Origin of the sequence: Rhodococcus sp. 077-4 (assembly GCF_047782425.1) — a bacterium.
In the GTDB taxonomy this organism is placed as follows: domain Bacteria; phylum Actinomycetota; class Actinomycetes; order Mycobacteriales; family Mycobacteriaceae; genus Rhodococcoides.
The window spans coordinates 56,985-114,655 of sequence record NZ_JAJPWC010000003.1; the positions used below are offsets into that span (position 1 = coordinate 56,985).

Here is a 57,671-nt window from a genome sequence, read left to right on the forward strand (position 1 = left end):
ACGACTCGCCCGCGGCCATCCGGGCGGCATGCAAGGCGGCGTTCGGCAAGCCGGTGGGAGCGCCCGCAGGGTATCCACCCGAGATCGTTCAGTTGCTTCCCCACCGCGTCGCCGCCAAGCTGACGTCCAACCCGGGCCGCGGAGAAGTGTTGTGCTCCAACATCGGCGACATTCCCGACGCCGTCCACGCACTGGGCCCGCATCGCTCCTGCGGGTTGGCGACGCGGGCAATCCATCCCAACCCGGCCGGTGAGCTGGCGACGATCAGGATGTCGACCTACATCTCCCGGATGGACGGCAACTACACACTTTCGCTCGTATGCACCGACGACGCCCTGGTCGGATCACCGGCCGAACTCACCGCGGCGGTCCGAAGAGCTCTGGCACCGCAGAACCTGGCCGGCAAACCCTGGTAGGTCTACCGTTGTCGCCATGAACGAGCACGATATCCACACCAAGATCCAGCAGCTCATCGCCACCGAGCACAAGCTCCGCACCGAAACCCAGTCCGGCGAGATCGACCCGGACACCGAGAAGGCTCAGTTGGCCTCCCTCGAACACGCGCTCGACCAGTGCTGGGACCTGCTCCGCCAGCGTCGCGCCCGCATCGATGCAGGCAAGGACCCCGACACCGCAACCGCCAACACCGTCGACCAGGTCGAAGGGTACTTGCAGTAAAGTCCGGTCATTCCGCAGGCTCCACTCCTGCAATCAGACCATCCGATCCGTCAGCACGTTCGGCAGGAACCGCAGCGCCGCGTCGATGCCCCGCCACTTGAGGCCGGGCAGCGCGGCGCGGCGGGTTTCGCTCTCGATCGCGTCGACCATCGCAGACACGCCCTCCTCCAGAGTGGCTGTGAGAGCAGCACTGTCGCCAGCTTTGGCGGACATGTCGGTAGCGATGAAGCCGGGCAGCAACGTGGTGACGGCAATGTCGGTTCGAGACAGTTCGGTCGCCAGCGATTCACCCAGCGAGGCCACTGCAGCTTTGCTGGCCGAGTAGGTCGCCTTCGCTCCCGGCAGTCCCCTGTCCGCGCTGATGGACGAGACGAACACCAGGTGCCCGCGCTTCTGCTCCCGGAAGATCGCAAGTGCGGCCTCGGCCTGCGACAGGGCACCGATGAAGTTGGTGCGCGCGGTCTCCAGATTGGCGTCGGCTCGCCCGGTACCGATCTTCGCGCCCTTACCCAGCCCGGCGTTGACGATCACTCGATCGAGTCCGCCGAGTTCCTCACGCAGTGTGCCGAAGACCTCGCCGACGGCGTCGTGATCGGTGACGTCGAGAGCGCGGACCGCCACGGTGATGTTCGGGTTGTGGTGCATCAACTCCACGCGCAGTTCGTCGAGCCGCTCGACCCGTCGGGCGCAGAGCGCCAGATCTCGGCCCATGCCGGCGAACCGCCGGGCCATTTCCTCACCGAGACCCGAACTCGCTCCGGTGATCAGAATCTTGTTCCGCGTGGTCGCCATAAGCGGCGAGCCTATGTCACTGTGGAGCAATGGCCTCAGAAAGCTCGGAATTCGACGTCATCGTCATCGGCGGTGGCCCAGTCGGCGAAAACGCCGCGCAGTACGCCATCGCGGGCAGCGACCGCACCGCCGTGATCGTCGAACACGAACTCCTCGGCGGAGAATGCTCGTACTGGGCGTGTATGCCCAGTAAGGCCCTGCTGCGGCCGAGCGAGGTTCTCGATACCGCACGACACATGCCGGGCGTCAAGGAACTGGTCGGTGACCAACCGCTCGATGCCGACGCCGTCCTGGCCCGACGCGAATCCTTCACCCACGGCCTCGACGATTCCTCGCAGATGACGTGGGCCGAAACAGCGGGCATCTCGGTGATCCGCGGCCACGGGCGCCTCACCGGGGAGAGGACCGTCGAGGTCGACGGCCGCACACTGACGGCGCGGCACGCCGTCGTACTCGCCACCGGCACCACGGCATCCGTACCGAACACACCGGGTCTGCGCGACGCCCAGCCGTGGATCTCTCGCGATGCCACCAACATTCACGAGACTCCGGGGCACATCGCAATCATCGGCGGTGGCGTCGTCGCAACGGAGGCGGCCACCTGGTTGCTCTCGCTCGGAGCGAAGGTGACGATGATCGTGCGCGGATCGTCGCTGTTGGCCGGTTCCGAACCGTTCGCAGGCGAACTCGTCGCGAGCGCGCTGCGGGGTCGCGGCGCGACAATCATGCTCGACGCCTCCCTGACGTCCGTCTCGCGGGAGAATCCTGCCGCCACGGGCATCGGCCGAATCCACGGTGGCCCTGTCACTCTCGTCGTCGACGGCAACGAGATCGACGGCAGCGAGATCACGGTCGATGAAATTCTGGTCGCCGCAGGCCGCACTCCGGCGAGTTCGGACCTCGGACTTGCGACCCTCGGCATCGACGCAGGCCACTACATCGAGGTCGACGATCATCTCAATGTGCCCGGCCACGAGTGGCTCTACGCGGTGGGCGACGTCAACGGGCGAGCCCCACTGACGCACATGGGTAAGTACCAGGGCCGGGTGGCCGGTGACGTCATTGCCGCGCGAACAGAGGGAAAGCCGCTCAGCAGCAAGCGATTCAGCGCAACTGCAGATCACGGCCAGATCCCCCAGGTGGTGTTCACACCGCTCGAGGTCGCCTCGGTCGGACTCACCGAGGCCAAGGCCAGGTCGGCGGGCATCGACGTCGAGATCGTGGCACAGGACATCGCCGTCGCGGGTTCGTCTCTGCAACAGGACGATTACACCGGCCGCGCGCAACTGGTGATCGACCGAGGCACCGACACCATCGTCGGTGCCACCTTCGTCGGTCCTGGTGTCGCGGAGCTGGTGCATGCTGCCACTGTCGCCGTGGTCGGAAAGGTATCGCTCGACGACCTGTGGCATGCGGTGCCGTCGTACCCGACGGTCAGCGAGATCTGGCTTCGGCTGCTCGAATCTCGACGATGAGCGTCAGCTGCGCGCCCACGCCTGCGGATTCACCGGATGCGGCGGTGGGTTGCCGCTGAACATGGCCGCCGCGTTGGTGGCGCAGAGTCGGGCCATCTCGGACCGTACCGACACCGTGGCACTGCCCACGTGTGGCAGCAACACGGTGTTCGGCAGCTCCGCCAATCCGGGTTCGAGAGCCGGTTCTCGTTCGTAGACATCGAGTCCCGCTGCCGCAATGACGCCGTTTCGCAGGGCCGTCACCAGGGCGGCTTCGTCCACGACGGGACCGCGAGCGGTGTTGATCAGAATCGCCGACGGTTTCATGGCCGACAGTGCCGCGGCATCGACGAGGTGGTGCGTGGACTCCGACAGCGGAACGTGCAGCGACACGAAGTCACTGGTGGTGACGATCTCGTCCCAGGACGCGTGTTCGACGCGACCGGCGAACTCACCGAGCTCGTCCTCGGAGACGTCTCGATCGCCGGGAGGCCTGGGGCAGAACTTCACCGTCATGCCGAAACCCAGTGCGCGCCTGGCCGTAGCTCTGGCAATTCTGCCGAAACCGGCCAGTCCGAGCACTCGACCCGAAACATCGCTGCCGAGTAGCAGTTCCGGTTTCCAGCCGGTGAACGATCCGGCGCGTACGAAGGAGTCTGCCTCCACTGCACGCCTGGCCGTGGACAGCATCAGCAGCATCGCGATGTCGGCGGTGCAATCGGTCAGTACCCCAGGGGTGTTGGCGACGGTGATGCCGTGTGCGGTGGCGGCCGCGATGTCGATGTTGTCGTATCCGACGGCGTAGTTGGAAACCCCGACTATCGATGCTGCAGCGAGTAATTCGGCGTCGAATCGGTCACGTATCTGGGACACGACGACACTGTACTTTCCGGATGCGCAGGCGTCGAACAGTTCTTCGTGGTCGAGTTCTCGGACCTCGACGTCGCCTGCGGCGCGCAGAATGTCCATTCCCGGTGCGGGAATTTCGGTGGTGACGAGGATGGTGCTCACAGGACCCACTCGAAGGCCGACGCCTCGGATCGGGCGCCCTGCACGGTTTTCGATCGCATGGGTTCTCCCAGTTCGGTCAGTAGTTTCTCGGAGATATCGACCAGCGCGGTCAGGGTCCCGGGCGTGAACCAGTTGGGCCGGGTGGCGAAGAGGATTTCCTCGCTCGAGGTGTTGCCGCTTGCCCCAGGGGCGAAGGGGCAGCCACCGAGTCCGCCGAGGGAACCGTCGACCAGGGTTGCTCCCGCGGATATCGCGGCGAGGGTGTTCGCGACGCCCAGACCCCAGGTGTCGTGCCCGTGGAACACGATTCTGCGGCTGGGCGTTTCGGCGGCGACGCGGCCGATCAGCGATGCGACCTGCGTGGGCACCGCTTGCCCGAGGGTGTCTGCGATGACGATGTCCGTTGCGCCGGTGGTTCGTTCGTCGTCGGCGATCGCGATGACCCGGTCCGCGGGCACGGCTCCCTCGAAGGGACAGGTGAAGGAGGTGGCGATGCACAATTCGATCGCGCCGCCCACCGAACGCGCGATGTCGATGGCCGCGGGCATGGCCGCGAGCGAGTCCTCGGTGGTGCGGCCGATGTTGGCCTGGTTGTGCGAGTCCGACGCCGAGAAGCAGTACTGGAAATTGCGGGCCCCGGCTGCTGCGGCCTTCTCGACGTGCCGCGGGGTGGCGACCCACACCCAGCATTGCGACAGTTCCTCGGCGGTCAGTTCGCCGATTACGTCGAGCGTGTTGGCCATGGGCGGCACCTTGTCTCCGCGCGCCATGGACCCGATCTCCAACTCGGGAACTCCGAGATCGACCAGGGCCCTGATGATCTCGAGTTTGCGCTCGGTGGAGAGCATCTTGCCGGTGAGCTGCAACCCGTCGCGCATCGTGACGTCGCGAAGTTGGGCCGCGGGTGCGAATTCGTACATCAGGCGTCCAATTCCTCATCGGTGCGGCCGAGCAGGCTCGACAGAACTTCCCGAGTGTGTTCGCCCAATTCCGGTCCGACCGACCGAATGGGAATGGACCGATCCCCGATGACGGGCACCACTCCGACGAAGCCCACATCGACCGGCTCGTCGCCACCGGTGTCGACGGCGAAGTGCTGGATCATGTTTCGGGCGGCATACTGCTCGTCGGCCACGATGTCCGCCGCGGTGTAGATCGGGCCGGACGGCACTCCCGCCTTGTCGAGAATCGCCAGAGCATCGGCGCGAGAATGCAATCCCGTCCAGTCCGAGATGGCGGAATCCAACTCGTCGCGTCGACGCCAACGGCCGGCATTGGTGGCGAGATCGGGATCGGCGGCCAGATCGGGCCGGTCGATGGTCTCCATGTAGCGCTGGAAGATGGCGTCACCGTTGCCCGCGATGATGATCGCGTGACCGTCGTTGCATGGGTACGCATTCGACGGCGCGATGCCTTCCATTCGTCCCCCGGTCCGCTCGCGTTCCACCCCGTAGGCGAGGTAGTCCGGAATCAGCGATTCCATCATCGACAGGATCGACTCGTTCAACGCGACGTCGATGGTCCGTTCGCTCGCAGTCAGAGACGTACCCCCTGCCTGCCGCTGCACCTGGCGTTGGAAGAGCGCCATGACGGATCCGAACGCGGCGTACAGGCCTGCGATCGAATCGCCGATCGACACTCCGACGCGAACCGGCGGACGATCGGGATCACCGACCAGATTACGAAATCCGCCGTATGCCTCTGCCACAGCGGCGAATCCGGGCCGATCCGACATCGGACCCGTCTGTCCGAACGCCGAGATGCGAGTGACGACAAGATCAGGATTGGCCTCGGTGAGCACCTCGGAGGTGATTCCCCACTTCTCTAGGGTGCCGGGGCGGAAATTCTCCAGCAGAATGTCGCACTTCGCAGCGAGCTCGACCACGTCCTTGCGCCCCTGTTCGGTGCGCAGATCGAGCACGATCGACTTCTTGTTCCGGTTGATGGTGCGGTACAGCATCGAGGTGGTGCCGGAATACAGCCGCCAGTTGCGCAACTCGTCGCCGGTGCCGGGACGCTCGACCTTGATCACCTCGGCCCCGAAATCCGCGAGCATCCGACCCGCGGTCGGTGCCGCGATGTAGTTGCCGAGTTCGAGTACTCGAACCCCGTCGAGCGGAAGCGTCATAGCATTCCTTTCACTTCTCCGGCCCCTTCACTTCTCCACCAAAGGCTGAGCGCGCCGAACGGACAGCGCGGCCCGCGAGGCATCGAGTTCGACGGGCGATCGCACGAGTAGCTCCCCCACCCGGAGGGTTCCGTCGGACAGCGGTTCGACGCGCAGGCCGCCGCGACCGATCAGTGCCTTGCGTGCGCCGTCGACCACCATGCGGTCCATCCAAGCGCACGGATGGGCCGGTCGGCCACCACGGAACCGAATCCACCCGTCTCCGGAATCGAGCTCGAACTCCAGACCGCGCAGCGGGTCGAGCTCGAGACCACGCACAACGACGTTTCGCCTGGCCACAGCCGGATCGGGAACCTCGATCCCGAGTACGTCGCCGACTGCATCCCAGGCCTCGACGGCCAGGAAACTCACCGCCGCCTCGGTGTGCGCCTTCACGCCGAAGAACCTGTCGCCGCGAATGCCCTTGTGCGCGACGATCTCGACGCTGCCCGGCATTTCGGTCGCGACGTCGGCCGGACCGTCCTTGGACCTGCCGAAATACGCGTGGGTGGGCGAGCGGAGCAACTGCACGATCTCGGCGCGATACTCGAACGGCATGCACTCGAGTCTGCCCGTTGCCGATCCACCCCGGTTCTTACCCACGGGTAAGGACGGATCAGTACACTCGCGAAATGGCTGTGACAACGCGCGTGACCACCTCCGACGGCATCATCGAAGGAAAGCCGGTGGGTGATCTGACCACCTGGCGTGGCATTCCCTACGCCGCTCCTCCCGTCGGACCGCTTCGATTCCGCGCGCCGCAACCCACCGAACCATGGTCGGGCGTGCGCGACGCCACCGAGTGGGGCAACGCTTCGGTTCAGCACAAGCGCGGCACGATGCTGGCGATCGGCAAGTACCAGCCGTCCAGCGAGGACTGCCTGACGCTCAACGTGTTGGCACCGAGTGCACCGAGTGCGACACCGCGTCCGGTCATGGTCTTCATTCACGGCGGTGCCTACACGCTCGGAACGTCTGCGACCCCGCTCTACGGCGGCGGCTCGCTGGTGCGGCGCTCGCTGCAGGACGGCGACGGTATCATCTACGTGTCGGTCAACTACCGACTCGGCGCACTGGGCTACCTCGACATGTCTCAATTCTCCACTCCCGAGCGACCTTTCGACTCCAACCTTGGCCTGCGCGATCAAGTCGCAGCTCTGGAATGGGTGCAGCGCAACATCGAGAACTTCGGCGGCGATCCGAACAACGTCACCATCTTCGGAGAATCGGCAGGCGGCAATGCCGTCACCACCCTGATGACGGTTCCCGCGACGAAAGGCCTGTTCGCTCAGGCCATTTCCGAAAGCTCGGCTCCCGGCATGACCGCGACGAAGGAGCGCGCCGATCAGTGGGCGCGCGAGTACATCGGCTATCTCGGCGGCACCGCCGAGACCGCCGCCGAGACCCTCGACAACGCCGAGGTGCTCCAGCTCGGGCGGGCAGGCACCAAGCTCGGTCTGACCACGTTGCACCGCACACCGGGCCTGATCCCGTTCGGCCCGGTGGTCGACGGCGACTTCCTTCCGGTCAGCCCGGTCGAGGCATACGCGAAGGGCACGGCGCACCGCGTCCCGCTGATCATCGGCACCAACGCCCGTGAGGGAACACTGTTTCCGAAGTTCCTCGACGCGCTGCCCACCAACCCCGAACGCATCACCAAGCTGTTCTCACTCACCGATCCCGACGCCGAAGCCGTGGTCACTTCAGGCTATCGGGGCTACCCCAACGAGCGGGCAGCCATCGACTTCGGCGGTGACTTCACTTTCTGGAAGCCCTCTCTCGAAGTGGCAGAGGGCCATTCACGGCACGCGCCCACGTACTTCTACCGTTTCGACTTCGCCCCACGGTCGCTCAAGGTCCTCGGATTGGACGCCACCCACGGCTTCGAACTGTTCGCGGTGTTCGGCATCAACGAGACGCTGTTCGGCAAGGCACTTACGCTGACCGGAGGCCGTAAGGCATTCGCCGAGGTCACCGAGCAGGTGCAGTCGCACTGGATTGCGTTCGCCACCAACGGCGCACCGTTGGACACGTGGCCTGCGTACGACGAGGCCGACCGCAGGACATTGATCTTCGACACGCGCACTCGGGTGCAGAAGGACCCGCGCAGCGACCGACGCAAGGCCTGGGAAGGCTACCGGGGTTACGACAGCCAGAAGCTCGAACCCGTCACTTGAGCAGACGCGACATGCGGCGGTCGGCGAGAATCTTGCCGGCCGTCTGGCACGTTGCGCAGTACTGAAAAGACCGGTCCACGTAGGCGACTTCGCGTACCGGGTCGCCGCACACCGGGCACGGAAGACCGGTCCTGGCATGCACTCGCATGCCGGATCGCTTCTCCCCCTTCAGACGTGCCGCGTCCTGACCTGCCGAGCGGGCCACCGCGTCGGACAGGACCGAGCGCATCGCCGCGTAGAGCGCCCCGACCGACTCGGGATCGAGCTTGCTCGACGACGCGAACGGCGAGAGCTTCGCGACGTGCATGATCTCGTCCGAGTAGGCGTTTCCGATACCGGCCAACAATGATTGGTCCACCAACGAGGTCTTCAGGCGCGCAGTGGTGCTTCCGAGAATCTCCGCGAATTCGAGCTCGGTGACCGTCAGGGCATCAGGCCCGAGCCGAGCGATGCTCGCAACCTGCTGCGGATCACGCACCACCCACACCGCCAACCGCTTCTTGGTGCCCGCCTCGGTCAGATCGATGGCGGGCGTCGCACCCTCGGGAGTGAAGAAGTGGATCCGCAACGCCAGCGGCCCTTTGCCCGGCTTGGGTGGCGCGACGCTCGGGTTGTCCACCCACCGCAGCCATCCCCCGCGCGAGAGGTGCGTGATCAGCCACAGATCACCTGCTCGCAGCGCCAGATGCTTTCCGAAGCGCGCTGCGTCGGTGACGTCCTTGCCCTGCAGCTCGGTGATCGGCGGATCGAACGTCTTGAGAACACTGAGGGCCGCGATGTCGATGCGGCCGATCACGGCACCGACGGCATGCTCGCGCAGAAAGCCGGCAAGGGCTTCCACCTCGGGTAATTCCGGCATGTGTCCAGTATGCAGCTACGATGACCGTCGTGATGGTTCCGACTCCGTACGAAGATCTGCTGCGCCGCATCCTCGATACCGGGACGGCCAAATCCGACCGGACGGGCACCGGCACCACCAGCGCGTTCGGGCACCAGATGCGCTTCGACCTGTCCGCGGGCTTCCCGCTGATCACCACCAAGAAGGTCCATCTCAAATCCATCGTCTACGAGCTGCTGTGGTTCCTGCGCGGAGACTCGAACGCCACGTGGCTGCAGGAGCACGGCGTCAGTATCTGGGACGAGTGGGCAGCTCCCGACGGTGAGCTCGGCCCGGTCTACGGCGTGCAGTGGCGGTCGTGGCCCACCCCGTCGGGTGAGCACATCGACCAGATCTCCTCGGTGATCGACACCCTGAAGACCGACCCGGATTCGCGTCGAATGATCGTCTCGGCCTGGAACGTCGGTGAGATCCCGCGGATGGCGCTGCCGCCGTGCCACGCGTTCTTCCAGTTCTACGTCGCCGACGGCAAGCTCTCGTGCCAGCTCTATCAGCGCAGCGCAGACATGTTCCTCGGCGTGCCGTTCAACATCGCCAGCTACGCGCTGCTCACGCACATGGTGGCGGCGCAGACCGGCCTCGAGGTCGGCGAGTTCGTCTGGACCGGCGGCGATTGCCACATCTACGACAACCACCGCGATCAGGTGACCGAGCAGCTCTCTCGCGAGGCGTACCCGTACCCCACTCTGAAACTGGCACAACGAGATTCGATCTTCGACTACACCTACGAAGACATCGAGATCGTCGGCTACCGACACCACCCGGCGATCAAGGCACCGGTAGCGGTGTGAGTGCACCGCACTTCGTCGGTCTGATCTGGGCCCAGAGCACGGCGGGCGTCATCGGGGACGCGGGATCGATCCCCTGGCATGTCCCCGAGGACATGGCGCACTTCAAGTCGAAGACGGCAGAGCATCCGGTGATCATGGGCCGGAAGACCTGGGACTCACTGCCCGTGAAGTTTCGTCCCCTGCCGGGCCGTCGCAACATAGTGGTCACCCGCAACTCTTCGTGGACCGCCGACGGTGCCGAAAACGCATCGAGTGTCGCCGATGCCGTGGCCCTGATAGGCGAGAGCCCGGTCTGGATCATCGGGGGCGGCGAAATCTATCGCAGTGCAATGGATATCGCGACCCACCTGGAAGTCACCGAGGTCGATCTCGATGTCGACGGAGATACTCGGGCTCCCGCGATTCCGGACGGTTGGATCGCGCGAGCGGGCGAGTGGCAGATCAGCCGCGAGAACGCGACGCGGTTCCGCTGGGTCGAGTACGGAAAGCCTATCCAACCTTCTTGAGCGCGTTCAGGATTCCCCCGTCGCGACTGCGAGCGGTGCGTCATACTGGCGATCATGGACAAGAAGTCACTCACCGCACTTGCCCGTCAACAACTCAAGCTCGCGGTCGGCGCATCGAGCGGCCGTAGCTCGCAGACGGTGTACGGCGGTCATCGACGCCACCTTCGGCAGACGGTCGTGGCACTGGCCGCCGGAAACAAGTTGGCCGAGCACGACCTGTCCGGCGAGTCGACGGTTCTGGTGCTCAGCGGCAAGCTCGAGCTGATCAGCGGTGAACGCTCCTGGAAGGGCTCGACCGGCGATCTGCTCGTCATCCCCGACGCCCGCCACAGCGTCGAGGCACTCGAAGACGTCAGCTTTCTGCTGACCGTCGCTATGTGAGCGCTTTCCTCACGACCAACACCGGGCAGTCCGCGGTGTTGACGAGTGCGAAACTCGTGGATCCCAGCAGCATTCCACCGAATCCGCCGCGCCCTCGGTTGCCGACCACGATCAGCGCGCCGGTTTCGGACAGTCCGCTCAGCACGCGAACCGGACGGTCCTGAGCCACGACGCGCTGAACCTCGACCTCCGGAAAGCGCTCCTGCCAGCCGGCGAGGCTCTCGGCCAACAGCGCCTCCTCGCCGTCGGCGATGGCCTGCCAGTCCTTGGGAGCGCGGCCGAACGACTGCGTCAGATCGACATCGGACCACACGTGCACCGCGATCAGCACGGCGTCACGCGCCGAGGCTTCGACGAACGCGGCTTCCACCGCGGCCTGGTTGACGTCCGAACCGTCGACGCCGACCACGACCGGCCCCTCGGCAACCGGACGGCCGTCGATGTCGCGGCCCCGCACCACGGCCACCGGAGAGACGCTGTGCGCGGCCAACGACAGTGTGACAGCACCGGTTTCGCTTGCCCCGATCACCAGAATCTCGGCCTGCGCCGACACGCCGATGAGAACGTCCATGACGCCGCCCTCGACTGCACTCGAGGTCACCTCGAAGGCAGGATCGTCGACCACCAGCGCCGCCAGAGTCTCCGCCGCCACCAACCTGGATTTGGCCGTGGCCACGAATTCCGTTGCTTCTCCGGCGAACTCGCTCAGATCGACGACTCCCGGCATATCGACGGCAGTCACGATGTGCAATCGCCGATCGCGTCGGTGAGCGCAGAGCGCCGCCCAGATCACGGCCTTGTCCGCGGCGGCGGATCCGTCGATGCCGACGATGATCGGTCGAGAGCCTGTCACGTTTCGGGCCTCCGGTCGGTACCCACGAACCAGGTCGCGAGCGTATGACGAATAGGAGTTCAGGCTAGTCGATGTGGCTGATATGTGGTGTCAGCTGGCGCGCAAGGTGTTCGCGTACTCCTGGATTCGCGTGCGGCCCGGCCCGCTCGCAGCTGCCTGGCCGTCGAGGTGATCGAGGTAGTCGGCCAGCTGATCGCGCTTGCGGGCTCCGGCGTCGAGATCGGTGCGCTCGAAGACGCGCCACTGAGCCAACATCGGCCGTAGGACCTCGTCGAGGTGGCGGCGGAGGTCGTAGATTCCGTCCCGCGAGATGAGCATCGCGCTGCGTGCGAAACCAGGCAGATTGGTGCCGGGCAGCTGGAAGTTCATGACGACCTCCGTGATTGCCGTGACCGTCGCAGCCGGTGCAGCGTCGAGCGCCGCCGAGACCAGGTCGGAGAAGAAACCGACGTGCAGATTCTGATCGGCGACGATACGTGCGAGCAGGCGATCGGCCACCGGGTCGTGGCACTGAGCGGCAGTGTTGCGATGGCAGATGATGGAGACCGACTCGTCGAGGGTCACCTGAGCCAGCGACCTCAGTAGGTGCGCTGCATTCATCGGGGCGTCGAAACCTACGGTCATGCACTGCGAGCGAGCGCGGCCGAGAGCGATCGGATCGACGCTGCGGGTGGCGACCAGGTAGTCGGTGAGAGCCACTGCATGGCGGGTTCGTTCGTTGCTCCACTCGGTGAGCCACGACGGCCAGGCACCGACCTCGGAGGTCGCGGCATCCCGCCGATACAGCGGAATGTTCTGCTCGACGAGCAGAGCGGTCACCAACGCCGCTTTCGCGGTCTCGGTCAGAGTCGAGGTACGCGAACCCCAGTACATTTCGGCCCGGACGAAATCGGCTGGTTCCCACTGCACGGCTTCGGCGCGATGGCGAGCGAGATTCTGCTCGATGGTCGGCAACAGTTCCCGCAGAACCTCGAACTGCCCGATACCACTGTGCATGCCCGCCCCTTTGTCGCCCGCCTACCCACTCCGACCGGGATCAAAGTAGTTGCGACGCTCCCGGGCCGTGGATGCCTTCGCGAATGTTCAGGACAAGTCGCAAGCGCTCGCGGCCACCGCTCGAGATAGGTCACAACGAGTTTTACCGAAACGCTAGATCACACGTAGATAACAACCTATGATCGATCCTGTTAGAGGCCAGGAAACAAACTTTAAGTACGAAAACGCTACGGTTTCGTCGGGAATTGCATAGATTGACCCGTGGAAGCGCATCGTTACGCGAAAGTAAGTTTGCTCTCCGAAGACCTGAAGAACCCAACACGAAGGGTTGATCTGTGACCGTTCACAACTCGACTGGCCTCGGAATCATGGTCGCGGGTCAGCCTGCGTCGGCTCCTCTTCGCGACTTTCGCGCAGTGGCGCGGCTCCTCGTGGGGCATTTCGCCGCCAACACTCCCTGCGGTTCGTTGCCGGGCGAACAGCTGCACGGCGACGTCACCGAATTCACCGTCAAGTGCATCAGCATCGCCGTGCAGATGCTCGATGAACGACGGGCCCCGGCCGAGTCCGACCTGGTCGAACTTCGCGCCAAGGCCAGTCAGTGGGCGCGTGAGGGCGTTCCGCTCGAGTCCGTTCTCAGCGTCTACCACGAGGGCATCCAGATCGGCTGGAATCTGGTGTCGAAGCGGGCAGGCGAGGGCGATGCAGCACAACTGATCGAGGCCGCGCGCATGTTCGTCATGCTGTCGGAGAAGGTGTCCATCGCAGCCAGCAAGAGTTACGTCGAGGAGCTCCAGTCGGTGGCCAGTGAGCACCACACGGCAGCGCACACCCTGGTGACCTCGCTGCTCAGCGGTCACAACGCCGTATCGATGGCCCGTCAGTCCGGAATCGAACTCGCCGACAGTTACCTCGTGCTCGCCCTCTCCGTGCCGCCGCACCCGGACGAGAACGACCCCAACATTCAGAAGACGGTCGCCGCTCGCCGAAAGCTGCGCCGCGTCCAGGCCGAGTTGGCGACGATCTGCGGCCGGACGCCGCTGTCCCTGCTCAGCACCGAGGGGGGCACGGTGCTGATCCCCGGAATCCACGACGACGAGTGGGTCGAGGCCCTGGTGCATCGCATCGGTACCGCCGCCGAGGTTCCCGTCACCGCCACCGCCGAGCAGGCCGCCACCGCAGACATCCCCACCGCAGCCGATCAGGTACACGAGCTGCTGTCGTTGGCCCACCAGCTGCATCGCCCGTCCGGCCTATACCGGATGGACGACCTGGTGCTCGAATACCAGCTCACGCGTCCCGGCCCCGGTCGACGGCACCTGACCCAGATCCTCGAGCCTCTCGATTCGTCTCCCGAGCTGCTCGAGACGCTCGAGATTCACATCTCCCACGATCTGAACCGCCAGCGGTCTGCTCGCCAACTCCATCTGCACACCAACACCGTGGATTACCGCCTCAAGCGGATCGCACAGCTCACCGGGTTCGACCCGACCCGGCCGTCGGGAATCCGACATCTGCAGGCAGCGCTGGTTGCCCGCAGACTCGAATCCTCGCGCGGCGCAGCCTGATCTGACGGTTCCCTCGAGTTCCTCGAACCGACGGCAGGTAGCGTCGGAAGTATTCGAGGAGCAGGGGGAATCGTCCGTGGCGAAGTTATTGCTGGAGTTGTCCGGGGTGGTCAAGGAGTACCCCACCGGCGAACAGCCGGTACGCGCGTTGGACGGTATCGATCTCACGATCGAGGGTGGCCAATTCGTCTCGCTCGTCGCACCGTCCGGTGCCGGTAAATCGACGCTGCTGCACATGCTCGGCGCACTTGACAGCCCGACCTCGGGATCCATCAAGTTCGACGACGTCGAGGTCACCACCCTCGACGACAACGCCCAATCGGATTTCCGACGCCACCAGGTGGGGTTCGTCTTCCAGTTCTTCAACCTGCTGCCGACGATGTCGGCCTGGGAGAACGTCGCTGTCCCCAAGCTGCTCGACGGCACCCCGATCAAGAAGGCCAAGTCCGACGCGATGCGTCTGCTCGACATGGTCGGACTCTCGAACCGATCCGAGCACCGCCCGGCACAGCTGTCCGGAGGCCAGATTCAGCGCATCGCCATCGCGAGAGCACTGATGATGGATCCGGCCCTGCTCATCGCCGACGAACCGACCGGCAATCTCGATTCGAAGACCTCCCACAATGTGCTCGAAATCCTCGCCGACGTGGCGCACGCCAGCGAGGGGCGTCGCGCAGTGGTGATGGCGACCCACGACCTCGAGGCGGCACGGTCCACCGATCGCATCGTCAGCATGATCGACGGCCGCGTCGAGACCGACACAGCGACGGCCGGTCTCGATCGGTGATCGGTACCGCGCTCAGCAGATTTCGAGTCATCAGTCTTCGTGACCTCCGCATGCACTGGGTGCGTTCGCTGGTTTCGGCCGGCGTCGTTGCCGTCGCGGCCGGGCTGCTCATCGCCGTCCTCGGCACGTACGGGTCCTTGACCGGATCCGTCGAGCGTCTTGCAGTGTCGATCGCGGGCAACGCGAACTACGAGATCGTCGGCGTCACCGACTCCGGCTTCGACCAAACCGAACTCGATGCCGTCCGCGCTGTTCCCGGCGTCGAGACGGCGGTTCCGCTGCTGCGGAGCACCGTCCGATCCGATGTCGGGGACCTCACGATCCTCGGTGTCGATGCGTCCATCACGGCATTGCAATCCGATCTCGAGGGCGCAGTCGGCAACGCGGCAGGGTTGCTCATCGATCCGTCCGGTGTATTGGTCGGAGCCGCAACGGATCTGACGCAGGGCGATACCGTCATGATCGACGACGTTCCGACATCGGTGGTCGGCGTCGTCGATGGTCCGGGAACACAACGTATCGGCGGAGGCATGTTCGCCGTCGCGCTCCTCCCGACGGCTCAGACGCTCACCGACCGCCCCGGCCAACTCGACTCGATCTTCGTTCTCGGCAGCGGCGACGCCCTCCGCACCGACCTCGACGCCGCGTTGGCGGGCCGGGTGTCGGTGATGAATCCGGACTTCCGAGCCGACCGCGCGAACCAGGCGATGAGCCTGACTCGCAATGCGACACTGATGGTCTCGCTCATTGCGTTCGTCGTCGCGGCGTTCCTGGTGTTCAACGTCATGAACATGGCCATCGCGAAGCGTCGGCCCACCATCTCGCTGCTCCGAGCGGTCGGTGGCCGCCGAGCCGACATCGTCCGAGATCTGTTGTTCGAGTCTGTTCTGGTCGGTCTCGTCGGCGGTGCCGTCGGCGTCCCGCTGGGAATCGTGATGGGCCGCATCGCGATCGAGAGTCTGCCGCCGTTTCTGTCGCAGGCCTTCGATGCACGGATTGAATACGTGTTGCCCGGCTTCGCCATTCCGGTGGCGATCGTGGCATGCGTGCTGGCCTGCGTAGGAGCCTCGGCTGTTGCGGCAGTGCAGGTGTATCGCATCTCGCCGATCGAGGCACTCGCGGTCGGCGGCGGTGAGACCTCGGGCGGTCCAGGTCTGCGGTTCACGCTGGCCGCGACCGTATTCGGCGTTCTCGCCATAGCCGGATCGTTCCTGTTCGCCGTCAACGTCGACGGTCAACTGACCCTCGGTGCCGGTGCACTCTTCATGTTCGGCGTCGTCGCGCTGTGCGTCGGCGCGACGGGACCGATCGTGTCGGCCACCGCAGCAGTCCCCCGCCGCTGGGGTGGTGCCGGACGCCTGGCGACCGCCACCATCGAACGCGCCCCACGGCGCATCTGGGCAACCGTGATGACGATCGTGATCGCGGTGGGAGTCAGTGTGGGAGTGTCGGGTTCGCTGACCAACATGACCGACTCGGCAGCCGAATCGTTGTCGTCGTTGGCAAGTACGGATCTGTACGTATCGATGAGCTCGCCCGACGCCATACCGTCGGGCCCCATCGTTCCTGCCGCAGTGGACGCAGCTGTCCGAGCGACACCGGGAGTGTCCCGAGTCGTCGAGGGGCAGTGGGCGTATGCCACGATCGACGACGAGTTGGTCTCCATCCAGGGCGTCGCCGACGGCAGCAACGCGGTGACGCTCGCGTCGCTTCCTGGCGATGTGCGTGCCGCGCTGCTCGCCGGCGACGGTGTGGTGCTCTCCGAGGGTTTCGGCAGAACGCTCGGCGTCTCGGTAGGCGACTCCGTCGATCTTCCGACGCCGACCGGTGTCCAGAACGTTCGCGTATTGGATCTGGTCGAATACATCAACGCCGCGGGCGGCACCATGGCAATTTCGTTGGACTCGATGCAACGCTGGTACGACCGCCCCGGTGCGACCTACCTCGAGATCGGCGTCGACGGAGATGTTGCCGCCGTGCAGGATTCACTACGTTCGACGCTGCCGCCCGAGGCGTTCGTGTACACCGGCGCTGCCGCACTCGAGGGCACGAGCGCCGCCATCCGACAGTCCGGTGCGCTGGCCATCGCGTTGCAGTGGATCGTCGCACTCGTTGCCGCCGTCGCGTTGCTCAACACATTGACGCTCTCGGTCCTCGAACGTCGCCGCGAACTCGGCGTACTGCGCGCCATGGGCGGTGGCCGCGGAACCCTCGCGCGCATGGTGCTCGCCGAGGCACTGTCGGTCGGCATCGTCGGCGGTGTGCTCGGGCTGATCATCGGAGCGGGTCTGCAATACCTGAGCACCCTGATCCTCGGAGCCAGCATCGGAATTCCGGTCGCCTACACCGCCGGTTGGTCGGTGCTGCTCTACGGACTCGTCGCTCTCGGCCTGTCGCTGCTGGGTTCGGCTCCCCCTGCCGTGCACGCATCACGACTGAACATCGTGGATGCTATTGCGGCGGATTAGGTGCTGGGCTGGGTCTGGGGTCCGCGGCTGCGGGGCTCGGGATCCGCAAACGCGCGCGCGTTCGTCAGGTGCGAGCGGAATAGGCAGCCCGTGGCCGGCGACTCTGCGCGCGTCTCGCAAATGCGCGCGCGTATGTACGAGGATGACCGACGTGGCCACATTCAGCGTGGAAGTCGAGGAGTACGCCGTCGAGAGTCTGCGGGACTGCGTGGGCGGTCCCGAGTGGGAGTTGCAGCCCGAGCGCGCCGCGGTTCTGGTTCACGACATGCAGCCGTATTACCTGAACGTGCTGCAGCACTCGGTACGCGCACGCGTGGCTTCGGAAGCGTCGGCTGTGGTCGCACGCGCCAGGTCGGCCGGCGTTCCGATTCTGGCCAGTGGCCCCCGGCCTGCGACTGTCCTCGAGCAGCGTGGACTGCTGGGACCGATGTGGGGGTTGGGTCCGTCCACCGAGGACATTGTGGTGACCGAGCCGGACTTCGTTCCGATCGCGAAGCGCAGCTACAGCGCCTTCTACGCCACCGACCTCGAGGTAGAACTTCGCCGACGCGGCCGTGACCAGCTCGTCATCGTGGGAGTGTTCGCCTCGGCGGGAATTCTCGCGACAACGTTCGACGCTTTCGCCCGCGATATTCAGTGCTTCGTCGGCATCGAATCGATCGCCGATTACACCGCTCACCAGCACCGCACCGCCCTGAACCTGATCTCGTCACTGACCGGGACGGTGAAAAGCAGCGGGAACCTGCTTCACGATCGACGCGGTGGGCCGCTAGACTAGCGAGCGCGATGTGGGCCAGCTGTGCACTGTGGCAACGAACCCATCCGCAGACGATTGTTCCGAGGGTTGAATCTCGTTGTACTTCAACGGATTACGATCAGCAGAACGGTCACCAGCCTTCGTAGCTCAGGGGATAGAGCAACCCTCTCCTAAAGGGTAGGTCGCAGGTTCGAATCCTGCCGAGGGCACCACGAAACACCAGGCCGGGTCCCCGCAAGACTCGATCCGTGGGGCGGTTCATCGCATCCACGCCAGGCGGAGGTTGCACGGTGAGTCGCATAGCGAAAGAGTGCACCTGTGAACCACACTCCGAGCGAGAACGTGCCACCCAGTCGCGTCGACGGTGAGAAACCCGATCGGGACGCGGGCTCACAACTGCCGGTGCCCAGTTGGAGCGACGTCGTGTGGAGCTTCCTCGGCGGGCTCGGCGGAACGGCGCTGGGAGGTGCGATCGGTCTCGTCGGGTTGCGGATCTCCGGGTCCGCCTGGTTTGCCATGCTCGCTCTTGTTCTCGGCGCTACGCTCGGGTGCACCGGCATCTATGTAGCCCTGATTCAGCGACGTCGATGGTCGTTGTCGGACTTGGGTTTTCTGCCTCCCGCGCACAGCCTTCTACATCTGTTGTGGCAGGTCCCAGTGCTCATCTCAGCCGCCAGCCTGGCAGCGACGGCATTGGCAGAACATCTCGACTTGCCGCCCGCAGGCAACCAAATCTCGGTTGTGCCGGACGCTCTCGAACTGGGCCCTGTCGCGATCGCCGTGGTGCTGATCGTGAGCGCGGGTGTGATTCCACTGATCGAGGAGATCATTTTTCGGCGGGTACTCCTCGGCTGGCTGATGTCGAAAATGTCGACCACGCTGAGCGCCGTACTCGCTACCCTTGTCTTCACGCTGTGTCACGGTGCGCCATCGGCGATGCTGTACATCCTGTTCTTTTCCACCGGTCTCGTCGCGACGCGCCTCTGGTACCGCACACTGTGGGCACCCTTGTTACTTCACTCGATCAACAACGCAGTGTTCAGCTCGGTCGCAATCTCGGCCATGGTCGCCTGACGCCAGAGCAGGTCTTGCGCACCCACGAAAACACCCGTACTATCGAACATGCATTCGAGTACTGGGGAGGAACTCGTGGTCACAGCTGTACAAGATTCACCACCGACGTCCGATGAAGTGCTGCGCTTCGTTGCGCGCCTTCAGTCGTCGGACTTCGATGTCGACGCAGCAGCCGGAATCGATTTGATCTCTGCACTCGAATTGATGAAGAGCGCCGGCGTTGCTGCGCAGGCCGTAGTGACCGACGCCGTGGCGACGACCATCAGCAATGAACGCCGCGAGCGCGGCAAGCCGAAAGCTCAGTGGCGCATCGGTATTGCGTCGCAGATCGGCTTGGCGAGGCGCGAATCACCGAACCGCGGCGGCACCCACCTCGGCCTCGCTCGCGCGCTCGTTCACGAAATGCCGCACACCCTCGCCCGTCTGCGCGCCGGGGAACTCAACGAGTGGCGCGCCATGATCCTCGCTCGCGAAACCGCCTGCCTCACCGTCGAAGACCGCCGGACCATCGACAACCGACTCTGCTCGGACCCGGCCACCCTCGCCGGTGCCGGCGACCGCATGATCGAAGGCCGCGCCCGCGCACCCGCCAACGAACTCGACGCCGCCTCCCAGGTGAAGCGCCGCGCCAAGGCTTATGGGGCCCGCCGCATCAGCACCCGGCCAGCGCCCGAATCGATGGGTTTCTTCACTGCACTGACCTCGATGGAGAAGTCGGTCTGTATGTGGGCAACTCTGCGACGAGACGCCGACACGATCATCAACTCCGGCGGCGGCGACACGCGCACCCGCGACCAGATCATGGCCGACCTCGTCTTCGAGCGGATCACCGGCGCATCGGTCGCACAGGGCCCACCGGTCACGGTCGACATCGTCATCTCGGACTCCGCCCTCCTCGCCGACGGCAAGAAATCTGCCTGTCTGCACGGCTACGGCGACATTCCATCCGACGTCGCACGCCAACTCATCCGAGACACGCTCGACAGTGAGACGCACGTCGCATTGCGCCGCCTCTACGCCCACCCGAGGTCCGGCGCACTGACGGCAGTGGAGTCCACCTCACGCGCATTTCCCACCGCACTGGGACGCCTCATCGATCTCCGAGATCGCACCTGCCGCACCCCGTGGTGCGACGCGCCGATCCGTCACCACGACCACATCGAACCGCACTCCACGGGCGGAGCAACCAGTGCAGAAAACGGCGCAGGTCTTTGTGCCGCATGCAATTACGCGAAAGAAGGCGACGGCGGGACGGCCGAAGCCAGACGAGACAAACGCAATGCGAGACACCGCTACACACTCATCTCACCCACCGGGCACACCTACGACTCGAGCGCGCCACCGATGCCGGTGGTGGAGCTCTACAGCTCGACGATCGAGAACGTGATGCTCCACGGACTCTTCGATTTCGACGCGGCATCGTGAGTCACTGCGGGAAGAGAGCTGACCACATCTCGGTTACACTCGGTGACGACGCGCGTAGCTGCACGTCAGACGTCGTGGAATGCTCCCGAACCTCCATGTGCACCCTGCACAGGCTTCTCTTACGGCGATCGAAACTGCCCACCGGCAGTCTCGCCACCTTGCATCTCGGCCCGAAGGCCCGCAGGTGCAACACCCTGCCCGAAAGGCACTTTTCATCACTATGACGACCCCACAGACTTTTGCTGCACTCGGCGTACCCCAGGCCATCGCGGATGTACTCGCGAGCCAGGGCAAGTCCGAGGCATTCCCCATCCAGGCCGACACGCTCCCCGACACACTGCAGGGACGCGACGTACTCGGACGCGGAAAGACCGGCAGCGGTAAGACACTCGCCTTCTCCATCCCGATGGTCGCTCGCCTCGCCGGCCAGCTCCCCGGTAACCGCAAGCCCGGTCGCCCCCGCGGCCTGATCCTCGCGCCGACGCGTGAGCTCGCCACCCAGATCGCCGTCGCGATCGAGCCCCTCGCCTCCGCGTACTCGCTGAAGGTCACCACGATCTTCGGTGGTGTCTCGCAGGTCCGCCAGGTCTCCGCGCTCAAGGGCGGAGTCGACATCGTCGTCGCGTGCCCCGGTCGCCTCGAAGACCTGATGAAGCAGCGGCACCTGACCCTCGACGGCGTTCAGATCACCGTCCTCGACGAGGCAGACCACATGGCCGACCTCGGGTTCCTGCCCGTCGTCACCCGCATCCTCGCCGCCACCCCGGACAAGGGCCAGCGCATGCTGTTCTCCGCGACCCTGGACAACGGCGTCGACAAGTTGGTCAAACGCTTCCTGCACAACCAGATCACGCACTCCGTCGACGAGGCCACCTCCCATGTCGAGGCCATGACGCACAGCGTGTTCGAGGTCGACGGCGTCGAAGCCAAGAAGAAGCTCGTCCACCAGCTCGCCTCGGGCACCGGACGCCGCATCCTCTTCATGCGCACCAAGCACCAGGCCCGCAAGCTCGCCAAGCAGCTCACCGACGCCGGAATCCCGTCCGTCGATCTGCACGGCAACCTCTCGCAGGCCGCACGTGACCGCAACCTCGCCGCCTTCTCCTCCGGCCAGGCTCGCGTTCTCGTCGCCACCGACGTTGCAGCCCGCGGTGTTCACGTCGACGACGTTCAGCTCGTCGTCCACGTCGATCCCCCGGCCGAGCACAAGGCGTACCTGCACCGCTCCGGTCGCACGGCACGCGCGGGAAGCGCCGGCGACGTCGTGACCGTCGTCCTGCCCGAGCAGCGCAAGGACACCGCAGTTCTGCTGCGCAAGGCCGACATCAAGGTCACCCCGATTCGCGTCACCGCCGACTCGCCTGCAGTGGCGAACCTCGTCGGCGAGCAGGCCCGCTACGTCCAGCCTGCACCGCGGGTCGAGGCGGCACCGGCGCGTACCGCGAATCCTCGTAACAGCAACAATGCTCGACGCGGCGGCCCGGCCCGCTCCGGCGGACAGCCCCGCAGCGGAGGCCAGCCCCGCAGCGGTGGCGGCGGCCACAGCCGTCGCGCAGCAGGACCGGCCACGAGCCAGCGCAGCCGCTGATTTCAGCCCAAGAACAGGAAAGCACTCGCTACGAGTGCTTTCCTGTTCTTGCGCTCACCACCGCAGCAACCGCACACAAGCCCGCTGCACCGAACCACGCCATCGTGTAGGCGCCGGTGGCATCCCGCACCACGCCCGCGACAACGGACGCGATACCCGCACCGATCTGATGTGAAGCGAACACCCAGCCGAACACCAACGACCCGCGGTCGCCGAACACTTCGCGGCACAGGGCGATGGTCGGTGGAACCGTTGCCACCCAATCCAATCCGTAGATCACCACGAAGATGACGATCGACGGCTGGATGGTCGCGGACAGCAACCAGGGCAGAAACAACAGCGATATCCCGCGAAATCCGTAGTACGCGGCCAACAGGTAGCGAGGGTCGACGCGATCGGTCAACCAACCCGATCCGATGGTTCCGACGATGTCGAAGATTCCCACCACCGCCAGCAGACCCGCTGCGGTGGTTTCGTGCATTCCGTGGTCGTGCGCGGACGGGATGAAGTGAGTTCCGATGAGCCCGTTGGTCGTTGCGCCACAGATCGCGAAGCCCAACACCAGTGCCCAGAAGGTTCGCACCCGGCTCGCATCGCGCAATGCCTGAATCGCGGCCCGCGCTGGATTCACGGCAGAGACGGCCGTCGGCGGGACGTAGTCGGCAGGCGCTCCGTACGGAGTCACGCCGATGTCCGCCGGCATGTTTCGCAGCCAGCGCAGGACGAACGGAACCACGATCAACGACCCGCCTGCGATGAGGAACGAGGCGGCGCGCCAGCCGGACTTGTCGACGAGCTGCGCGATCAGGGGCAGAAAGATCAGCTGACCCGTCGCGCTGCCGGCCGTCAAGATGCCCGAGACGAGGCCGCGACGCTGCACGAACCACCGATTGGTCACCACTGCGGCGAACACCAAAGCCATCGATCCGGTACCGAGACCGATCAGCACGCCCCACGTCAGCACCAACTGCCATGCCTGCGTGACGAATACGCTCAGCGCACTGCCCGCGGCCACGACCACCAACGCGGTCGACGTCACCGCCCGGATCCCGAAGCGTTCCATCAGCGCCGCAGCGAACGGCGCAGTCAACCCGAACAGCACGAGGTTGACGCCCACCGCCACTGACAGCATCGACCGCGGCCAACCGAACTCCTCATGCAGCGGAACCATCAGCACGCTCGGTGCCGCCCGGAAGCCCGCGGCACCGACGAGTGCGAGAAACGCCACCGCGGCCACGATCCACGCTGGATGAACCCTGCTACGGGTACCGATCTCCGAAGTCACCGTGACATTGTGCGCGCAACGTGCCGAGCATCGCGGCTGGCACACTGGAACGGTGACCGTCAGCGCTTCCCGCCCTTCATCCGGGCCCCTCGGACCTCTGGAAATGGCGACCGCTGCTGTCATGAGCAGTTTCACCGTGGCGTTGACGGTGATCGGCGTGCTCGTGCCGATGGCTGCGATCCTTCAGGTCGTCGCGGCTGTTCCCATGTCGGTGGTCGCGCTCCGGCACAGGACTCGCGCACTGGTCACGTCCGCGGTCGCCGCCACCCTCGTCGGATTCGTCGCGGCCGGTACCCAGACGGCCATCACCGTGGCCAGTGCCGCCCTACTGGGCGGTCTGGTCGGCCGGGCGAAGCGCAGGAAGCAGGGGTTGTTCGGCGTACTGATCACCTCGATGGTCGTCGGGCCGATGCTCGGCGCATTGACCGTGCTGATGCTCCTCGTCCTCGTTCCGCTGCGCGAGCTGTTTCTCGCGACTCTTCGCAACACTTTCGAGGGCATTTCTCGACTGCTCGAGCGCACATCGGCGCTGCAAGGCACTGCCGACGTGATCCGCACCAACTCCACGACCGTTCTCGACAACTGGTGGTGGTGGGCAGGCGGGTCGATCGCCGTCGGCATCGTCACCGGAACCCTGTTCGCGTGGCTCATCCTCACCGCGATCCTCGACCGACTCTCCACCATTCCCACCCCCGAGCCTCTGGCCCACGGCACCGACGCAGAGATCGGCCCGCTGCCGGTCACGCTCACCGCTGTCGGGTTCCGATACCCCGACAACACGACTGCGGCGTTGACCGGCATCGACCTGCGCATCGAAACCGGTGAATTCGTGGCGATCGTCGGCCACAACGGTTCCGGCAAATCGACGCTGACGCGGATTCTCGCCGGCCTCGAACCATCCGAGGGCACCGTCGACCGGCCCGGCTCGACCGGTCTCGGACGATACGGCGGCACCGCGGTGGTGCTGCAACGTCCCGAAAGTCAGATCCTGGGCACCCGCGTCGCCGACGACGTGGTGTGGGGACTGCCGCCCGGCGATTCCCGTCCCGACGTCGAGGCCCTGCTCGACGAGGTCGGACTCGGCGGCATGGGCGCGCGCGACACCGCATCGCTGTCCGGCGGTGAAATGCAGCGTCTCGCAGTCGCCGCAGCACTGGCCCGCAGGCCCGCACTGCTGATCGCAGACGAGGCGACCGCGATGATCGACGCCTCAGGACGCGAACATCTGGTGTCGCTCCTCGCCGAACTGCCTCGTAGGCATGGCATGTCGGTCGTTCTGGTCACCCATCACGTCTCGGACACCGTCGCCGCGGATCGCGTCGTGCATCTGCACGAGGGATATCAGGTGCAGCACGACTCGATGTGGATGCACGCTCGAACCGAGAACCCCGTTGCACTGCACGACAATTCGAGCCAGCGCCTGCTCGAACTGAACAGCATTCAGCACACCTACAACCGGCGCACACCGTGGGCACAGACAGCTCTGAACGGCATCGACGTCACCGTCAAGCGCGGTGAGGGAGTGCTCGTTCTCGGTGGAAACGGTTCGGGCAAGTCGACTCTCGCCTGGATCATGGCCGGACTGACCGGCCCGACGCAGGGCACGGCACAGCTCGCCGGTAAGGCGATGACCTCGCAGGTCGGCGAGGTCGGGCTGGCCTTCCAACATTCGCGCCTGCAGTTGCAGCGACGCACCGTCTCCGAGGACATCGCTGCCGCCGCCGGACCCGAAACGGGATCTGCCACAGTCTCGGCCGCGATGGATGCCGTCGGCCTCGACAGGTCACTCGCCGCCCGCGACATCGATTCGCTCAGCGGTGGTCAGATGCGGCGCGTCGTGCTGGCCGGGCTCATTGCGCGTCGACCACGAATGTTGGTCCTCGACGAACCCCTGGCCGGGCTCGACCCACCCGGACGCGACGACATCATCGGCGTTCTCGCCGGACTGCGCGAACGCGGTGTCGCCGTGGTCGTGATCTCGCACGATGTCGACGGCATGGACACCGTCTGCAGCCGCACCATCACGATGGCCGACGGCCACATCGTCTCCGATTCGATCCTGGGGAGCGTGCGCTCGTGACCACCGTCGTACTGCGTCAAGTCCCGCGGTTCTCGCCGATCCATCGCCTGTGGGCAGGCACCAAACTCGTCGCCGTGCTGCTGCTGAGCATCACCCTCGTCGTGGCACCGACGTGGCCCGCGCTCGGAATCGTGTTCGCGTTGTTGGTCATCGCCGCAATGATCGCCCATGTTCCGATCACAGCTCTGCCGCGTCCACCGTGGTGGATCTGGGCGCTGTTCGGGGTCGGCGCGCTGATCAATCTGCCCATCGGTGGTGCCGCTGTCCTCATCTACTTCCGCGCGACGCTGTTCGTGTTCGTCCTGCTCGGCGCATCGATGATGATCGGCTGGACCACCTCGATGAGCGACATCGCCCCGGCGGTATCCAAGCTCGGCACACCGCTGAAGAAGCTGAAGCTGCCGGTCGACGAGTGGGCGATCGCCGTTGCCCTGAGCCTGCGGTCGCTACCGCTGCTGATCGAAGAGATGCGCACTCTCAACGCTGCCCGACGCCTTCGCCCCAAACCGGTCGTCAACAGCGCCTCGGACAACTCCTTGGTGGACATCGTCACGACGGTGATGTCGGTCGCCATCAGACGGGCCGACGAAATGGGCGGGGCCATCACCGCTCGCGGGGGTACCGGAATGATCACCGCCGGCGATGACCGATTCAAGGCCTCCGACGCGGTGACGCTGATCGTGGTGACGCTGGCGTGCGCCGCAGCGATTGCGATCAGCCTCCTGCTGGGCTGACCTACTCGCCCGCGAGGCGTTCGGTGCGGGAGTTCAGGGCCTTGACGAACACATCCGGAATGTCTCGCGGATCCTCCGCGACATAGCTGGTTCCGCCGGTTGCGGCCGAGATCTGCTGCAGCGCAACCGGATCTGCGTCGCCGGTGACACCGACCGTGATGATCACGATGGGGCGCACCGGATCCTGTTCCTTCTGCAGCGTCCCGATCAGCTGGTCGAGGGTAATGCTGCCCGCGTCTTCGTTGGCTCCGTCGGTGAGGATGATGACACTGTTGACGTAGTTGGGGTCGTACCCCTCCTTCACCCGCCGAAATGCTGCCAACGTGGTGTCGTAGAGCCCGGTTCCGCCGCCGACCAGGGCAGGCAAACCGCGCACGGCGTCGAGAATGGCCTGCCGCTGCGGCTTGCCGTCGAAAGTGCCGTCCGCCCTGCCCATCGGAACGAGCTCCCGATAGTCCTGCTGCCCACCACCGAGACCGATCGAGAAGGCCCACAGACCCATCTGAGTCTGATCGCTGAACAGAGAGTTGGCGCCGAGCGAGGCATCGACGGTCAACGCCATGCGCGTGGAATCGCCCGACTTCGCAGCCATCGAACCCGACACATCCTCGACGACGAGAGTACGAAGCGGCAGCGCGAGGACGGCCCAATCTCGAAGCGTCGTCTCGATGGACAGCGGATTCTTGATCTCGAGCGACGCGACGGACCCGACGCCTCGGCCGTCGGGAAGTGGTGTGCCACTCGATGTTCGGAAGCCTGCTGCGATCAGGGTGTCGGTGGCCGACGCGGTTGCCAGAACCGAGGCCAGTGCCGTGCCTGCCGCCTTGACGCGGTCGTAGTCCGGCCCGGCCGGCGCGGTCACGGCCAGCGGATAGTTGAGGAAGTAGCTGCCCGTCGGTGGAACCGACTGTGCGAGAGCCGATCCCGAATTGTCGGCCTCGTACGCGAGTACGGCCTGCTCGGTCGCGACACTGGTGCCACCGTCGGCGGCGACCTGGGCCACCAGATCCGGGGTGTCGTGCGGGGTATCGGCGATCCGTCCGAAGTCCTGCGCCATGGGAACCAGTGCCGCCGACACTGCTTTGGCGTCGGAGATCGCCACCTCGGATTCGGACAGCGCACCGAGGATCGCGGCATTCGAAGCGCTGCTGGTCAGTGGGTCGCCGATGCGCTGACCGGGAAGTTGCAGCACGCTGAGCCAGGTATCGGTGACCGGCACGGCGTCGGACTTCGACACCAGGACCGGCAGCGTGTTCGCGACGGAGGTCTTGGCCAGCTCCGGTAGCGCACCGGTCGAGCGGAGGGTCTTGAGCAGCCACAACGTCGAATCCGGGATCCACAGTTCCGGCCGATTTTCGTCGGTGCCTGCGATTTCGGTGGCGGTGTCGGTGGGGCGTTCGGCGCGGACCTCGAAGTTCACGCAACCGCGGTCGACCTCGCCGGCCTGCGCGACTATCTGCTGGACCGGCTCGGCAATGGAGGTGTCCACCGCGAGCGAGACGGTGTCGACGGAATCGCACGAATCCGCGCCGGAAGCGCGCACGGCCTGCACACCGAACCAACCGCCGACCACCACGACGAGGGCCACCAAGGCAACCACCGACCAGAGCACGGCCGACCCTGACCTGGGCGTACTGCCGCTGTGGCGACCCGACATCGCTGCATCCCCTTGCTCGACCCCACCGCCACACTCATAGGACGAGTGTGACCGAACGCGCCTTCACAAGTGACGCGACGCACAGCATAGTAGCCCCCTCAGCGACCGGAGCGGCTTCGGAGTGCGTTGACGAACACGTTGGGAATCTCGGCGGGATTTCGTGCGACGAAGCTGGTACCACCGGTAGCGGCGGAAATCTGTTGCAGTACACCGGCATCGGCGTCGTCGGTGATTCCGATGGTGACGATGACGACCGGCTCGGACGGGTCCTGCTCGGCGCGCAGAGTCGAGAGCAACTCGTCGAGCGAGATGCTGTCGGGATCCTCGTTGGTGCCGTCGGTGAGGATGATGACGCTGTTGACGGCATCGGGGTCGTAACCCTGCTGGACGGTGCGGAACGCTGCCAACGTGGTGTCGTACAACCCCGTACCGCCACCGACCAGCGATGGCAGGGTTCGGGTCTGCTGCAGCAGCACCTCACGCTGCGTGGTGTTGTCGACTTTCTCGTCCATTTTCCGGATCGGGGCCAGCTCACGGTAATCCTGAGTGCCGCCGCCGAGCCCGATGGAGAAGGCCCACAGGCCCATCGACGCGTTGTCGGGAAACAGGCGGTTACCGGTTTCGCTGGCCTGCACCGTCATCGCGATGCGGGTGTTCGCACCCGCGCTGTAGTTCATCGATCCGGAGACGTCCTCCATCACCAGCGCCCGTGACGGCAGGGCCAACACCTGGTACTGCCGCAGCGTCGACTCCGCGGCCTGCTGGTCGGCAATCGCCAGGCTCGCCACGTCACCGACACCGCGACCGGCGTCGAGGGGTGCAGTGTCCGCTCCGCGGAACCCGGCGTCGGTCAACGCTTGTTGCCCCTGTGCAGATTCGATGGCCGTGGCCAACGCCGTCCCGACGGACTTCGCACTCTCGTGTCGATCACCTGCCGGCTCGGTCACCGCCAACGGAAAGTTCAAGAAGATGCTGCCCGTGGGCGGTACCGTCGCACCGAGCTCGACGCCCTTGTCCCGCTGGTACGCCAGGAAGGTCTGCTCGGACACCACTGCGACGCCGCCGTCGGCGACGAGGTCGTCGAGGCGTACGTCCGGGTCTGACTCCCCGCGCGTGGCGGCCTGCGCCTGGGCGATGGGAACGAGTGCCGTCGACACGGAGTCCAGGGTCTTCTCGTCCGACCCGGCCTCGGCCACCGCGCCCAGGATTGCCGCGTCGGAGACTGTGTTGGCCAACGGATTTCCGATACGCAGACCTTCGAGCTTCAACGCGGTGAGCCAGGTGTCGAAGAAGGGCACCTCGTCCTTGCGGGCAGCGAGCACCGCCGGGCTGGCGGCCACCGACTGACTCGCCATATCGATCAACGACGCGGTGGACCGCACCGTCTTGCCGATCCACAGCGACGAATCCGGTATCCAGAGCGAGGGCACGTCGTCACCTTTGGCCACGGCGGCCGAGACCTGACCGGACTCGGCGGCCGTGACTTCGATACTGGCGCAACCCAACTCATCGGCCGAGGTGTTGTCGACCACTTGCTGCAGAACCGGTGCGATCGCAGGATCCGCGGCCAGCGAGTACGACGCGGGATCGCTGCATTCGGACCCGAGGACGTTCTGAGCGATGAACACACCACCGCCGACCACGAGCAGGACCGCAACTGCGACAACGCCGTACTTGGCGAATCCTCTACTGCTCGAGGTGGACGACGGGGCGCTGTGTCTACCGGGCATGACGCGCTCCTACTTCATCGGTCGTTCCACAGGCTCCACTTCTGCCCGGTCAGGCGTAAATCTTGACGAACGTCTTCAGAGAGTTCTCGATGTCGCCCTTGAGAGCGCGTGCGACGCCGGAGCCGATCGGACCGAACAGGGGCGCACCACCGAGATTGACATCGATGGTGATCTCGGAACCCTCGCCCTTGGACTTCACGCTCAGGTTCAGGCCGATCTTGACGCCACCCTTGCCGTTGCCCTTCAGTTCGAGCTTCTTGGGCGGGTCGTACGCCTCGATCTTCCAGGACACCCGGTTGCGCATGCCCTTCACACTCGCGATGGAGTCCAACGTGGTGCCGACGGCCAACTGCTCGGGCAGCTCACCTCGCCACGCTTCGTGGATGGAAAGCCACTGCTCGTATCCGGACAGATCGGACGCGTGCGCCCACGTCTGCTCGGGGGTCAATGGGACGTCGAGGGAAACCTTCAGCTTGGCCACAGCAGGGATCGTAGTGCGCTACGCGCAGTGGTGCGGCACGGCACCTGTGGTCACTCCGCAGGCTCCGCTCCGGATCGCCCCCAAGGCACTCAACCGCACCACTGCCGCAGGCACTTCTAGTGAGCGCTTGCCTTCTCCGCACCGATGCCGGTGAGGGAGCGAACCTCCATCTCGGCCTGCTTGTCGGTGCTCTCGGTGTCCTTCGAGATCAATGTTCCGACGATGCCGAGGACGAATGCCAGCGGGATCGAGACGATGCCCGGGTTGGAGAGCGGGAACCACGCGAAGTCCGCGTTCGGCAGCATGGCCGTCTTCGATCCGGAGACGGCCGGAGAGAAGATGATCAGCACGATCGTCGAGATCAGGCCGCCGTACATGCTGAACAGTGCGCCGGTGGTGGTGAATCGACGCCAGAACAGCGAGTACAGGATGGTCGGCAGGTTGGCGGCCGCCGCGACGGCGAACGCGAGTGCCACCAGGAACGCGATGTTCTGGCCGTTGGCGAGGATGCCGAGGCCGATGGCCAGCACGCCGATGACGACGGCGGTGATGCGCGAGACCTGAACCTGCTTCTTGTCGTCGACCTGACCCTTCTTTATGACGCTCGCGTAGATGTCGTGAGCGAACGACGCCGAGGCGGTGATCGTCAGGCCTGCGACGACGGCGAGGATCGTCGCGAAGGCGACCGCCGAGATGATGCCGAGCAGGATCACGCCGCCGAGCTCGAAGGCCAGCAGCGGAGCTGCGGAGTTCTGACCACCGGCCGAGGCCAGGATGCGGTCGGGTCCGACGATTGCTGCAGCTCCGTAGCCGAGAACCAGCGTGAACAGGTAGAACGCACCGATGAGCGCGATGGCCCACACGACACTGCGGCGAGCTTCCTTGGCCGTGGGCACCGTATAGAAGCGCATCAACACGTGCGGCAGACCGGCCGTGCCGAGGACGAGTGCGAGACCGAGCGAGAGGAAGTTGATCTTCGAGGTGGCGCTGCCGCCGTACTGGGCACCGGGCTCGATGACGTCGCGGGCATTCACTGCCGGATCGACCGATCCGGCGACCATGGATTGTGCGCTGCCGAGCAGCTCGGAGAAGTTGAGACCGAACTTGGCGAGGACGAGGACGGTCATGAACGCTGCACCGGCGATGAGCAGTACGGCCTTGATGATCTGCACCCAGGTGGTGCCCTTCATACCGCCGATCAACACGTACGCGATCATCAGCACGCCGACGATGGCGATGACGATGGACTGTCCGGTGCGGTCGGAGATGTCGAGCAGCAGTGCGACGAGTCCGCCTGCACCCGCCATCTGCGCGAGCAGGTAGAACAGCGAGACCGTCAGGGTGGAGAGTGCCGCGGCGGTACGAACCGGCCCCTGCTTGAGCCGGAAGCTCAGCACATCCGCCATCGTGAACTTGCCGGTGTTCCTGAGCAATTCGGCGACAAGCAGCAGTGCGACGAGCCAGGCGACGAGGAAGCCGATGGAGTAGAGGAAGCCGTCGTAGCCGTAGACGGCGATGGCGCCGGCGATGCCGAGAAAGCTTGCCGCCGAAAGGTAGTCGCCGGCGATGGCGACGCCGTTCTGCGGTCCGGAGAAGCCGCCACCCGCGGTGAAGAACTCCGCGGAGGTCGCGTTCTTCTTGGAGGCGCGAATGACGACGAACATGGTGATCAGGACGAACGCGCCGAAGATCGCGATGTTGACGAGTGGTTCGCCGACGGTGGTGTCGGCAGCCTGGGCCAGAATGTTCACGGCGGGAGTCGAGCCTGCGGAATGACCGATCATCAGTTTTTCGCTCCCTGGGAGGCTTCCATCTCGGCGCGCAGGGCTGCGGCGCGAGGATCGAGTTCACGGTTGGCGAACTTCACGTAGATGCCGGTGATGGCGAACGTGGTGACGAACTGGCCGAGACCGAGCAGCAGCCCGACGTTGATGTTGCCCCACACCTTGGTGGACATGAAGTCGACGGCGTAGGTGCTCAGCAGCACGTAGAGGACGTACCAGACCAGAAAGAACCCGGCCATCGGGAACACGAAGCTACGCAGGCGACGGCGGAGTTCCTGGAACTCCGGACTGGCCTGCATGTCGACGAACGCTTGCGCGTCCGGTGGCGAATTGGTTTCCGGTGCGGTCACCTTGAACTCCTGTAGTCGATGTGAGCTGTAGCTGACTCGAAACAGTAGTGAGAGTCAGATCACAACATCAGGAGGTGGCCTCGATCACACGTTGGGCTGCGTGAGTGTGCGACGAGCGGTAGCGCAGGCCCGACGAGCGGGGGGCCCGGGAGTGGAGCCTGCGGAATGACCCAGTCGGTCGGGAGTGGAGTGGAGCCTGCGGGATGACCCAGGTGTCTCAGAGTTCGCGCTCGCGATCTTTGCCCATGTCGAGGCCTTCGGGTAGGTGCAGTCGCGCGAAGATGCGGGAGATGTCCGACGGCACCGTTTTTCGGGTGGCGAGGCTGACGGCGATCATCGATGCGAAGGCGACGGGGACGCTCACGGCGGCGGGGTACCCGAGGATTGCTGCGGCCCAACCACCGAGGGTGGCGTCGGAGATGGGGGTGACGACGGAGATCGACGCGGCCACGAGGGAGATTCCGCCGCCGAGGAGCAGTCCGGTTGCCGCTCCCGCTGCGGTGAGTCCGCGCCACCAGATGCCGAGTACGAGCAGTGGGCAGAGGGTGGATGCGGCGACGGCGAAGACGAGTCCGACGGTGCGCGAGAGATCAAGTGAGACAACGCCGATCGACAGCGCCAGCGGCACGGCTCCGGCGAGGATGGCGGCGACGCGGAAGTCGCGGACCTTGCCCGAGAGGACGTCGGTGCTCAGCACCCCCGCGATGCTGACCAGTAGACCGGAGGAGGTCGACAGGAAGGCAGCGATGGCGCCTGCGGCCACCAGTGCGGCGAGCAACTGGCCCGGTATTCCGGACAACACGGAGCCGGGTAGCAGCAGCACCGCGGCGTCGGATGCTCCGGTGATCAGGAGTTGCGGCACGTACAACCGGGCGAAGACGCCGAGCACCGTCGGGAACAGATAGAACATGCCGAGCAGGGCCAGGACGGTGAGAGAGGTCAGTCGCGCGGCTCGCCCGTCCGGGTTGGTGTAGAACCGCACCAGCACGTGTGGCAGGCCGAGCGTTCCGAGGAACGTGGCCAGAATCAGCGAATACACCTGATAGAGCGGATGTTGCCCGCCCAGTCCCCCGCCGGGCATCGCCCACGCTCGGTCGGTGGTCGGTGCGCCCGCGACGACGGGAACGGGAGAGCCTGCATCGAGGGTGAGCAATGTGCCCGAGCCCAGCCGGTGTTCGCCCGCGTCGAGGCTCACTCGTCCGTCCACGCTCTGCTCGTCCAGGGTCCCCGTCACGGACACCACGATCGGCGAATCGACCTGCACGAGAACGTCGGTGGTGATGTCGACTGTCGTCTGCTCGGTGACGGTAGGCGGGGCCGGGCTGCCGACATCACGGTCGTCGGCGAAGAAATGCACGGTCAGCACCAGTGCCGGGATGGCGATCGCGGTGAGCTTGAGCCAGTACTGGAACGCTTGGACGAAGGTGATGGAGCGCATGCCGCCGCCGACGACGTTCGCGATGACGATCAGGCCAACGGCCAGGGCACCGACCCAGCCGGGAACTCCGAGCAGGATGTTCAGGGTCAGGCCTGCGCCCTGGAACTGCGGCACCAGATACAGCGCGCAGATGACCACCACCACCAGCATCGCCACGGTCCGCAACCATGGTGCGCCGAGACGGAATTCGACGAAATCGGGCACCGTGTACGCGCCGCTTCTGCGGAGCGGTGCCGCGACGAACAGCAGCAGACCGAGGTAGCCCGCGGTGAAGCCGACGGGGTACCACAGCGCGTCGGCTCCGTACTTCGCGATGAGTCCGGCCACCCCGAGAAACGATGCAGCAGAAAGATATTCACCCGAAATTGCGGCGGCGTTCCAGCGCGGCCCGACGGTTCGCGAGGCCACAAGGAAGTCGGAGGTGGTGCGCGCCAACCTAACCCCGTAGACGCCTATGCCCACGGTGGCCACCGCCGCTACGAGCAGCGCGATCACCGTCGCTATCGGAATGGGCCCGTTCACGTCCGATGCCTAGTCCTCGACCAAGCCGACGAACTCGGTCTCGTTGCGCTCGGCTCGGCGCACGTACGCCCAGCCCACCGCGAACAGCAACGGGTAGATCGCCACGCCCAACACCAACCAGGGCAGACCGATGCCGAACGGCGCGACGTCGGTGAAGCGAGCAAGGAGTATGCCCAGCAACGGAATTGCGAACAGGATCGACAGCGTCATCACCGCCAGGCGTACCGACAGGAGGAGCTGCGCGCGGATCAGGCCACGGACCAGGGCGTCGCCGACCTCGGTTTGCTCCTGTACTTCGACGCGGGTGCGCACCATCCGTGCGCCGCGACGTTGCGAGAGCACCACCCGTTGCCGTTGCGGCTGGCTCATCTTCTCACCGAGAGGACCACGACTGCAGCGGTCCACGCACCAGTCTGTCCTTGAGCTCCCTGGTGTGTCTGCGACTCACCGGCAGTTCGCAGGCAGCAAGATTTCCACTGGCCCGCAGGCACACCACCAGACCCGAACCGACGCTGCGGATACCCGTGACCAGACGTAGCGAGACCAGGTAGGAGCGGTGCACGCGCAGGAATCCGGCGTCGGCCCAGCGACTTTCGAGAGCCGAGATGGGGATGCGCACGAGATGAGAGCCGGTACCGGTGTGCAGTCGCGCGTAGTCACCGTCGGCTTCCACCCATGCGACCGACGACCGGTGCACCAGCGTGGTGGTGCCGCCGAGCTCGACTGGGATCACCTCGTCGGCCGAGGTGTCCGCGGACTCGGCGGGCCGCCGACGCGCGAGCAGGACGCGGCGCACTGCCTCGGCCAATCGGTCGTCGCGCAACGGTTTGAGGAGGTAGTCCACTGCGCCGAGGTCGAAGGCGGCCAGCGCCCGATCGTCGTGGGCGGTGACGAACACGACGGCAGGTGGCCGCGCGAACGCCGACAGGATTCCGGCGAGCTCGAGGCCGTCGAGCCCTGGCATGTTGATGTCGAGGAACACGGCGTCGACAACGGATTGCCCTGTGGTCTGCTTGAGTTGGCGTAATGCCGTGGTCGCGTCCTGTGCGGTGTAGACCTCGGCGACGGCCTCCTGCTGCCGCAGCAGGAAGGCCAGTTCGTCCAGGGCCGGCCGCTCGTCGTCGACGGCCAGAACGACCAATCCGCGTCCGGCAGGCTGTGTCATGCCCGCACTCCCGGCCTGAATTTGGGCACGCGCATGCTCACTTTGGTGCCTGCGCCCGGTGCGGTGTCCACTACGAGACCGTAGTCGTTTCCGAAGGCTGCCCGCAGCCGATCGTCCACGTTGGCCAATCCCACGTGAGCTGCGTCCTCGGTGTGCAGGCTGCCCGAGCGCAGCACCTCGGGAGCCATTCCCACTCCGTCGTCCTCGATGCTGATGACGGCGTCGGTGCCCTCGTCGGCGGCGATGATCGTCACTCGGCCGCCGTCGGCCTTACCGGACAGGCCGTGCCGGACGGCGTTCTCGACCAGCGGCTGCAGCGCGAGGAAGGGCAGTGCGACGCCCAACACCTCGGGTGCGACCTGCAACGTGACCTGCAGAGAATCGCCGAAGCGGGCCCGCTCGAGCGTGAGGTACCGGTCGATGTTGCGTAGCTCGTCCGCGAGCACCGTGAATTCCCCCGCGTTCCGAAAGGAGTATCGAGTGAAATCTGCGAACTCGAGCACCAGTTCCCGCGCCCGATCCGGGTCGGTACGGACGAACGACGCGATCGTGCCGAGCGCGTTGTAGATGAAGTGCGGGCTGATCTGCGCGCGCAGTGCCCGCACCTCGGCGCGGTCCAGCCGAGCACGGGAGGCGTCGAGTTCGGCGAGTTCGATCTGCCCGCAGGCGTAGCGCGCGACCTCCGCGATGGCACCGAGCATGCCCGGTCCCGGCTCGGCCACCACGGCGGCACCCAGCACCCCAACGACCGGGGACTCGTCGACGACCAGCGGCTGCACCACCAGCGCCTTGACCTCGTGAATCGAACCCAGCGGCAGACGCACCAGGACGCGCCGCTGCCCGTCCACCGCCCGCTTCGCCGCCTCGACGAAGGCCGGTGTCAGCTCCTCCCACGGCCCGTCCCAGGCCAGCAACGAACCGTCGGGATCGCAGATTCCCAACGCGTCGGCCCCGGTCAGCACCCGCAGGTGGGGCGCAGCAGTCGTTGCCGATCGAGCGTCGAGACCGTCCCGCAACGGCTTGGCCGCCAGCGAGGCGGTGTGCAGGGTGGCGTGGACGGCTCGTTCCTCGGGCGTGGTCAGATCGCGTCGGCCACGCAGACTGATGACGGCGATCACCGTGACGATCAGGGCCACGATCACCGCCATCCAAGCCAGTGCCCCCGTCATCGCGTGCAGGTGGTCGAGGTCGGCACGTTCAGAAAGCGTTCGACGAGCCAATCGACCCCGATGCCGTTGGCCGCCAGGTCGGCATGGCCCTGCGCCGGCTCCGAGCGAAGCTCGACGTCATCGCCCAGTCCGCACGCCTTCGCGACCGCAGCCCGCGTCCACCGAGGGTCGATGAGATCGTCGCGTTCACCGACGTGGACGAACAGCGGCACCGAGGTACGACGCGTCGGCAACGCCACCGACTCGAGCCAGCGCGTCATCCGATCGGCCGCCTCCTTGCCGGCCGGGACGGCGTCGGCCGGATCGAGGACGGCTCCGGCGTCGGCCTTGGAGAAGCCCAGTAGATCGCTGCACGCGGTGAGTGCGGTGACGTTGTCGGCGAACGTGCCGCGAATGTAGTCCTCGCGCTGAGCGGCCGGATCCGCAGAATGCAGACCCTCGTAGAGAAACGGCACCAGCAGCGCACGCGCCATGGTCTGCTCGGTCTCGGGCGCGAAGAACCGCGTCATGTCGGCCACGGGCGAGAGGGCAGCGGCACCCACCAGCTGCAGACCGTCACCGTAGTCGCCACTGCGCTCGGCTGCGGCCCACACCGCTTGTCCCCCTTGGGAAGTCCCTATTGCGCCCCACCTGGTGCCGACATCGGGGACCACGTTGCGGGCCGCACGGACCGCGTCGATGACGTCGTACGCTGCGGCGTCGCGATCGAGGTAGGCGGGATCTCCCGGCGTGCCGAGACCCTGGTAATCCGTCACCACGACCACTGTGCCGCGTTCGAGGAAGGGCGTCACCAAACCGATGGTGCCCAACAGATTCGGATAGAGCGAGGGCGCGCACTCGTCGGTGACGCCGGTGGTGCCGTGCCCGACGGAGACGATCGGCCAACCACCCGGCGGCGCAGAACCTTTGGGCACGAACACCGTTCCCGATGTCACGGCAGCGCCTCCGGTGAGCCCGTCGGTGGTGCGGTAGACGATCTTCGTGGCCGTTCCGCCGAGGTAGGCGACACCGATGTCGACCTGACCGAGCAGCATCGACGAGACGATCTCTCCGCGCTCGGAGCCCTGGGGAGCGGAGCCCTCGGGAGCCGGGACCGCTGCTGGTGCGGGTGTGGATTCGCCGGGCGCAGCCGCGGGCGCGCACGCGGTGACGGCGCACACCAGTGCCGCGGCCGCCAGCCCGATCGACTTCACTGTCTCTGCGCTCCTAGGCTGCGTTCGTTCACGTCGCGCGTCGCTCGATACGAGCCTCCGCCGCGATCTCCTCCACGTCCAAACCATTCAACACTGCCCGCAGCGCCTCGTCGTCCAACTCCCCCGAGTCGCGGGCCGCGATCAGCGCCGCACGCTGCGCCACCAGGACGTTGTGCCGAAGCGAATCGAACAGCGCCCCTGCCGCTGCAATTCGCTTCTCGCGGTCCTCGGTCTCGTCGGCATCCAATCGAGCGCGCACCGAGCGACGGACGCGCTCGATGACCTCGGTGACCCGCTCCGCCTCCACTCCCGCGATTCCCTCCTTCGCCGCGCGTTCGAGGTAGTTCTCGGCTGCGGTGCGGGCGATGGACTGCGAGAGCAACCGCTGATTGTCGTTGCGCTGCTGCTCGAGTGGATCGGCCACGTCGAGTCGGCGGATCAACAGCGGCAGCGTCAGACCCTGCAGCAGCAACGTGCCGACCGCGACGACGAAGGCCACGGCCTGAATCACCGCGCGCCCGGGGAATTCGTCGCCGACCACCGTGGTCAGCGGTACACCGGCCGCCGCTGCCAGCGTCACCACCCCGCGCATGCCCGCCCACGACAGCACCAGGTTCTGCTGCCATGTCAAGGCGAACTCGTTGCTCGATTTTCGGCGAAAGAGCCTGCGAATCAACAGGTTTCTTCCGGAATTGACGAATATCCAAGCCGGCCGCACCGCTACTACCACAACGAGAACCAGCAGGGCGTACGCGAACACGTGATGGACCGGCAAGCCCTCACGCTGAACCTCGGAGACGACGAACTTCAGCTGTAAACCCATGTAGGCGAACACGAATGCTTCGAGCAGGAGATCGAGCGTCGGCCAGACCTGTCGTTCCTGAACCCGGGTGGAGACCGAGACGTCGGCGGTGACGCGACCCAACACGAAACCCGCGGTGACGACGGCCAGAACGCCGGAGGCGTGCAACTCCTCGGCCGCCAGGTACGCGGTGAACGGCAGCACCAGGCCGAGCACGGTTTCGAGCGCCGAATCCTCGATCCGATTGCGGACGAACCGCACGATACGAGCCAGCACCAATCCCACCAGCACGCCGCCCACGATCTCGTACAGGAAGAACAACACCGGTGAGCCCAGCTCGATCCGACGGCCCGTCACCGACGCCACGGCCAGTGTGAACAGGGTCAGCGCCGCCGCGTCGTTCACCAGGGACTCGCCGGTGAGAATGGCCATCATCCTGGCAGGCAACCCGAGCTTGCGTCCGACCGCGGTCGCGGACACCGCGTCGGGTGGGGCGACGACGGCACCGAGCACCAGAGCCGCGCCGAGAGTCAGCTCCGGGATCAGCACGTTGGCGAACCAGCCGACGACCAGCGTCGTCACGATCACCATGACCAGCCCGAGGCGGAGAATCTGGCCGAGGTTCCGCCGGAAACTGACGAACGAGAAATTCAGCGCAGCCGAGTACAGCAGCGGCGGAAGGACCACGCCCAGGATCAACTGGGGCGAGAGGCTCACGTGCGGAACACCGGGGACGAACGACGCAACGGATCCGACGGTGACCAGAACGAGCGGGACCTGCAGATCGATGCGCCTGGCGAAACCCGCGACCGCGATCGCGAAGATGACTACGAGAAGAAGAATCGGTCCGTCCACCCCGACGATTGTGCCGTCAGCCGCGCCCTACGGCACGACCGACGGCCGCTGAACCGACCGATACGCCCTACTTGTCCGGAATGGCCTTCTTGGCGGCTTCCTGAACCTTGTCGATCTTGTCGGAGTACTTGCCGCCGGTCTTGTTGTCGATGAAGTCCCCCGCCTTCTCCACGACGTCGTCGATCTTGTCCGAGTTCTCGGCCGCAAGGTCCTTGCCCTTGTCGACCATGCCCTTCAGATTGTCTGCGAAGCCCATGACTTACTCCTGGTGTCTGGAAAACGGAACACCGGCAAGCCTACGGATTGTTCTGCCGATTGCGCAGCACCGTGCCGATTCTGCTGGCCACCTCGACGAGCGCGATACCGATGCCGCCGATGACGAGCGCACTGGTGGTGGCCCCGACGTTCGTCGGATCGAGCTTGAAGAAGGTGCGGCAGAACGGGATTGCGAACAGCAGCAGGTAGCCGCCCACCGACCCGCCGAGCAGCAGAATCTTCCACCAGTTGTAGGGCCGAGCGACGACGGCCAACACCCACAGCGCGATCATGATGAGGGTGATCAGCGCGGTGGTGCTGGCCTGCGTCACCTGGGTCTCGGTGGCGTTCGGGCCGGCGTAGACCAGGAGATAGGAGATGAATGTGCACGAGCCGACGATCAAGCCGGACGGGACGGCCAGTCGCATCACTCGCGAGACGAATCCACTGCGGGCCCGCTCGTTGTTGGGCGCAAGCGAGAGGACGAACGCGGGGATGCCGATGGTGAACCACGCCGCGATCGTCACGTGCCGCGGCAGGAACGGATACGGAATCGGCTCGAAGTCGAAGACCTGCGATGCCACACCCGAGAGCCCGATGAGAAACGCCAGTAGCACCGAATACACCGTCTTGGTGAGGAACAGGTTGGAGACGCGTTCGATGTTGCCGATGACGCGTCGCCCCTCCCCCACGACATAGGGCAGCGTGGCGAACTTGTTGTCCAACAACACGATCTGCGCGACGGCTCGCGTGGCGGCGCTTCCCGAGCCCATCGAGACTCCGATATCGGCGTCCTTGAGCGCGAGCACGTCGTTGACGCCGTCCCCGGTCATCGCCACCGTGTGGCCACGAGACTGCAACGCGCCCACCATCGCCCGCTTCTGATCCGGCCGGACGCGACCGAACGTGGTGGAATCCGCCAGCGCGTCGGCCAGTTGCTCGGAGTCCTCGGGCAACTCTCGCGCGTCGATCGGAGAGTTGCCGCCGGGCAGTCCGAGCGATCCGGCGACCGCGCCGACCGAGACGGCGTTGTCGCCGGAGATGACCTTGACCTGCACGTGCTGACTTGCGAAGTAGTCCAACGTGTCTCGGGCGTCCTCGCGCACCTTCTGCTCGAGCATCACCAGCGCTCGCGGGGTCACGTCGCCGGGCGCGCCGGCGTCGTCGACCGAGCGGTCCGAGCTGGCGAGCAACAGCACTCGCAGTCCGCGTGAGCCCGCCTCTTCGGCACGACGGGCGATGTCGGAGGAGGCGTCGAGCAACACGTCCGGCGCACCGAGCAGCCAGTGCCCGTGCTCGCCGTACGACTGTCCGCTCCACTTCTTGGCCGAGGAGAACGGGGCGACCGCCGTCTGCGACCAGCCCGGCGCATCGGGGTACGCCTCGCCGACGGCCTGCACACTCGTGTTGGGTCGCGGATCGTCGTGTGCCAGTGACGCCAATGCCCCTGTCACAGAATCGGAATCGGACTCGTCGATCAGCACCAATTCCGACAGGCGCATACCGTTCTCGGTGAGGGTGCCGGTCTTGTCCGCACACACCACGTCGACGCGGGCGAGCCCTTCTATCGCGGGCAGCTCCTGCACCAGGCACTGCCGTTGACCGAGCCGGATGACGCCCACCGCGAAGGCGATGGACGTCATCAGCACCAGGCCCTCGGGGACCATCGGGACGAGCGCGGCGACCATGCCGTTGAGTGCGGGCCCCAAAGCCTGCCCGCTGGAGAACAATTGGTTGTAGATGATCAGCGCACCGGCCGGAATCATCAGGTACGTGATGAACTTCAGAATGTTGTCGATACCGCTGCGCAGTTCGGACTTGACCAGGGTGAACTTGCTGGCCTCCTCGGCGAGCTTGGCTGCGTATGCGTCGCGGCCGACTTTCGTTGCGCGGTACGCCCCACTGCCCGAGACGACGAAGCTGCCCGAAAGCACTTGCGAGGCTTCGAGTTTGTGCACCGTGTCGGCCTCACCGGTGAGCAACGACTCGTCGATCTCGAGACTCGCGGTCTCGATGACTTCCCCGTCGACCACGATCTGATCACCGGGGCCGAGTTCGATGATGTCGCCGAGGACGACCTCGTCGGGCGGGATCTGTTTCGCGGTGCCGTCGCGTCGCACCTGGGGTTTGTTCTGACCGACGATGGCCAGGCGGTCGAGCGTGCGCTTGGCACGAACCTCCTGGACGATGCCGATGCCGCTGTTCGCAACGATCAGCAATCCGAACATGCCGTCGATCACCGAGCCGGTGGAGAGCACGATGATGAGCAGCACACCGAGAATGGCGTTGATGCGGGTGAACACGTTGCCGCGGACGATGTCGCGAACGGAGCGAGATGCTCGGGCAGGAACGTCGTTGGATTTTCCCTCGGCCCTGAGTCTGGCGACATCCGCCTCGGTCAGCCCGGTGTCACGCTGCGCATCGGCGTCGATAGACATGGGTGCAGCTTAGCCTGGATGTTTCTGTCCGAAATGGGAGGAATTGTGCAACCAAATGTCCTGCAGTGGATCATCAGTCGAACGTCGATACACCAACCGGAGAATTCTGTTGCGATCTCGATCGGAAGGTCTCTGGCCAGAGAACTGTTGCTGTTGCACACGATTTGACTGATCTCGGGTCGCTGGAGCGGTGCTTGCCGATGCGGTGGCCGCCCGAAATTTGCACACCGCGCGGTATGCTTCGCCTTACTCGGTCATTCCGCCGTCGAAGTAACCGTCTTTCGGTGTCGGGCGGAGTCAGCGCCGTAGTAGTACCAACTGAGAGGTCGACTGCATGTCGAATCAGTGGTTGTTGACTCTGGTTGTACCCGAGTCGACTCCAGCCATCGTGGCAGTAGGCGGATCGCCCAGGAACTCTGTTCCCATTGGGGTGTTTTTGCGGTCTCGTAGCGACAGTCGCGCCGCACTCGCGGCGATCTCGGTGTGCATCGCGACTGCGCTACCGGCGGTCGAGCCCATCTCGACACGGCGGGTCGTGCGCGCCGAGCCTGTTTGTGCAAGTGGCGGATTCGTGTGCGCGGTCTGGTTTCGGGTCACGGCACCCAATGATGTGGACAACCCGCCGCTCTCGTGGTCCTTCGAGTGGAACATGACTATGGGAGTAGCGCATATACCCGACGAGGCACCGGCGATCGATGGCAAACTTGCTTGTGTGGCCGAAGTGATGTCGACCCTCGATTTCGGTGAACTAGCTGCCGAAGTCTTGACGATGCTCGTTGCGGCCGAGCCGGATGCGTGTCTGGCTGTCGACGCCCGGCAATTGTGGTCGGACGACACACGGCACCACGTTCGTATCTTTGCGCGCGTCTTCTTGAACGAGGTGGGGGAGCGGGTCGTCGGTGGGGTCGCCTACGACTGTGGGTTGGTGGACGAGGAGCTAGTGGGACCTGGCACTGTCGGTGATGTTGTCGCGAGTTCGGTTGCTCCCCCTCGTACTTGGACGGCAATCGTGGACTTGTCGACACTCGAAACGTTGCATTGGCACGGGCCTTCTCCTGACTCGATCGCGTGGAAGTTCGATGGAGCCGACTCGCGACCACGCGTGCATCCGGACGACGATGCAACCGTTGAAGCTCTGGCCTCCGCGACCCGTAAGAACAGTGCAGAGCACGCGTCTGCGGCGGTTCGATTCCGTCACCCCGACGGCGGTTACGCCCGGCATACGGTGACATGTCGACCCATTGTTCTCGAGCAGCGCACCGGCGGTCTCCCGAAGTTGGCGCTGGTGACATTGACCGACGCCCGCCAGGCGAAAAAACCCGGCCAGGGGTAGCCGTCTCGCGCGTTCTGCCCTAATGTTCCTGTTGGTAGGTAAGCACACAGTCAAGTGCTTGCAAACCCGCCGGCTTTCCTTGTTCCTCTCGGGTTGGCCGCCACAACTACAAGGGACTGACGACACGGCGAGCAGCCGGAAATGGTCACTCCTGATTCTCGATGTCTCTGCCGCACGGGCGTGCCTATGCGTGCTGCCGTTTCGGGTTGCATGCGCGAAGCCTGGGCGTCCGACATCTCGCACCGGCCAATAGTTTTCACGAGAGGACACACAGATGAGCCGTACGTTGATCAAGAACCAGTACCTGACGAGGTCCCTGATTGCGGCGTCGATGATTGCCGCTACCTCCTTCGGCGGTGCCGCAGTGGCCCTGGCGCAACCGGCCCCTCCTGCGGCGACGTCGAGCGTCGAAGAGTTCGTTCCGGTCAGCGAGGGCGACGTCGCGGCATTGAACGCATCGCTCACCGAGCAGGGACGCAATCCGCTCCCGGCTGGAACAGCGGGTTTCCAAATCTCGGATGACGCGACCGTCACGATTGTCGACTCCACCGGCCAGGTCCTCGACCGACAGCCGACGTCGACGGCTCCGCAGGCACGCGGGGTCACCGATGAGATCAAACGCGTCGTCGGCGCATGCATCGGCATCGACTTCTTCGGCGCGGTGGGTGCCTGGGAAGCGATCGAGTCGCAGGTCGATTCCTGGGACAAGGCAGCGAAGTTCGTACTGCGTAGAGTGGGACTGATCGCAGCAATCTCTTGCGGCGGAGGCATTTTCGCCGAGTACCTGCTCTAGAAACTCTGAAGGGATCACGCTGTGTCGACACCAACAAGAACAAAATTCGAGGAGTTCACCGGTGGTATGCCACTGATCGTTCCGGTCGGCTTCGGGACGGTTCTGCTGGTCGCCATCTTCGCTTCGAAGCTCGGTGACAGTGCGGTGTTCTTCTTCGGCCCACTGGTTTTCGTTACCGCCGGAATTGTGCTGTGGGCGCGAAACAGGGGCGACGACCCAGCAACCGCGACGTCTTCGCTCGTCGGAGCCGGCGTGCTCGTCGCGTGCGGGGTGGTGGTCGCGGTGTGCGGGCTCGCCGGCGGAGCACTTGTCGAGTCCCCGACGTTCTGGGCCTCGATCGCGGTGGCCGCAGCAATCGCGGCCCCGTTGAGCCACGGTGTGCTCCCGCTAGGCCGACGCAGGCACTGACAGTTCCGAACAGCTAGAAAAATGGTCCCGGCCGTCTATACGGCCGGGACCATTCCGTTTTCGAATCGACAAGGGACGCAACTGGATCGTTGCTGTGGGACAACCACCGACCGTAGCTTCAATCCCGTGCACGCCTATCCCGATAGTGCGGGCGTACTGTGGTCACATTCCAGCAACAGTGGCGGACAGGCGAGAGATCTATCGGCCTTACCGTGGAGCGCCAACCGCGACCACCGATTCGGAGAATGTTCGTAACCACTGACTCACTTCGCCGCTGCCGCCGGCGATCACAACGACAGGGCGATCGCCGCAACGCCGCTGTTGGCAGCCGTACTGGCAGAACGCCTCGGCACCGGCATCACAGCGAACGGTGAACCCAGCCCGGTACGACCCAGCAACTGGGATATCGAACTCGCAACAGCCGAGCCTGCACTTGGCGAGATGGCCCGGTGCTACGAGAAGATACTCAGCGCGGGGACTGTGCCGGTAACCGTGTCGAGCCGATGTGCTGTGGCCTTGGCAACGCTTCCGACGGTCGCCGAAACACCGACCCATGCTCTGGTGGTGTGGTTCGACGCACACGCCGATCTCGACACACCCGACACCACCGACATCGATCATCTCGGAGGATTGGCGCTCTTCGGTCCGCTCGGACTGAGGGATCCGACGTTCGGCCGTGGACTCGCCGCATCGAACGTGGTCTTCGTTGGGACCCGGGAATTCGACCCGTTCGAGCAGAACCTCGTCGACGACGGGTCCGTCGAGCTCGTTCGAGTCGGTCGAACATGGCCGAGGAACTCGATGCACTCGTGAGGGGACGGCCTGTCTACGTGCACATCGACTGCGACGTTCTGAACCGGGGAATTGTTCCTACCGACTACACAATCTCGAATGGGATGAGCTTGGAACAAGTCGCGAGCTGCGCACGTGCGCTGGCTCGCGGCGAGATCGTCGGGCTGGAAGTCGGCGAACTCGAGGTGGAAACCGAAGACCCTGAGTCCGACCTACCGGCGCGGACCATCGTCGGTTCGCTCGAGTCGGTTCTCGCCGTCCTTCACTGACATCGTCAGCCCAGCCGAGTCCACCAACGGTCGTCGTGCAGTGTTCGTGTTGCGTCGATGCGCTGCCCTGGCATCGGCACCGCCACCTGCACTCCGACGTCCTGCGCGGCAGCGTGCAGCCGCACGATCGGCTCCGACCACGGGTGAAAAGCCAAGTTGAACGTGGCCCAGTGGATCGGTACGAAGACGCCCGACGCCGTCAGATCGACGTGCGCCGTGACCGCTTCTTCGGGATTCATGTGAATGTCCGGCCAGCGGACGTCGTAGGCCCCGACGGGAAGAAGCGTCAGGTCGAACGGTCCGTAGTTGCTGCCGATCTCGGCGAACTTCGGTGTGTAGCCGGTGTCGCCGCCGAAGAAGACGCGTCGTATCGGACCGGCGAATGCCCAGGACGCCCATTGCGTCGAGTCGCGGGTCAAGCCGCGGCCGGAAAAGTGCCGAGCCTCGGTGCACGTGACGGTGAGACCGCCGATGTTCGTCTGCTCGTCCCAGTCCAGTTCGATGATGCGCTCGTCGGGCACCCGCCATTTGCGCAGGTGTGCGCCGATGCCGAGCGGCACGACGAACGGAGCCGACTGCGCGGCAGCCAACTTCTGCACGGTCGCCTTGTCCAGGTGGTCGTAGTGATCGTGGGAGATCACGATGGCGTCGACCTGGGGTAGGTCGGTCAGCGCGACCGGCGTCGGATGCAGGCGCGCGGGCCCCACCACCGTCGACGGCGAGACGCGATTGCTCCACACCGGATCGGCGAGGATGCGGTAGCCGTCGACCTCGACGAGCACGCTCGAATGCCCGTACCAGGTCACCGCAAGCTCGCCCGCATCCACCGGGGCGATCGGCGGTGCCAGCGGGATCGGGCGTTGCGGTCGTCCTTTACCGCGTTCGGTGAACAGCGAGACCAGAATGTTCTTCTGGCCCTTCTCACCGCGGCCCGGTACGAAACTCGAACTGGGATCGGTGTTGTGGAACCGGCGGTCGCGATAGCGCGGAGACCCGGCCGCATACGGCGAGATCTGCGCCCGTCGGGCACCGATGGCCGACGGCAGACCCCACAGTGCTCGCGCCAACCAGGCCCCGCTCAACGCCGCGGTCGCTCCCACTACCAACTTCGTCTTCGTCACGGCCACCACAGTAGGCGGCGCCGACGTCTTCGCAGCTCACCCGTAGCCTTGCCGTAGAATATTCGCGTCGGTTTTGCTGCTAGAAGGGGAGACATTGAGTACCGAACAGCTCGAATTCCAGGCGGAGACGCGACAGCTCCTGGATCTGATGGTGCACTCCATCTACTCCAACAAGGACAGCTTTCTCCGTGAACTGATCTCCAACTCCTCGGACGCGCTGGACAAGCTGCGCCTGGAGTCGTACCGCAACAAGGACCTGGACGTCGACGTCTCGGATCTGCACATCGAGATCGACATCGACGCCGCCGCCCGCACTCTGACCATCCGCGACAACGGCATCGGTATGTCGCGCGCGGAGGTCATCGACCTCATCGGCACGCTGGCGAAGTCCGGTACCGCCGAGGTTCGCAAGAAGCTCAAGGAAGCCAAGGACGCAGCCGCCTCCGAGGAACTGATCGGCCAATTCGGCATCGGCTTCTACTCCACGTTCATGGTCGCCGAGAAGGTCACCCTGCTCACCCGCAAGGCCGGCGAGAGCACTGCCACCAAGTGGGAGTCCACCGGCGAGGGCACGTACGAGATCACCGACGTCGACGACGCCCCGCAGGGCTCGTCGGTGACGCTGGCTCTCAAGCCCGCCGACGAGGAAGACCACCTCCACGACTACGCGTCCGAGCGCAAGATCAAGGAACTGGTCAAGAAGTACTCCGACTTCATCGCCTGGCCCATTCGCATCGACGTCGAGAAGCGCGTCAAGAGTGAAGAGGAAGGCGGCGAGGACACCGTCACGATCGAGACGGAAACGATCAACTCGCAGAAGGCGCTGTGGACCCGCTCCAAGGACGAAGTGTCCGAAGAGGAATACAAGGAGTTCTACAAGCACGTCAGCCACGCCTGGGACGAGCCGCTCGAGGTCATCCCGTTCAAGGCCGAGGGCACCTTCGAATACCAAGCGCTGCTGTTCATTCCGTCGCAGGCACCGTTCGACCTGTTCATGCGCGAAAGCAAGGCCGGCGTGCACCTGTACGTCAAGCGCGTGTTCATCATGGACGACTCGCAGGAACTGCTGCCCGAGTACCTGCGGTTCGTCAAGGGTGTCGTCGACGCAGCGGACCTCTCGCTCAACGTCTCTCGTGAAATTCTCCAGCAGGACCGGCAGATCCGCGCGATTCGTCGCCGCCTCACCAAGAAGGTGCTCTCCACCGTCAAGGAGCTGCAGAGCGAGCAGCCCGACAAGTACAAGACGCTGTGGTCGCAGTTCGGCACGGTCCTCAAGGAGGGCCTGATCTCCGACAACGACAACCGCGAAACCCTCTTGGGCATCGCGTCGTTCGCGTCCACCAACTCCGAGGAGGGCGTCACCACCCTCGCCGAGTACGTGGACCGGATGAAGGACGGCCAGCAGCAGATCTACTACATGACGGGCGAGTCGCGTCAGCAGATCGAAAGCTCGCCGCACATGGAGGCATTCAAGGCCCGCGGACTCGAGGTACTGCTGCTCACCGATTCGGTCGACGAGGTGTGGGTCGGCAACGTCACCGACTTCGACGGAAAGTCGTTCCAGTCCATCGCCAAGGGCGAGGTGGACCTCGACACCGAGGAGGAGAAGAAAGAGTCCGAGGCCAAGCGCGAGGAGCAGGACAAGGAATTCGCCGACCTGCTCACCTGGCTCACCGAGACCCTCGGCGAGGACGTCAAGGAGGTGCGCCTGTCGACGCGTCTGACGACGTCACCCGCCTGCGTCGTCGGTGACGAATTCAGCTTCTCTCCGCAGCTCGAGAAGATGTACAAGGCGTCGGGACAGTTCGTTCCGACCTCCAAGCGCATCCTCGAACTCAACCCCACTCACGATCTGGTGACGGGATTGAAGAAGGCCCGCGAGGATCGCAGCGACGATCCACACCTCGCCGAGACCGCCGAATTGCTCTACGCGACGGCACTTCTCGCCGAGGGAACGGACCTGAAGGATCCGGCGAAGTTCTCCAAGCTCCTCGCCGATCGCCTCACCCGCACGGTGTAGGGCTTCGCCCTCGTGCGCGTTTTGCGTACCCCTGGATACGCAAAACGCGCACGAGGGTCCACCGGTCGGTGGACGCGAAACCGTCCGCAAGTGTCGAGTATCGATACATGCACTCCACTCGCTTCCTCGAAGGAAACTATGCCCCGGTCACAACCGAGGTGACCGCCACCGACCTCCCCGTCACCGGGCAGATTCCCGACTTCGTCGATGGTCGCTACCTTCGCATCGGGCCCAACCCCATCGAACCGAATCACGCTCGCTATCAGTGGTTCACCGGATCCGGGATGGTGCACGGAATTCGTATCGCCGACGGCCGCGCGCACTGGTACCGCAACCGCTGGGTGCGCTCGGCCGCGGTCAGTCGATCGCTCCGTGAACGTCCCCGACGCGGACCACGCCTGAGCGGAATGGATTTCGCGTCCAACACCAACATCCTCGAACATGCCGGGCGGACTCTTGCGGTCGCCGAAATGGGAACACGGCCCTACGAACTCACTCATGACCTCGACACTGTGGCTCCATCGGACTTCGACGGAACGCTGCGCGGCGGATACACCGGCCATCCCAAGAAAGATCCATTGACGGGCGAACTTCACGCCGTGTCCTACAACCCCATGTGGGGCAACGCGATTCGGTACACGGTGACCGGTATCGACGGACGGGTACGTACCTCTCGCACGATTCCGATGCCGGCCAACACGATGATGCACGACTTCTCCCTCACCGAGAAGTACATCGTCCTGTACGACCTACCCGTGGTGCTCGACCTGTCCGCTTTGGCTCATTCTCGGTTCGGGCAGAGGGTGGCGTCGATGTTCACTGGGGTCGCGTCGCGGCACGCTCTACCCGACGCCGTCTCTCGCACCCTCATGCTGGGGTCGGGGCTGGCGCAACCCGACGTCGGTGTGCCGTATCGATGGAACGACGGGCACAACGCGCAGGTGGTGGTCATCGAGCGCAACGGACGGGGTATTCGTCGATTCGACGTCGAACCGTGCTTCGTCTACCACACCCTCAATGCGTACGACTGCGAGATCGGAATCGTCATGGAACTGGCCCGCCACCCGCGTGCGTTCGATGGCGACTCCGACCCTCTGCCCTCATCCCCGACCCTCGATCGATGGACCGTCGACTTTTCCAGCGGCACAGTTCGGTCGGAGCGACTCGACGACCGCTCACAGGACTTCCCTCGCATCGACGAGCGAGCGCAGGGCCGTCGTCACCGCTACGGGTACACGATCGCGTCGACCCAGTCGGCCGATCGCGGGCAGGTACCCACGGCTCTGTTGCAACACGATATGCACACGGGATCGGTCGTGACGCGAGAGTTCGGTGCCGGTACCGAGCCCGGCGAGTTCGTCCACGTTCCGCGGACACCCGACGGCCCCGAGGACGACGCCATCGTCATGGGACCGGTGTACGACGCGAGCACCGACCGCACAGATTTGATGCTTCTCGACGCCGCGACGTTGGATGTCGTCGCAACGATCCACCTACCGGTACGGATCCCGCACGGATTTCACGGCAATTTCGAGCCGTCGTCCGGTTAAGGTGTGCTCATGGCGTCGGGACCACGTGCGCAGTGGATCTGGTTTTCCGTCATCGGTGTCGTTGTTGCAATTGCAGTCGTGTTTCTTCTCGATTCGACACTTCCCGGAAATACTTCGGTAGCTCTCGCATCGCTGAGCGCACTCGCCCTGTGGGTGTTGGCCATTGGATTCTCTACATTGAAATCGCCTCTGTATGGCAGAGAGTCAACACTATTCGCGTGCGGTGTCATCGCGTTCGCGACCGGAGCAATAGTTGCGGCACCCGCCGCCACCGCAGTCTTTCCTGCTGTCTTTCCACTGCTCTTCATGTCGCTCCCCCTGCGATGGGCGGTGGTGTCCTCGATCGCCATCGACATCGTCGGGTTCGGCACGTTGGCGGCGACCGGAAGAATCGAAGCTGGCGACGTACCGTTGGCTGTCGCGGTGGCACTGATCGCATCTACCGTGGGACCGGTTGTCGGATGGGTGGTGGCGACGGCTGCGCGGCGCACGGAAAATCTGGACCGACTCGTGATCGAGCTCGCCGAAAGCCGAGCAGAGGCAGCCCTGCTCTCTCACGCGGCGGGCGTCGCGACCGAGCGTGAACGCCTTGCTCGCGACATCCATGACACCCTCGCGCAAGGCTTCATCAGCATCGTAACCGTCGCTCAGGCGCTCGAACCGCATCTGGCATCGGCTGCCCCACACCTCCAGCATCACCTGGACCTGATCGAAGGGACCGCGCGGGAGAACCTCGACGAGGCCCGCACCATGGTCGTGGAATCGACCCCGCCATCTTTGGCGGTGAACCCTTTGCGCGACGTGCTGCACCAGCTGACCGACAGCTTTTCCGTCACAACTGGTATCCAGGCCACTTTCGACGCCGTGGGGCGACCTCCGCGAAGTACCGATATTGCCGTCGATGTCGTCCTGCTTCGCTGCGCACAGGAATCCCTCCACAACGTCCGACGCCACTCGGGCGCAACTACCGTGTCGATTCTTCTCGAGTATCTCGATGACTCGATACGAATGACATTGTCGGACAATGGCATTGGATTCAAGGACCATCAAGAGGGGCACGGGCTACACGGCATGCGCGCCCGCGTCGGCGACGTCGGCGGCACCTTGACGCTGCCCACCGCCCATGTCGGTGGAGCAACGGTCCACATCGAGATTCCGCTGTGACACCTACCGCTGCGACACCTACCGCTGCGAGACCTACCGGTGCGGTGCTACGGGTACTGCTGGTCGACGATCATCCGGTGGTACGCACCGGCATCCGCGGAATGTTGGAGCCATTCTCGGACCTCGACGTAGTGGGCGAGACCGGTTCGGGAGCCGAGTCCGTCGAACTTGCACAATCGCTGCGACCGCATGTCGTGCTGATGGACCTGAGGCTCCCCGACCTGGACGGGGTGTCCGCCACACGCGAGATACTTGCCGTCGTTGCGACGAAGGTGGTCATCGTGACGACCTACGACACCGACGCCGACATCGTGCGGGCGGTGGCGGCCGGCGCCTCGGGATATCTGTTGAAGGACTGCACCGCATCGGAATTGGCGGCCGCAATCAGGTCCACCGCCGGCGGCGGCACGGTGCTCGCACGGCGCGTCGACCGCCGAACGACAGCCCTGACAGTGCGCGAGATCGAAGTGCTGGGTCGCGTTGCCGCGGGCCTGTCCAACTCGGAGATCGGGCAGGCCCTGTACATCGGAGAGTCGACCGTCAAAACACACCTGCTCCGCATCTTCACCAAACTCGAGGTTTCGGACCGTACTGCTGCGGTGATCACAGCAGTGCGGCTCGGAGTTCTGTAGGGCTTCGCCCTCGTGCGCGTTTTGCGTACCTCTGGACACGCAAAACGCGCACGACGGGGGGGCTACTGCGGCGGAAGGATGTGCTCCCCCGTCTTGTCGGTGCTCAACGACAGGGAACTGATGTACTGCTTCTCCCCGTTCGGTCCCGGCACGTTGGACGCGATCATGTCGGGTCGCTCGAATTCCATCCCGCTGACGTGGCACATCACCAGCGCGTCGGAGGGGTTGCCGTGCTCGTCGAACATCGGCAGATCGATGCCGTCGTCGGTGCGTCGCAGGTAGTACTTGCCCTTGGTCGCCACCGCCAGGATCGGCGGAAGCACCAGTGCGAGAACGAGAGCCACGATCGGCGAGTAAGGTTTGATCGCCGATCCGAATGCGCCGAAGAACACCAGAATCGACAGAATCGCCGACACCGCCATCGATCCGAAGCCGACCGGGTTGACGTTGTACAGCATCCCGCGTCGGAACTCGGGCACCTTGGGTGAGAGCTTCAGGATGTACTTGTTGAAGACGATGTCCGAGGCAACCACGGCGATCCAGGCGATACCGCAGTTCGCGTAGAAGCCGAGGATGTTGTTGAGGAAGCTGAACATGTTGGCTTCCATCAGGATCAGCGCGATCGCGAGGTTGAACAACACGAAGACCAAGCGGCCCGGGTAGGTCTTGGTGAGGCGGGTGTAGGAGTTCGTCCACGCCAGCGAGCCGGAGTACGCGTTGGTGACATTGATCTTGATCTGGCTGATGACGACCAGGATCACCGCGAGTGTCATGGCGAGCCAGCCCGGCATGAAGTTCTCGTAGATCTCGAGAAACTGGTGTACCGGCTCGTTGGCGATGGTGGATCCGTCGACGACGTTGGCAATGAGGTAGACCGCCAGGAACAGGCCGACAACCTGCTTGAGGGCACCGAAGATGACCCAGCCCGGTCCGGCGAGAAGTACTGCCGTCCACCAGCGTCGAGAATTCTCGGGGGTCTTGGGCGGCATGAAGCGCAAGTAGTCGATCTGCTCGGCGATCTGCGCGATGAGCGAGAGACACACGCCTGCCGCAAGCATCACCGATCCGATGTTGACGCCCTTGCCGTCGGCACCGTCCTGGCCGCCGTAGGCGAAGAACTCTCCGACCGAGTCGGGATTGCTGATCACCAGGTAGACGAACGGCAGCACCATCAGTACGAGCCACAGCGGGGTGGTCCAGACCTGGAGCGTGGCAAGGGCTTTCATGCCGTAGATGACCAACGGGATCACCATGATGGTCGACACCGCGTACCCGATGGGCAACGGAATACCCAGGCCCAGTTCGAGTCCCTGCGCCATGATCGAACCTTCGAGCGCGAAGAAGATGAACGTGAACGTCGCGAAAATGACGTTGGTGACCACCGACCCGTAGTACCCGAATCCGCTTCCCCGCGTGATCAAGTCGAGGTCGATGTTGTACCGAGCAGCGTAGTACGCGAGCGGAAGTCCGGTCAGGAAGATGACGACGGCGAACACCAGGATGCCCCAGAGTGCATTGCCGGTTCCGTAGGAAATTCCGATGTTGGCACCGATGGCGAAGTCCGCAAGATAGGCGATGCCGCCGAGCGCGGACGTCGCAACCACACCGGTTCCCCATTTACGGTAGCTACGCGGCGCGAAGCGCAGCGTGTAGTCCTCTAGCGTCTCTTTGAGCGCGGAGTCTGTCGGCGCTGGCTGTACGGCGGTCATGAATCAGTAACGTAGAACCGCCACGTTGCCGGGATGTCTTGTGGAGATGTAGCTACTGTTACTCAATCCGGCGATTGGGACATCCGCCGAGGAATCGAGCGGGGAGCGCCGCCGCATGCGTCGGTCACCAGGGCAATAACGCTCGCCAGCACGGGAGCCCGCATCACCCAACCCAGCACTGCCCATCCCAGCGTCAGATGTTCGAGCGCACATCCGATGGCGCGGGTGCCGTCGGCGAAAACGCGGCCGTCGGCGCTCTCGTACCTAATGCGGCGCAACTCGTCGGGATGATTCTCCGCAGCCGCCACGGTCAGTCCCGCCGACGTCCGCTTCGCGAACCACGGCCCGACGGCGCTGCACGGATCGCAGGTGACCGAGGCATACAGCGTGCCCGACGCCCGATCCGCGCTCGCGTGCCGGCGCGGCAGCCAGTCACGCACGGTCGATCGATAGTCGATCCACGACCGACCGAATCGCCGACGCAGGTGGCCCTTCTCGTTCCACGCGGCGATTCCGCTACTGAAGGCCATGCCTGCCACCGCGGCCAGAAGAAGAACGACCTCGCCGGTCAGCAGAGCCGCCAGAGCGAGGATCAGCACGGCGCACAGCTGCATCGGATTGGCCACGTACGCATGGGGACCCGAGACGACGAGCCTGCCGGGCGGGTCCCACGGAAACGGGGTGCCGCCGCCGATGATGGCGAAATCCCATACGGCCCGCAGCGCGACGATGCCGACCAGTGCGATCAGCTGCATCGTCACCGAATCCAGCGGTCCCCCGATACCGGCCAGCACGCCCGACCATGTTCTCCCCGTCGCCTCGAACGCGGCGGCGGGAATGACGAAGAGCAACAACGCCGCGAACAGCACCATCTGCAACACCACCCGCGCGCGCAGTGCGCGCTGGAACGCAGTGAGCATCCCCAGAGCCGTTGCAGGAACCAGACATACGAGAACCGCAAGCAATTCGCCCCACCACCACGACGGCGTCAAGACCACCAGCGGCTCGAGGCTGCCCATCACCAGCACGTCGGCAGCGAGCAAGCCGGCAACGACGGGTAGCGGGTTCACCCAGCGGGACAACAGGATCGGTACGGCTCCCCACAGCAGCGCCCAACCCAGGATCACGTCCACCGGTACCTCGGACCACGCCAGGCCGTCGGTTCCGAAACTCCACCAGTCGAGTCGAACCGCGAGCGCATTGATCGGCAACAGGCTCACCGCACTCCACAGCAATGCCAGCAACGCGGCACCGCGTATCCGCGTATCCGCTTGTCGACCACGGTAATCCACAGCGCGGCAACCGATATGAGCGGCACCATCAACACTGCCGCTCGCAGCACCGCGATGTCGAGACCGGTCTGCATCGCCGCGATCACGCTCGCAGGTCGAGCGAATCCAGTAGGTACCCGGCTGCCCGCTCGGCGACGAAACTCTCGATGGGACCGAAATACCAGGCGGGTGCCAGCTCACGATCGAAATTCAACGTCCACGTCACCGCGGTTCGGCCGTCACTCTGCTCGGCCCAGCCGACGTCGATCGTCTTCCAGGTCAGCCACGTCGCGAGCGGAGTCGTATCGGAGACCACCTGCATCCGAATCGACGTCGCGGTCCGCTCGGTCACCTCGAGCGTCAACGCCGAGGACTGCTCACCCCAATGGTGGGTGGACAACAGAGCGGGTCGATGATGCGCACCCGCGAACTCGACGACGCGCCGATCACCGACCTGCGAGCCCTGAACTCGTTCGTGCTGCGGCTCAGGAAAGCCCCAGGACAAGATGCCCGACGGCTCGACGTCGTGAAATCGCAACGGTGAGTCGACGGCCCGAGCCACGTCGGCGGAGGAGGCGTCGAACACGCGGGTGCAGGACACCGTCGAATCCGGCGGAAAGGTGGTTGCCGGCAGGACACCCTCGGAGGCCATGACCAGCAACAGCACCGGCAGAATCGAGATCTGCAGTTTGTTGCCGCCCGTCCGCCCGACGTATCCCACAATCGTGACGACGATGATGGCCACCCCGTAGAACAGCGGTGCCGCGAAGATGACGCAGACGAAGCCCTCGCCCAGCACGATCATCGACAGCAGCAGACACACCGTCACGACCTTGACCGTCGTCCCGATCACTCTCCCCCACGGGGCGGAGAGCACGACGACGATGGCCAGCACCGCGGGGATGCCGATGTAGAACGCGGCCGTCTGATCCTTCCCGGTCTCCTGCAGAATTCGGCGGGCGATCACTCCCACGGCGAACGCCAGCACGATTGCGGACAACACCCACTGCTGACGGTTCGGTCGATGTGGTTGCGGAACGAAGTCTGGTTCGGAGCCCCCGGTGTCGGTCATCGAGACAGTTCAACACACCCGCATCGGTCGAGTGCAGGGAACGTCAGGCGACTGCGCGAGCCGCCAGCAGCGAGAAATTCGACAGCTCGGCGCGGAGCATGTTCATCGCCCGATGCTGGGCCACCCGCACGGCACCCGCCGTCATACCGAGCGCTTCGCCGGTTTGCGGAGCCGTCATTCCCCACACGACGCGCATGAGGATGATCTTGCTGTACTTCGGCGGCAGGGTGTTCATCAACGCCTGAGTGTGAGTGCGGAGTTCATCTCCGAGCGCGACCTGCTCCGGTCCGGCATCCGTGGATTGTTCCTCGGGCATCTCGTCCATCGCGAACGTCTGTCGCAGCGCGGATTTGCGCCCGGCGTCGGCCAGCTTGTGAGCGGCGATCCCGTACACGAAGGCCATGAAGGGTTTACCCATGTCTCGGTACTTGGGAATGGCGGTGACCAGTGCGAGGCACACCTCTTGCACGACATCGTCCGCGGCGACGTCGAGGTTCCCGATCCGGGCGGCGCAGTATCGGCGAACCGGTGGCTGAATCAGCACCAGCACCTGTTCGAGTGCCGGTCGATTTCCCGCAACGGCGCGGGGCACAACATCCTCGAGCATGTCCACGCCCATGGCCGATCTCCTCACTGGCAACGCGCGCCGTCACCGTCAGCGCTCATCAGTACTTCGGTACCGATTCCCGTTCGGTTTGGTCCGAGGAGCTATCACACCGAAGAAGATTGTGATTCAGGTAACACGGCGTGTCGTCGAAGCGAAGTACCGGACAACACCGTCATCGTCGTTCGTGTCACTCACCCCCGCGGAGCGCCGCCCATGAAAACCAGCGAGCAGACCCATCAGATCGGTCGTCGCAGCACCGTCGCTGCCGGCGACGGCACCGCACTGGCGGTCCGCGAATTCGGCCACCCGAATGCGCCGCTGACCGCGGTATTCGTGCACGGACACTGCCTGCGGATGCAGTCGTGGACCGACCTGCGTCGACAGGTGGAGCTGGTCTGGGGAGACGACGTGCGGATCGTGATGTACGACCACCGCGGTCACGGCGAGTCGAGTGCGGCCGCGCCGGAAAGCTGCACCATCGACCGACTCGGCGAGGATCTGGCCGACGTCATCCGCGCGGTGGTCCCGTCCGGGCCGTTCGTCGTCGTCGGTCATTCGATGGGCGGCATGACTGCGCTGTCCTACGCGCGTCAGTACCCGGAGACAATCGGCTCGCGCCTG

The 57,671-nt window shown here is 65.0% G+C and carries 54 protein-coding genes, 1 tRNA gene and 1 pseudogene (2 of these 56 cut by a window edge); 28 read left to right on the plus strand and 28 right to left on the minus strand.

Going from position 1 to position 57,671, the window contains the following annotated elements; genetic code table 11:
- Nucleotides 1–416 carry the 3' end of a hypothetical protein gene (locus ACNEOT_RS16525; RefSeq protein WP_415975295.1) on the plus strand. Its footprint begins 829 nt before the window's first position, so 416 of the gene's 1,245 nt are visible here — the last part of the coding sequence; its start codon lies beyond the left edge, outside the window; it ends in the stop codon at nt 414–416.
- 16 nt (nt 417–432) lie between these two features.
- Nucleotides 433–678 (plus strand): DUF2630 family protein, encoded by a 246-nt coding sequence (locus ACNEOT_RS16530; protein WP_415975296.1) that lies wholly within the window; start codon nt 433–435, stop codon nt 676–678.
- A 33-nt stretch (nt 679–711) separates the two neighbouring features.
- Here ACNEOT_RS16530 and ACNEOT_RS16535 read toward each other — a convergent pair whose 3' ends face one another.
- Complete coding sequence (locus ACNEOT_RS16535; protein WP_415975298.1) at nt 712–1,470, minus strand: SDR family oxidoreductase; 759 nt, start codon at nt 1,468–1,470, stop codon at nt 712–714.
- Nucleotides 1,471–1,499: 29 nt separating this feature from the next.
- Between ACNEOT_RS16535 and ACNEOT_RS16540 the strand changes: the two genes are divergently transcribed.
- Nucleotides 1,500–2,945, plus strand: coding sequence for a dihydrolipoyl dehydrogenase family protein (locus ACNEOT_RS16540; protein WP_415975300.1), 1,446 nt, complete (start codon nt 1,500–1,502; stop codon nt 2,943–2,945).
- Nucleotides 2,946–2,948: 3 nt separating this feature from the next.
- On the opposite strand, the gene ACNEOT_RS16545 is transcribed toward ACNEOT_RS16540, so the two are convergent.
- Genes ACNEOT_RS16545 through ACNEOT_RS16560 form a run of 4 tightly spaced genes read right to left on the minus strand, consistent with a single transcriptional unit; the run spans nt 2,949 to nt 6,660 of the window.
- The gene (locus ACNEOT_RS16545) at nt 2,949–3,935 is read right to left on the minus strand and encodes a 2-hydroxyacid dehydrogenase (protein ID WP_415975302.1); all 987 of its coding nucleotides are present in this window, start codon (nt 3,933–3,935) and stop codon (nt 2,949–2,951) included.
- Nucleotides 3,932–4,855 (minus strand): hydroxymethylglutaryl-CoA lyase, encoded by a 924-nt coding sequence (locus tag ACNEOT_RS16550; protein WP_415975305.1) that lies wholly within the window; start codon nt 4,853–4,855, stop codon nt 3,932–3,934. Before ACNEOT_RS16550 ends, ACNEOT_RS16545 begins: the two co-directional genes overlap by 4 nt.
- Nucleotides 4,855–6,063 (minus strand): CaiB/BaiF CoA transferase family protein, encoded by a 1,209-nt coding sequence (locus tag ACNEOT_RS16555; RefSeq protein ID WP_415975307.1) that lies wholly within the window; start codon nt 6,061–6,063, stop codon nt 4,855–4,857. Before ACNEOT_RS16555 ends, ACNEOT_RS16550 begins: the two co-directional genes overlap by 1 nt.
- 27 nt (nt 6,064–6,090) lie before the next feature.
- The gene (locus tag ACNEOT_RS16560) at nt 6,091–6,660 is read right to left on the minus strand and encodes a molybdenum cofactor biosysynthesis protein (RefSeq protein WP_415975309.1); all 570 of its coding nucleotides are present in this window, start codon (nt 6,658–6,660) and stop codon (nt 6,091–6,093) included.
- 74 nt (nt 6,661–6,734) lie between these two features.
- Between ACNEOT_RS16560 and ACNEOT_RS16565 the strand changes: the two genes are divergently transcribed.
- On the plus strand, nt 6,735–8,279 hold the full coding sequence (locus ACNEOT_RS16565; protein WP_415975311.1) for a carboxylesterase/lipase family protein: 1,545 nt from the start codon (nt 6,735–6,737) through the stop codon (nt 8,277–8,279).
- Here ACNEOT_RS16565 and ACNEOT_RS16570 read toward each other — a convergent pair.
- Nucleotides 8,272–9,138, minus strand: coding sequence for a DNA-formamidopyrimidine glycosylase family protein (locus ACNEOT_RS16570; RefSeq protein WP_415975312.1), 867 nt, complete (start codon nt 9,136–9,138; stop codon nt 8,272–8,274). The genes ACNEOT_RS16565 and ACNEOT_RS16570 overlap by 8 nt on opposite strands.
- A 29-nt stretch (nt 9,139–9,167) precedes the next feature.
- Between ACNEOT_RS16570 and ACNEOT_RS16575 the strand changes: the two genes are divergently transcribed.
- Genes ACNEOT_RS16575 through ACNEOT_RS16585 form a run of 3 tightly spaced genes read left to right on the plus strand, consistent with a single transcriptional unit; the run spans nt 9,168 to nt 10,855 of the window.
- Nucleotides 9,168–9,968 carry a thymidylate synthase gene (locus ACNEOT_RS16575; protein ID WP_415976327.1) on the plus strand — a complete coding sequence of 267 codons (801 nt, stop codon included), beginning with the start codon at nt 9,168–9,170 and terminating at the stop codon, nt 9,966–9,968.
- Nucleotides 9,965–10,474 carry a dihydrofolate reductase gene (locus ACNEOT_RS16580; protein ID WP_415975314.1) on the plus strand — a complete coding sequence of 170 codons (510 nt, stop codon included), beginning with the start codon at nt 9,965–9,967 and terminating at the stop codon, nt 10,472–10,474. Before ACNEOT_RS16575 ends, ACNEOT_RS16580 begins: the two co-directional genes overlap by 4 nt.
- A 54-nt stretch (nt 10,475–10,528) precedes the next feature.
- The gene (locus ACNEOT_RS16585; protein WP_032395790.1) at nt 10,529–10,855 is read left to right on the plus strand and encodes a cupin domain-containing protein; all 327 of its coding nucleotides are present in this window, start codon (nt 10,529–10,531) and stop codon (nt 10,853–10,855) included.
- On the opposite strand, the gene ACNEOT_RS16590 is transcribed toward ACNEOT_RS16585, so the two are convergent.
- Both ACNEOT_RS16590 and ACNEOT_RS16595 read right to left on the minus strand, forming a co-directional pair.
- Entirely contained in the window at nt 10,848–11,708 is an 861-nt protein-coding gene (locus ACNEOT_RS16590) for a universal stress protein (protein WP_415975316.1), read from the minus strand. The genes ACNEOT_RS16585 and ACNEOT_RS16590 overlap by 8 nt on opposite strands.
- Nucleotides 11,709–11,798: 90 nt before the next feature.
- On the minus strand, nt 11,799–12,704 hold the full coding sequence (locus tag ACNEOT_RS16595) for an acyl-ACP desaturase (RefSeq protein WP_415975317.1): 906 nt from the start codon (nt 12,702–12,704) through the stop codon (nt 11,799–11,801).
- A 335-nt stretch (nt 12,705–13,039) separates the two neighbouring features.
- On the opposite strand from ACNEOT_RS16595, the gene ACNEOT_RS16600 reads away from it, so the two are divergent.
- The 8 genes from ACNEOT_RS16600 to ACNEOT_RS16635 all read left to right on the plus strand — a co-directional run bounded on the left by ACNEOT_RS16600 (nt 13,040) and on the right by ACNEOT_RS16635 (nt 22,371).
- The gene (locus tag ACNEOT_RS16600; protein WP_415975318.1) at nt 13,040–14,272 is read left to right on the plus strand and encodes a PucR family transcriptional regulator; all 1,233 of its coding nucleotides are present in this window, start codon (nt 13,040–13,042) and stop codon (nt 14,270–14,272) included.
- A 76-nt stretch (nt 14,273–14,348) separates the two neighbouring features.
- Entirely contained in the window at nt 14,349–15,059 is a 711-nt protein-coding gene (locus ACNEOT_RS16605; protein ID WP_415975319.1) for an ABC transporter ATP-binding protein, read from the plus strand.
- Between the two features lie 59 nt (nt 15,060–15,118).
- Nucleotides 15,119–17,527: an ABC transporter permease gene (locus tag ACNEOT_RS16610; RefSeq protein WP_415975321.1), complete on the plus strand. Its 2,409-nt coding sequence runs from the start codon at nt 15,119–15,121 to the stop codon at nt 17,525–17,527.
- Nucleotides 17,528–17,678: 151 nt separating this feature from the next.
- Entirely contained in the window at nt 17,679–18,305 is a 627-nt protein-coding gene (locus ACNEOT_RS16615) for an isochorismatase family protein (protein WP_415975322.1), read from the plus strand.
- Between the two features lie 115 nt (nt 18,306–18,420).
- A tRNA-Arg gene (locus tag ACNEOT_RS16620) sits at nt 18,421–18,496 on the plus strand.
- A gap of 106 nt (nt 18,497–18,602) precedes the next feature.
- Nucleotides 18,603–19,358 (plus strand): lysostaphin resistance A-like protein, encoded by a 756-nt coding sequence (locus tag ACNEOT_RS16625; RefSeq protein ID WP_415975323.1) that lies wholly within the window; start codon nt 18,603–18,605, stop codon nt 19,356–19,358.
- A gap of 75 nt (nt 19,359–19,433) precedes the next feature.
- A complete protein-coding gene (locus ACNEOT_RS16630; RefSeq protein WP_415975324.1) occupies nt 19,434–20,783 on the plus strand; it encodes an HNH endonuclease in 1,350 nt (449 codons plus the stop codon).
- A 220-nt stretch (nt 20,784–21,003) separates the two neighbouring features.
- Nucleotides 21,004–22,371 carry a DEAD/DEAH box helicase gene (locus ACNEOT_RS16635; RefSeq protein ID WP_415975325.1) on the plus strand — a complete coding sequence of 456 codons (1,368 nt, stop codon included), beginning with the start codon at nt 21,004–21,006 and terminating at the stop codon, nt 22,369–22,371.
- 28 nt (nt 22,372–22,399) lie between these two features.
- Here ACNEOT_RS16635 and ACNEOT_RS16640 read toward each other — a convergent pair whose 3' ends face one another.
- Nucleotides 22,400–23,656 carry an MFS transporter gene (locus ACNEOT_RS16640; RefSeq protein WP_415975327.1) on the minus strand — a complete coding sequence of 419 codons (1,257 nt, stop codon included), beginning with the start codon at nt 23,654–23,656 and terminating at the stop codon, nt 22,400–22,402.
- Nucleotides 23,657–23,777: 121 nt separating this feature from the next.
- Between ACNEOT_RS16640 and ACNEOT_RS16645 the strand changes: the two genes are divergently transcribed.
- Nucleotides 23,778–25,736 carry a DUF2232 domain-containing protein gene (locus ACNEOT_RS16645; RefSeq protein ID WP_415975328.1) on the plus strand — a complete coding sequence of 653 codons (1,959 nt, stop codon included), beginning with the start codon at nt 23,778–23,780 and terminating at the stop codon, nt 25,734–25,736.
- Nucleotides 25,733–26,470: an energy-coupling factor transporter transmembrane component T family protein gene (locus tag ACNEOT_RS16650; RefSeq protein ID WP_415975329.1), complete on the plus strand. Its 738-nt coding sequence runs from the start codon at nt 25,733–25,735 to the stop codon at nt 26,468–26,470. Before ACNEOT_RS16645 ends, ACNEOT_RS16650 begins: the two co-directional genes overlap by 4 nt.
- Nucleotide 26,471: 1 nt before the next feature.
- Here the strand turns inward: ACNEOT_RS16650 and ACNEOT_RS16655 are convergent, their stop codons facing one another.
- From ACNEOT_RS16655 to ACNEOT_RS16715, 13 genes are all read right to left on the minus strand, one after another.
- Complete coding sequence (locus ACNEOT_RS16655) at nt 26,472–28,082, minus strand: VWA domain-containing protein (protein ID WP_415975330.1); 1,611 nt, start codon at nt 28,080–28,082, stop codon at nt 26,472–26,474.
- Between the two features lie 143 nt (nt 28,083–28,225).
- Nucleotides 28,226–29,857, minus strand: coding sequence for a substrate-binding domain-containing protein (locus tag ACNEOT_RS16660; RefSeq protein WP_415975331.1), 1,632 nt, complete (start codon nt 29,855–29,857; stop codon nt 28,226–28,228).
- Nucleotides 29,858–29,906: 49 nt separating this feature from the next.
- On the minus strand, nt 29,907–30,338 hold the full coding sequence (locus tag ACNEOT_RS16665) for an SRPBCC family protein (protein WP_415975332.1): 432 nt from the start codon (nt 30,336–30,338) through the stop codon (nt 29,907–29,909).
- 116 nt (nt 30,339–30,454) lie between these two features.
- Entirely contained in the window at nt 30,455–32,122 is a 1,668-nt protein-coding gene (locus ACNEOT_RS16670) for a cation acetate symporter (protein WP_415975334.1), read from the minus strand.
- Nucleotides 32,122–32,421 carry a DUF485 domain-containing protein gene (locus tag ACNEOT_RS16675; RefSeq protein ID WP_415976329.1) on the minus strand — a complete coding sequence of 100 codons (300 nt, stop codon included), beginning with the start codon at nt 32,419–32,421 and terminating at the stop codon, nt 32,122–32,124. The genes ACNEOT_RS16670 and ACNEOT_RS16675 overlap by 1 nt, the downstream gene beginning before the upstream one ends.
- A gap of 268 nt (nt 32,422–32,689) precedes the next feature.
- Nucleotides 32,690–34,432: a cation acetate symporter gene (locus ACNEOT_RS16680; RefSeq protein WP_415975336.1), complete on the minus strand. Its 1,743-nt coding sequence runs from the start codon at nt 34,430–34,432 to the stop codon at nt 32,690–32,692.
- A 9-nt stretch (nt 34,433–34,441) separates the two neighbouring features.
- Nucleotides 34,442–34,801: a hypothetical protein gene (locus ACNEOT_RS16685; RefSeq protein WP_415975337.1), complete on the minus strand. Its 360-nt coding sequence runs from the start codon at nt 34,799–34,801 to the stop codon at nt 34,442–34,444.
- Nucleotides 34,802–34,805: 4 nt separating this feature from the next.
- Complete coding sequence (locus ACNEOT_RS16690) at nt 34,806–35,597, minus strand: LytR/AlgR family response regulator transcription factor (protein ID WP_415975338.1); 792 nt, start codon at nt 35,595–35,597, stop codon at nt 34,806–34,808.
- Entirely contained in the window at nt 35,594–36,766 is a 1,173-nt protein-coding gene (locus ACNEOT_RS16695) for a sensor histidine kinase (RefSeq protein WP_415975340.1), read from the minus strand. The genes ACNEOT_RS16690 and ACNEOT_RS16695 overlap by 4 nt, the downstream gene beginning before the upstream one ends.
- Complete coding sequence (locus tag ACNEOT_RS16700; protein ID WP_415975342.1) at nt 36,763–37,959, minus strand: lipase family protein; 1,197 nt, start codon at nt 37,957–37,959, stop codon at nt 36,763–36,765. Before ACNEOT_RS16700 ends, ACNEOT_RS16695 begins: the two co-directional genes overlap by 4 nt.
- Before the next feature lie 28 nt (nt 37,960–37,987).
- On the minus strand, nt 37,988–39,616 hold the full coding sequence (locus tag ACNEOT_RS16705) for a Na+/H+ antiporter (protein WP_415975343.1): 1,629 nt from the start codon (nt 39,614–39,616) through the stop codon (nt 37,988–37,990).
- Between the two features lie 67 nt (nt 39,617–39,683).
- Entirely contained in the window at nt 39,684–39,872 is a 189-nt protein-coding gene (locus ACNEOT_RS16710) for an antitoxin (RefSeq protein ID WP_314143229.1), read from the minus strand.
- Nucleotides 39,873–39,912: 40 nt separating this feature from the next.
- Nucleotides 39,913–42,309 (minus strand): HAD-IC family P-type ATPase, encoded by a 2,397-nt coding sequence (locus ACNEOT_RS16715; RefSeq protein WP_415975344.1) that lies wholly within the window; start codon nt 42,307–42,309, stop codon nt 39,913–39,915.
- A gap of 334 nt (nt 42,310–42,643) precedes the next feature.
- On the opposite strand from ACNEOT_RS16715, the pseudogene ACNEOT_RS16720 reads away from it, so the two are divergent.
- The 6 genes and pseudogenes from ACNEOT_RS16720 to ACNEOT_RS16745 form a co-directional block, all read left to right on the plus strand.
- Nucleotides 42,644–42,907: pseudogene (locus ACNEOT_RS16720) on the plus strand (GAF domain-containing protein); the annotation flags it as partial.
- Nucleotides 42,908–43,021: 114 nt separating this feature from the next.
- Nucleotides 43,022–43,642, plus strand: a complete 621-nt coding sequence (locus ACNEOT_RS16725) for a hypothetical protein (RefSeq protein WP_415976330.1) — start codon at nt 43,022–43,024, stop codon at nt 43,640–43,642.
- Nucleotides 43,643–43,916: 274 nt separating this feature from the next.
- On the plus strand, nt 43,917–44,435 hold the full coding sequence (locus ACNEOT_RS16730) for a hypothetical protein (RefSeq protein ID WP_415975346.1): 519 nt from the start codon (nt 43,917–43,919) through the stop codon (nt 44,433–44,435).
- A gap of 66 nt (nt 44,436–44,501) precedes the next feature.
- Nucleotides 44,502–44,843, plus strand: a complete 342-nt coding sequence (locus ACNEOT_RS16735) for a hypothetical protein (protein ID WP_415975347.1) — start codon at nt 44,502–44,504, stop codon at nt 44,841–44,843.
- A gap of 321 nt (nt 44,844–45,164) precedes the next feature.
- The gene (locus ACNEOT_RS16740) at nt 45,165–45,656 is read left to right on the plus strand and encodes an arginase family protein (RefSeq protein ID WP_415975348.1); all 492 of its coding nucleotides are present in this window, start codon (nt 45,165–45,167) and stop codon (nt 45,654–45,656) included.
- Complete coding sequence (locus ACNEOT_RS16745) at nt 45,629–45,904, plus strand: arginase family protein (RefSeq protein WP_415975350.1); 276 nt, start codon at nt 45,629–45,631, stop codon at nt 45,902–45,904. The genes ACNEOT_RS16740 and ACNEOT_RS16745 overlap by 28 nt, the downstream gene beginning before the upstream one ends.
- A gap of 5 nt (nt 45,905–45,909) precedes the next feature.
- Here the strand turns inward: ACNEOT_RS16745 and ACNEOT_RS16750 are convergent, their stop codons facing one another.
- Entirely contained in the window at nt 45,910–47,025 is a 1,116-nt protein-coding gene (locus tag ACNEOT_RS16750; protein ID WP_415975351.1) for an MBL fold metallo-hydrolase, read from the minus strand.
- Between the two features lie 94 nt (nt 47,026–47,119).
- On the opposite strand from ACNEOT_RS16750, the gene htpG reads away from it, so the two are divergent.
- From htpG to ACNEOT_RS16770, 4 genes are all read left to right on the plus strand, one after another.
- Nucleotides 47,120–49,045, plus strand: coding sequence for a molecular chaperone HtpG (gene htpG, locus ACNEOT_RS16755; RefSeq protein ID WP_415975352.1), 1,926 nt, complete (start codon nt 47,120–47,122; stop codon nt 49,043–49,045).
- A 107-nt stretch (nt 49,046–49,152) separates the two neighbouring features.
- Nucleotides 49,153–50,595 carry a carotenoid oxygenase family protein gene (locus tag ACNEOT_RS16760; protein WP_415975353.1) on the plus strand — a complete coding sequence of 481 codons (1,443 nt, stop codon included), beginning with the start codon at nt 49,153–49,155 and terminating at the stop codon, nt 50,593–50,595.
- Nucleotides 50,596–50,604: 9 nt separating this feature from the next.
- Nucleotides 50,605–51,759 carry a sensor histidine kinase gene (locus ACNEOT_RS16765; protein WP_415975355.1) on the plus strand — a complete coding sequence of 385 codons (1,155 nt, stop codon included), beginning with the start codon at nt 50,605–50,607 and terminating at the stop codon, nt 51,757–51,759.
- 44 nt (nt 51,760–51,803) lie between these two features.
- Nucleotides 51,804–52,391, plus strand: a complete 588-nt coding sequence (locus ACNEOT_RS16770; protein ID WP_027495958.1) for a response regulator — start codon at nt 51,804–51,806, stop codon at nt 52,389–52,391.
- Between the two features lie 62 nt (nt 52,392–52,453).
- Here ACNEOT_RS16770 and ACNEOT_RS16775 read toward each other — a convergent pair whose 3' ends face one another.
- The 5 genes from ACNEOT_RS16775 to shbA form a co-directional block, all read right to left on the minus strand.
- On the minus strand, nt 52,454–54,100 hold the full coding sequence (locus ACNEOT_RS16775) for a purine-cytosine permease family protein (RefSeq protein WP_415975356.1): 1,647 nt from the start codon (nt 54,098–54,100) through the stop codon (nt 52,454–52,456).
- Between the two features lie 62 nt (nt 54,101–54,162).
- Nucleotides 54,163–55,320 (minus strand): methyltransferase family protein, encoded by a 1,158-nt coding sequence (locus ACNEOT_RS16780; RefSeq protein ID WP_415975358.1) that lies wholly within the window; start codon nt 55,318–55,320, stop codon nt 54,163–54,165.
- Nucleotides 55,317–55,478 (minus strand): hypothetical protein, encoded by a 162-nt coding sequence (locus ACNEOT_RS16785; RefSeq protein WP_415975360.1) that lies wholly within the window; start codon nt 55,476–55,478, stop codon nt 55,317–55,319. Before ACNEOT_RS16785 ends, ACNEOT_RS16780 begins: the two co-directional genes overlap by 4 nt.
- The gene (locus ACNEOT_RS16790) at nt 55,475–56,443 is read right to left on the minus strand and encodes a hypothetical protein (RefSeq protein WP_415975362.1); all 969 of its coding nucleotides are present in this window, start codon (nt 56,441–56,443) and stop codon (nt 55,475–55,477) included. Before ACNEOT_RS16790 ends, ACNEOT_RS16785 begins: the two co-directional genes overlap by 4 nt.
- Nucleotides 56,444–56,486: 43 nt before the next feature.
- Entirely contained in the window at nt 56,487–57,062 is a 576-nt protein-coding gene (gene shbA / locus ACNEOT_RS16795) for an RNA polymerase sigma factor ShbA (protein ID WP_415975364.1), read from the minus strand.
- A 201-nt stretch (nt 57,063–57,263) separates the two neighbouring features.
- Between shbA and ACNEOT_RS16800 the strand changes: the two genes are divergently transcribed.
- On the plus strand, nt 57,264–57,671 hold the 5' end (the start) of the coding sequence (locus tag ACNEOT_RS16800; RefSeq protein WP_415975365.1) for an alpha/beta fold hydrolase. It continues 540 nt past the right edge of the window; 408 of the gene's 948 nt are visible here — the first part of the coding sequence; it begins with the start codon at nt 57,264–57,266; the stop codon falls past the right edge of the window.

Coding starts and splice junctions, on each gene's coding strand:
- ACNEOT_RS16530 (WP_415975296.1), top strand. CDS start 433: ATGAACGAGCACGATATCCACACCAAGATCCAGCAGCTCATCGCCACC.
- ACNEOT_RS16760 (WP_415975353.1), top strand. CDS start 49,153: ATGCACTCCACTCGCTTCCTCGAAGGAAACTATGCCCCGGTCACAACC.
- ACNEOT_RS16555 (WP_415975307.1), bottom strand. CDS start 6,063: ATGACGCTTCCGCTCGACGGGGTTCGAGTACTCGAACTCGGCAACTAC.
- shbA (WP_415975364.1), bottom strand. CDS start 57,062: ATGGGCGTGGACATGCTCGAGGATGTTGTGCCCCGCGCCGTTGCGGGA.
- ACNEOT_RS16690 (WP_415975338.1), bottom strand. CDS start 35,597: ATGACACAGCCTGCCGGACGCGGATTGGTCGTTCTGGCCGTCGACGAC.
- ACNEOT_RS16695 (WP_415975340.1), bottom strand. CDS start 36,766: ATGACGGGGGCACTGGCTTGGATGGCGGTGATCGTGGCCCTGATCGTC.
- ACNEOT_RS16645 (WP_415975328.1), top strand. CDS start 23,778: ATGAGCAGTTTCACCGTGGCGTTGACGGTGATCGGCGTGCTCGTGCCG.
- ACNEOT_RS16550 (WP_415975305.1), bottom strand. CDS start 4,855: ATGTACGAATTCGCACCCGCGGCCCAACTTCGCGACGTCACGATGCGC.
- ACNEOT_RS16735 (WP_415975347.1), top strand. CDS start 44,502: ATGCCACTGATCGTTCCGGTCGGCTTCGGGACGGTTCTGCTGGTCGCC.
- ACNEOT_RS16685 (WP_415975337.1), bottom strand. CDS start 34,801: ATGAGCCAGCCGCAACGGCAACGGGTGGTGCTCTCGCAACGTCGCGGC.
- ACNEOT_RS16565 (WP_415975311.1), top strand. CDS start 6,735: ATGGCTGTGACAACGCGCGTGACCACCTCCGACGGCATCATCGAAGGA.
- ACNEOT_RS16710 (WP_314143229.1), bottom strand. CDS start 39,872: ATGGGCTTCGCAGACAATCTGAAGGGCATGGTCGACAAGGGCAAGGAC.
- ACNEOT_RS16670 (WP_415975334.1), bottom strand. CDS start 32,122: ATGATCGGTCATTCCGCAGGCTCGACTCCCGCCGTGAACATTCTGGCC.
- ACNEOT_RS16790 (WP_415975362.1), bottom strand. CDS start 56,443: ATGACCGACACCGGGGGCTCCGAACCAGACTTCGTTCCGCAACCACAT.
- ACNEOT_RS16570 (WP_415975312.1), bottom strand. CDS start 9,138: ATGCCGGAATTACCCGAGGTGGAAGCCCTTGCCGGCTTTCTGCGCGAG.
- ACNEOT_RS16730 (WP_415975346.1), top strand. CDS start 43,917: ATGAGCCGTACGTTGATCAAGAACCAGTACCTGACGAGGTCCCTGATT.
- ACNEOT_RS16595 (WP_415975317.1), bottom strand. CDS start 12,704: ATGCACAGTGGTATCGGGCAGTTCGAGGTTCTGCGGGAACTGTTGCCG.
- ACNEOT_RS16535 (WP_415975298.1), bottom strand. CDS start 1,470: ATGGCGACCACGCGGAACAAGATTCTGATCACCGGAGCGAGTTCGGGT.
- ACNEOT_RS16540 (WP_415975300.1), top strand. CDS start 1,500: ATGGCCTCAGAAAGCTCGGAATTCGACGTCATCGTCATCGGCGGTGGC.
- ACNEOT_RS16715 (WP_415975344.1), bottom strand. CDS start 42,309: ATGTCTATCGACGCCGATGCGCAGCGTGACACCGGGCTGACCGAGGCG.
- ACNEOT_RS16745 (WP_415975350.1), top strand. CDS start 45,629: ATGGCCGAGGAACTCGATGCACTCGTGAGGGGACGGCCTGTCTACGTG.
- ACNEOT_RS16585 (WP_032395790.1), top strand. CDS start 10,529: ATGGACAAGAAGTCACTCACCGCACTTGCCCGTCAACAACTCAAGCTC.
- ACNEOT_RS16775 (WP_415975356.1), bottom strand. CDS start 54,100: ATGACCGCCGTACAGCCAGCGCCGACAGACTCCGCGCTCAAAGAGACG.
- ACNEOT_RS16560 (WP_415975309.1), bottom strand. CDS start 6,660: ATGCCGTTCGAGTATCGCGCCGAGATCGTGCAGTTGCTCCGCTCGCCC.
- ACNEOT_RS16765 (WP_415975355.1), top strand. CDS start 50,605: ATGGCGTCGGGACCACGTGCGCAGTGGATCTGGTTTTCCGTCATCGGT.
- ACNEOT_RS16660 (WP_415975331.1), bottom strand. CDS start 29,857: ATGCCCGGTAGACACAGCGCCCCGTCGTCCACCTCGAGCAGTAGAGGA.
- ACNEOT_RS16675 (WP_415976329.1), bottom strand. CDS start 32,421: ATGCAGGCCAGTCCGGAGTTCCAGGAACTCCGCCGTCGCCTGCGTAGC.
- ACNEOT_RS16635 (WP_415975325.1), top strand. CDS start 21,004: ATGACGACCCCACAGACTTTTGCTGCACTCGGCGTACCCCAGGCCATC.